The sequence below is a fragment of the Streptomyces sp. Rer75 genome, assembly GCF_013414305.1.
Lineage (GTDB): Bacteria > Actinomycetota > Actinomycetes > Streptomycetales > Streptomycetaceae > Streptomyces > Streptomyces himastatinicus.
On record NZ_CP058693.1, the window covers coordinates 10372864 to 10430534 of the forward strand.

The window sequence follows — 57671 nt, forward strand, 5'->3', positions numbered from 1 at the left end:
GGTCTGCATCAGGCCCGCGTACCGCCTGTGACACGCGTGGCGGACTCGGCGATCAGGCCGAGCAGTTCGGCGGTGCGGACCGTGGTGGCTGCGCACTCGGCGTGGTCCGGGTCGGCCCCCGTGGCCCTGATCCGGCACACCGTCTCGACGAAGGAGGCCGCCGAGCCCGCGAACTGGTCCTCGGCGGGAAGCACGATTTCCCCGGCGTGGTCCTGTTCGTCGATGCGCACCATCGGCGCCATCGTCGGGGGCGGGGTGAAGGCCCGGTCCACGGTCAGCCGTCCGTTGCTGCCCCACAGGGTGTACCTCGCCCCATAGCTGTGTTCGAAGCCGAAGGCTGCGCGCGTCGTACCGGGTAGATTCCCACGTCGAGCAGGGCACCGCCGCCGAAGGCTTCAGTCACTCAGCTCCGTTCCGGCCGCCAGAATGTGCGGGTAGGCCGACCGTGAAAACTCGTTCCGATTGGAGGGCGTCGATAGGCGCCCAATGAGGCGAAGAATTCGGGAAATATTCCGGACGGGGGATCGGCTTACCGCTGTGCATCCCGATGACAGTTTCTGTCGGACCGCCCGACTGTAGAGGCTTGTATACATCTACAAACATTCCGGGCTCAAGCGGTTTCAAGTGACCTGGTAATCCGCCCCGTTGGCATGGCTGCGATGTCCGTGATGTCGCTTTCCGGTGGGGGGGTGAATGGGTGGGGTTGTCCGTTGAATGGCGCCTAATTGGACATATCCGATCTTCTCTGGATTGCCTGTCGATCGGCTCGCGCGAGGGAGTGTGATGAGCCGGTCAGGGGTCCCTGGAGGTGTTGCGGGCACGTCGTTGCCCGATATGCCCACGATGGGGGGCGGTGTGAAGAGTCGCAGGCCACCGATCCACTCCTTGAGTTGCCGCCGCGCCGTACAGAATATTTCGTCGGTGCACCGGGCGGAGCCGTGTGATCGGTGCGAGCGTCAGCAAAACGCGACCTGGGCGCACTGTCAAGACCCGATGGACGTGAATGCCGGGAGTGCTGGAAAGGCCTCGCGGAAGGAGTGATTCCATTTATTGTCGGACTGTGACCAGCATCACATTCAGCTTGTGGTCGGAGGTGGCGGCTATAGAGTGGCCGCGCCGAGATCACGGTCGCGGTGTAAAGCGCACCGGTGTTGTCCGACTCTTTGCCCCGGCAGTTGTCGGAAGCCTGACTATCGGACTTGCCGTGAAGACCTGAAAAAACCTTCGGCAACGGGGACTGAAATTACGACGGGGGATGCAATCAGCATGATTGTGGGCTTTTTGCGGCATGCGTCGGCTGACGCGCAGGTCGCTGTGATCGGTATTTCCGTGCGCTTACCCGGAGCGAGCGCGCCGGCGGACTTCTGGCGCCTGCTGCGCGACGACGGGCAACTCCCGCCCCGCCCGGCGATCCGTTCGACGACTCGTCCGTAGGCCTGGCCCCTCTCACTGGCAACCGGCCGACGGCCCCCACCGGTACATGGCGCTCCCCGTTCCCGGTGGAGCGACTCATGTGGGCGGAACGTGCGCCGAGAGACAGCCGGAAGCAGCGTCCGGCCTGCGCCGAGCCGCGCCGGAGCGTCACCGCGGCGAGCGAGCCACAGCAGCCCCGAAGCGAAGCCACGGCGAACCAAGCTTGATCATGGGAGAAAACGTGCCGGATCACCGAGCGGTCGAGCCGACCCCGCTGCCCTTCGTGGCGAGCGGGGTACCCCTGCCCTGGCCGCTGTCGGCCCGGAGCCGCCGAGGCGTGAGGCAACAGGCCAGGCTGCTGCGCGGGCATATCACGGAGCATCCGGAGTGGACGCCGGAGGCCGTGGGGGACGCTCTCGCCCGCGGCCTGGTCGCCCGTTCCCCTCGCGCGGTGGCCCTGGCGGGTGATCCGGCCGGTTTCGCAAGGGCGCTGGACGCGATGGCTCAAGGCCGGCCCGCCGCCGGGCTCGTGGAGGGGGACGGCTCGGGGCGCGGCATTGTCTTCGTCTTTCCCGGGCAGGGGGCGCAGTGGGCCGGGATGGCGCGCGAACTGCTCGACGCCTCTCCGGTGTTCGCCGCCCACATGCTGCGGTGCGAGGAAGCCCTCGCACCGTATGCCGATTGGTCGCTGGAGGCCGTCATCCGTGGCGGGGCAGGCGCGCCCGCACTGACGTCGGCGGACATCGTCCAGCCCGCCCTGTTCGCCGTCATGGTCTCCCTGGCTGAACTGTGGCGCGCCTGTGGCATCGAACCCGACGCGGTCGTCGGTCACAGCCTCGGCGAGGTCGCGGCCGCGTGTGTGGCAGGGGCCCTGACACTGGAGGACGCCGTCCGTGTCGCCGCCCTGTGGAGCAAGGCACAGGCGACTCTGGCCGGACGGGGCGAGATGGTCTCGGTGCTGCTCCCGGAGGACGAGGTCCGCACGAGGCTGGAGGCATGGGGCGGGCGCCTGCGCGTGGCGGCGATCAACGGGCCGGCTGCGGTGACCGTCTCCGGTGACGTCGACGCCGCCGTGGAACTGCTCCGGCGACTCGGCGACGAGGGAGTGCACGCACGCCGGGTTGATGTGGGGATCGCCGCGCACTCGCCACACATCGACCAGATCATCCCGCGCCTGCGCACGGACCTCGCCCCCATCCGCCCGATCACGCCCGATGTGCCGGTGTACTCCTCGCTCCTGGGGGGCCGCGCGGACGGCGTCCGGCTGGACGCCGACTACTGGTGCCGGAATCTGCGCGGCACAGTGCGCTTCGCCCAGGCCGTCGAGGCCGTGATTGAAGACGGCCACCAGCTCCTCGTCGAGGTCAGCCCCCATCCGGTGCTGACTGCCGCGGTCCAGGCCACAACGGAGGCGGCGGCCAGGACGGCCTTCGTCCAGGAAACGCTGCGCCGCGACGCCGGGGGCCCCGAGCGGTTCCTGCGGTCGCTGAGCGAGCTGTACGTCCACGGAGCGAACCCGGACTGGTCCGGGCTGTACGCAGCGCGGCGGGCAGGAGCCGGCGACGGAGTCCAATTGCCCCAGGACGTACGGCAGGCCGCCGATGCCGAGGCTCCCGGAGACCACGCCCCGGTCCGGGGCCATGACCCGCAGGCTGCTTTCTTGGCCATGTCGGGCGCCGAACGCCGTTCCGCAGTCGAGGAATTGGTGGCCGCGCAGGTCGCTGTGGCACGGGGTGCCACAGGTCCGTACACACTGGATCCGCGAAGCTCCTTCCAGGACCTCGGCTTCGACTCCGTGACCGCGGTCGGCCTGCGCGATCGGTTGCAGCGGGCAACCGGGCTGGTGCTGCCGCCGAGCTTGGCCTTCGACCACCCGACTCCGGCCGCGGTGGTGGATCATCTGGACGCCCTGCTCACGGGGAGATCGACCACCGTCGTTCCCGGCCCCGGCCCCGGCCCCGCCACCGCCGAGTGGGACGAGCCGATCGTGATCGTGGGGATGGGCTGCCGCTACCCCGGAGGAGCGGACAGCCCTGAGGAACTCTGGCGGCTGCTGGCCGATGAGACGGACGCCGTGTCGCGGTTCCCGGACGACCGTGGCTGGGACGCCGTCGGCTGCTACGCCCCGCAAGGCGGCGGGGCCGGTACCTACTACCAGCGCGAGGCGGGATTCCTCCACAGCGCCGCGGAGTTCGACGCCCCGTTCTTCGGGATCAGTCCGCGGGAGGCGCTGGCGATGGATCCGCAGCAGCGGTTGTTACTGGAGACGTCGTGGGAGGCGCTGGAGCGGGCGGGCATCGATCCAACGGCACTGCGCGGCAGCCGCACCGGCGTCTACGTCGGGGTGATGACGATGGACTACGGGCCACGCGGCCATGAGGCAGGCGAACCGCAGAGCGGCTACGTGTTCACCGGGAACACCGGGAGTGTCGCGGCGGGGCGGCTGTCGTACATCCTGGGCCTGGAGGGGCCGTCGATGACGGTGGACACCGCGTGTTCGTCGTCGCTGGTGGCGCTACACCAGGCGTGCCAGTCGCTGCGACAGGGCGAGTGCGGGATGGCGCTGGCCGGCGGGGCCACGGTGATGCCCAGCCTGAGCATGTTCGTGGAGTTCTCGCGGCAGCGGGGGCTGGCACCGGACGGTCGCTGCAAGGCCTTCGCGGACGCGGCGGACGGCTTCGGCCTGGCCGAGGGCGTCGGCATGGTGGTGCTGGAGCGGTTGTCGGACGCGCGGCGCCTGGGGCATGAGGTGCTGGCGGTGGTGCGGGGGAGTGCGGTCAATCACGACGGTGCGAGCAATGGTCTGACGGCGCCGAATGGCCCCTCGCAGGAGCGGGTGATTCGCCAGGCGCTGGCGAACGCGGGGGTGGTGCCCGGGGATGTGGACGCGGTGGAGGCGCATGGCACCGGGACGCGGCTGGGGGACCCGATCGAGGCACAGGCTCTGCTGGCGGTCTATGGTCAGCGGCGGGAGCGTGAACGGCCGCTCTGGCTCGGGTCGTTGAAGTCCAACATCGGGCACGCGCAGGCGGCCGCGGGTGTCGGTGGCGTGATCAAGATGGTGCTGGCGATGCGGCATGGTGTGCTGCCGCGTACCTTGCACGCGGACGCGCCGACCACGCGGGTGGACTGGTCGCAAGGCGCCGTCGAGCTGCTGACCGAACCGGTCCCGTGGCCGGAGGCGGACCGCCCCCGTCGGGCCGCGGTCTCCTCCTTCGGCGTCAGCGGTACCAACGCCCACCTCGTCCTGGAACACGACCCTGACCCGGATACCTCGCTCGACACCGCGCCGCCCCCCGCGCACGGGAATCGCCGGCCCGCGGTGGTGCCCTGGCCGCTGTCCGCCCGGACCCCCGCCGCACTGCGCGCGCAGGCCGAGCGGCTGCACGCATGCCTTTCGTCCCCGTCGTCCTACCGGCCCGTGGACGTGGGCAACTCGCTGGCCACGACCAGGACGGTGTTCCCCCGGCGGGCGGTGATGCTCGTGCGTGACGCCGATGACGCGATGCGCAAGCTGTCGGCGCTGACCTCGGGTGAGGCCGCCGCCGACGTGCTCACCGGTTCGGTGGAGGCGTCGGGCAAGGTCGTCTTCGTCTTCCCCGGGCAGGGATCGCAGTGGCAGGGTATGGCGCTGCGGCTGATGGCGGAAGAGCCGGTCTTCGCGGCCCGGATGCACGAGTGTGCCAGGGCCCTGTCCGAGTTCACCGACTGGTCACTGCTGGATGTACTGGGCGAATCCGAAGGCAGCCCGTCCCTGGACCGCGTGGACGTGGTTCAGCCTGCCTTGTTCGCCGTCATGGTTTCGCTCGCCGAGCTGTGGCGGTCCTACGGGGTCGAGCCGGACGCCGTCGTGGGGCACTCGCAAGGAGAGATCGCCGCCGCCTGCGTCGCCGGCGGGCTCACGTTGCACGACGCCGCACGCGTCGTGGCTCTGAGGAGCCGGGCCATACGCGAGGAACTCGCCGGGCAGGGGGGCATGATGTCGCTCTCCCTCACCCGGGAGGAGCTGACGCGCGAACTGGAGCGCTGGAAGGGGAGCATCTCGCTCGCCGTGGTAAACGGGCCCTCCTCCGCCGTTGTTTCCGGCGAACCAAAGGCACTGGAGGAACTGCTGACCGACTGCGAGGCTCGCGGCATCCGGGCGAGACTCATTCCGGTCGACTACGCCTCGCACTCCCCGCAGGTCGAGTCGATCCGACACCGGGTGCTGCGGGACCTGGAAGGGATCTCCCCACGGTCTTCGAAGATTCCGTTCTATTCCTCGGTCACCGGGGAGCGCCTTGACTCCGCCGGACTGAACGCCGCCTACTGGTACCGGAATCTGCGGCAGACGGTGGAGTTCGCGAGCACGGTGTGCCATCTGGCCGAGCGGGGCCACACGGTCTTCATCGAGGCGAGCCCGCACCCGGTGCTGGTCCCGGGCGTACAGGACACCGTCGACGGCCTCGACGTTCCGGTGGCCGCGATCGGCACGCTGAAGCGCGACGAGGGCGGAGCCGACCAGTTCCTGCGCGCGATTGCGCACGCGCATGTGAGCGGTGCGGCTGTCGACTGGACGGCGGTCTACCGGGGCAGCGGTGCCCGCCGTGTCGGCCTTCCCACCTATGCCTTCCAGCGGGAGCGTTACTGGCTCGCCCCGGCACGTTCCGGCGGTGAGGTACGCGTCGAGCTCCCGTCCTCGCCGCGTCCCGAGGAGTTCGAGGGCTTCCCCCGCCGGGTGGCCGAGGCCACCACGGCCGCACAGCGCACCAGGGTGGTGCTGGATGAGGTGTGCGCTCACGTGGCGGCCGTGCTGGGCTGGTCCGCACCCGGCGAGGTCGAGATCCGGCGGGCGTTCCGCGAGTCGGGCTTCGACTCGCTGACGGCCGTGGAGCTGCGCAACCGCCTCGCGGCCGCGACGGGGGTGAACCTATCGTCCACCGTCGTGTTCGACCACCCGACGCCACTGGCCCTGGCCGAGCACCTGAGGGACCGCATCGTCGGTGAGGACGGCATGGCGACGGTGGGCGAGGCCCCTGTGGCCGCCGACGATCCGGTCGCGATCGTCTCGACCAGTTGCCGCTTTCCCGGCGATGTACGCTCCCCTGAGGAGCTGTGGCAGTTGCTGCTGTCCGGCCGTGACCCGATCTCCGGCTTCCCGGCCGACCGCGGCTGGCCGCTGGAAGACCTGTCCCACCCGGATCCGAACCGGCCCGGTACCAGCTCTGCCCAGCAGGGCGGATTCCTCTACGACGCCGCCGAATTCGACGCGGAGTTCTTCGGGATCTCGCCGCGTGAGGCGGTGGCGATGGACCCGCAGCAGCGGCTGCTGCTGGAGACGTCCTGGGAGGCCCTGGAGCGGGCCGGGCTCGACCCGGCTTCGCTGCGGGGCGGCCGGACCGGCGTGTTCGTCGGTGCCGTTCCCCACGGGTACGGCACTGGCTCCGCCGCCCCGCAGGATGCCGAGGGCTATCTGTTCACCGGTGCCGCGGGCAGCGTGGCCTCGGGGCGCGTCGCCTACAGCTTCGGCCTGACCGGGCCCGCCATCACCGTGGACACCGCGTGCTCGTCGTCATTGGTGGCGCTGCACCTGGCGGTGCAGTCCCTGCGCCAGGGCGAGTGCTCCCTCGCGCTGGTGGGCGGTGTGACGGTGATGGCGGGCCCGGCGGTGTTCACCGAGTTCAGTCACCAGCGCGTACTCGCCCCCGACGGCCGGTGCAAGCCCTTCGCCGCCGCGGCGGACGGCACCGCGTGGAGCGAGGGTGTCGGTGTGATTGTCCTGGAGCGGCTGTCGGACGCGCGACGGAACGGCCATCAGGTGCTGGCGGTGGTGCGGGGCAGCGCGGTGAACCAGGACGGCGCGTCGAATGGACTGACGGCGCCGAACGGGCCTTCGCAACAGCGGGTGATCCGGCAGGCGCTGGCCAATGCCCGGCTGCCGGCGTCCGAGGTGGACGTGGTGGAGGCGCACGGTACGGGCACCGCGCTGGGCGATCGGATCGAGGCGGAGGCGCTGCTGGCAACGTACGGTCAGGGCCGGCCGCAGGACCGGCCGGTGCTGCTGGGCTCGGTGAAGTCCAACATCGGCCACACTTCCGCGGCCGCCGGCGTGGCAGGTGTGATCAAGATGGTGCTGGCGATGAGGCACGGGACCGTGCCCGCGACGCTGCACGTGGCTGAGCCGACGCCGCACGTGGACTGGGAGTCGGGCGCGGCGGAGTTGGTGACCGAGCACGTGCCCTGGCCGGAGACCGGGCGGGTACGGCGGGCGGCGGTGTCTTCGTTCGGCATCAGCGGTACCAACGCGCATGTGATCCTCGAGCAGGCCGCCGCCACTGAAAACACTTCTCGTGAGGACCGACCGGCGCTTGCCGGCGCGCTGCCCTGGGTGGTGTCGGGTCGGTCGGCTGATGCCTTGCGGGGGCAGGCCGCACGGCTGCGCGCCTTCGCTGCCGAGAGCCAGGACGCGGAAGTGGTCGACGTGGGCTGGTCGCTGGCGTCGACGCGGGCGAGCCTGAAGCACCGGGCGATGGTCGTCGCGGACGGCTGGGACGGTTTCCTCAGTGGCCTTGATTCGCTCGCGGCGGGGGAGCCTGCGGCGCATGTGGTGAGCGGTGAGGTCTCGGACGCGGCTGAGGGGGTGGTGTTCGTGTTCCCGGGCCAGGGCTCGCAGTGGGTGGGGATGGCGACGGAGCTGCTGGGCGCTTCACCGGTCTTCGCCGCGTCGGTGGAGAAGTGCGCGGGGGCGCTGGCGCCGCATGTCGACTGGGATGTGCTGGAGGTGTTGCGGGGCGGGGGTCCAGTGGAGCGCGATGATGTGGTCCAGCCGGTGTTGTGGGCGGTGATGGTGTCCTTGGCGGAGGTGTGGCGTTCGGTGGGTGTCCGGCCGTCCGCGGTGATCGGGCACTCGCAGGGGGAGATCGCGGCCGCGTGTGTGGCTGGTGCGCTGTCGTTGGAGGACGGGGCGTTGCTGGTGGCCTTGCGCAGCCGGGTGCTGGCGGAGGAGCTGTCCGGCAAGGGCGGGATGGTGTCCGTTGCGGCGTCGGCGGACCGGGCCGGTGAGCTGATCGTGGGTCGGGGCGGGGTGTGGATCGCGGCCGTCAACGGGCCGGAGTCCACGGTTGTGGCGGGCGACCTCGATGCTCTGGCCGAGGTGAGCGCGGCGGCTGCGGCCGCCGGACTGCAGCCGCGGAAGGTGGGGATCACTTACGCGTCGCACACGCCACACGCCGAGCGGGTGCGTGAGCGGTTGCTGGAGCTGGCCGCGCCGGTTACGCCCCGTGCGGGTGATGTCCCGATGTATTCGACGGTGACCGCCGCGCCCGTCGAGGGGGAGGCGTTGGACGGCGAGTACTGGTACCGCAATCTGCGGGAGCGGGTGTTGTTCCACGACACCGTAGGGGCCCTGCTCGACCGGGGTGACCGGGTCTTCCTGGAGGTCAGCCCGCACCCGGTGCTGACGGGCGCGATCCAGGAAGCCGGGCGCATCCGGTCGGTGGACACCGTGGTGACGGGCACCCTCAGGCGAGGCGAAGGCGGTCCCCGCCGATTCCTGGCCTCACTGGCCCAGCTGTGGGTCCACGGGACGGATCCCGATTGGGCCCGTGTGTTCGCCGGCACCGGCGCCCGCCGCGTCGATCTGCCCACCTACGCCTTTCAGACCAAGCGCTACTGGCTCGACGCCTCCGCGCCCCGCACCTCGGCCGCCGTGGACGAGAGCGCAGCGTTCTGGGAGGTCGTGGAACGCCAGGACCTGGACGGGCTCGCGCGAACCCTGCGGCTCCAGGACGCACGCCAGGAGCTGACGGCCGTCCTGCCCGCGCTGTCGGCCTGGCACCGACGCCACCAAGCGGCCTCCGAGATGGAGTCGTGGCGGTACCGGGTCGACTGGAAGCCGCTGACCGGCCATGCGCCGGCCACGCTGTCCGGCACCTGGCTCGTGGCCGTCACCCGCGAGCAGATCGGCGGTGAGCTGTACGAGGCGGTCGCCGGGGCGCTGCGCGACCACGGAGCGGCCGTCGAACCGCTCGTGGCCCCCGAGGACGGGCATCCCTGGGCGGACGTCATCGCCGCCCACACCGAGGCGGCCGGGGTACTGTCGCTGCTTGCCGGGGACGATGCAGCCCTCGACAGCACATGCGCGGTCCCGGCCGGTTTCGGCCGCACGCTGCTGCTGATCCAGGCACTCGAGGCCGCGGGCACCACCGCCGCGTTGTGGTGCCTCACCCAGGGGGCGGTGTCCGTCGGCGGGCAGGACCCGCTCACCGGGCCGACCCAGGCGCTGGTCTGGGGCCTTGGCCGAGTCGCGGGGCGGGAACTGCCCGCCCGCTGGGGCGGTCTGGTGGATCTGCCACCGGCCCCGGGCGACAAGACCCTCGCCCGGCTGTGCGCGGTGCTGAACGGCAGCACCGGTGAGGACCAGGTCGCGGTTCGCCCGTTCGGGGCATTCGGGCGCCGCATCGTCCGGGCGCCGCTGGGCGGCGGCGCGGGCGACGGCTGGACCCCGGACAACGGCACGGTACTGATCACAGGTGGCACCGGTGTCCTCGGCGGGCAGATCGCCCGCAGGCTGGCCGCCCAGGGCGCCGAACACTTGCTGCTCGTGAGCCGCCGGGGCCAGGCCGCCCCCGGCGCGGCCGACCTGGTGGCCGAGCTGACCGCCGCCGGTGCCGAGGTGACGGTGGCGGCCTGCGACATCGCCGACGCGGAGGCGCTGCGCGACCTCCTGGAGTCGGTTCCCGACACCTACCCGCTGACCGCGGTGGTCCACACCGCTGCCGTCCTGGACGACGGGCCGGTCACCGCCCTGACGCTCGACCAGATCGACCGCGCCCTGCGGGTCAAGGCCGAGGCCGCGTGGCGCCTGCACGAGCTGACCCAGGGCCTGAACCTTTCCGCATTCGTCCTGTTCTCCTCGCTGGCCGGCGTGGTCGGCATGGCGGGACAGGGCAACTACGCCCCGGGGAACACCTATGTGGACGCGCTGGCCCACCTTCGCCGCTCGCGCGGACTCGTGGCCACGTCCGTGGCCTGGGGACCCTGGGCACACGGCGGAATGGCCGAGGGGGACGCGGTGACCGACGTCCGGAACCGGCACGGCGTTGCGCTGCTGCCGCCGGAATCCGCGGTCCTGGCGCTGGAAACCGCAATCGGACAGGGTGACACGGCCGTCGTCATCGCCGACATCGACTGGGGCCGGTTCGCCCACGCCTACACCGCGACGCGGACCAGCCGACTGCTCGACGAACTCCCGGAGGCCCGGCAGGCCCTGGGTCCGGGGAAGGCCGACGACGCGGACGTCACCACTTCCGCGCTGCGCGACCGGCTCGCCGGGCTGAGCGCCGGGGAGCGTGAGCAGCAGCTGTTCGATGTCGTACGGGCCCAGGCGGCCGCCGTGCTCGGACATGACTCCGCCGGCGCGGTGGACCCGCGACGGCAGTTCCTCGAACTCGGGCTCGACTCGGTCACCTCCGTGGAACTGCGCAACCGGCTGGGCCTCGCAACCGGTCTGCGGCTGCCTGCCACCGTGGTCTTCGACCACCCGAGCGTGGCCGACCTCGCCAGGCACCTCCAAGCGGAGATGTTCAGCGGCTCCCTGCGGCCGACGAACCCCGGTGACGCCGAACTCGGCCGCTTGGAAGACCTGTTGACGGAGCTGCCGGACGGGGACCCCGCCCGCGCCGAGATCGCCGGACGGCTGCGGCATCTGCTGTGGTCGGCCACCGGAGCTGATCGGTCTGCCGAGGACGCCGTCGACTCCAAGGAACTCGAGGCCGCGACCAACGAAGAGATCTTCGACTTCATCGAGAAGGAATTCGGGATCTCCTGACCGCGCGCGACCGGCACGGCTCACCACACCCACACTGAACTGACCCACCACCAGGGGCAAGAACATGGATGATGTCAAAAAGCTGCGTCACTTCCTGACCCGGGTCACAGCGGAACTGCAGGAGACGCGGTCACGGCTGCGGGCTGTCGAGTCGGCCGGCAGTGAGCCGGTGGCGATCGTCGGGATGAGCTGCCGCTACCCTGGCGGCGTCACCTCGCCGGAGGAGCTGTGGCAGCTGGTGTCGGGTGGCGGCGAAGGCATATCCGGCCTCCCGGCCGACCGCGGCTGGGACCTGGCCGGGCTGGTCGACACGGCAGGCGAACGGCCGGGCACCTCGTATGTGGACAAGGGCGGGTTCCTGCACGAAGCAGGGGAGTTCGACGCGCCCTTCTTCGGCATCTCACCGCGCGAGGCGCTGGCGATGGATCCGCAGCAACGGCTGCTGCTGGAGACGTCATGGGAGCTGTTCGAGCGGGCCGGCGTCGATCCGTCGTCGCTGCGTGGAAGCCGGACGGGTGTCTTCATCGGGGCCAGTTTCCGTGACTACGGCAGCAGGCTGCCCCAGATCCCCGAGGAGGTCGAGGGCCACGCCGTCACCGGTGTCGCGGGGAGCGTGGCCTCGGGCCGTATCGCGTACACCTTCGGCCTGGAGGGGCCGGCCCTCACGGTGGATACCGCGTGCTCGTCCTCGCTGGTGGCGCTGCACCTGGCGGTGCGTTCCCTGCGGCAGGGCGAGTGCTCCCTGGCGCTCGCCGGCGGTATCGCCGTCATGTCCACCCCGGACCTGCTGACCGAGTTCAGCAGGCAGCAGGGCCTGTCGCGGGACGGTCGGTGCAAGGCCTTCGCGGCCTCGGCGGACGGGATGGGCGCGGCAGAGGGGGTCGGGCTGCTGCTGGTCGAGCGGCTGTCGGACGCGCGGCGCAACGGCCACCGGGTGCTGGCGGTGGTACGGGGCAGCGCGGTGAACCAGGACGGCGCGTCGAGCGGCCTCACGGCGCCGAACGGGCCCGCCCAGCAGCGGGTCATCCGGCAGGCGCTGGCCGACGCCGGACTGTCCGCCGACGCGGTGGATGTGGTTGAGGCGCATGGCACGGGCACGTCGCTGGGCGATCCGATCGAGGCGCAGGCGCTGCTGGCGACATACGGTCAGGGCCGGCCGCAGGACCGGCCGGTACTGCTGGGCTCGGTGAAGTCCAACCTCGGCCACACACAGGCTGCGGCGGGGGCCGCCGGGGTCATCAAGATGGTGCTGGCGATGCGGCACGGGACCGTGCCCGCGACGCTGCACGTGGCTGAGCCGACGCCGCATGTGGACTGGGCGTCGGGCGCGGTGGAGCTGGTGACCGCGAACGTGGCCTGGCCCGAAGCCGACCGGGCGCGGCGGGCGGCGGTGTCCTCGTTCGGTGTGAGCGGGACCAACGCGCACATGATCCTCGAACAGGCCCCGGCGGACGCACACGAGCCCGCAGGCGGCGACGACCCCGCCCCGGTGGCGCTTGCCGGCGTGCTTCCCTGGCCGGTCTCGGGGCGGTCCGCCGAGGCCTTGCGCGGACAGGCGGCACGCCTGCGGGCCTTCGCCGCCGAACACGAGGATGCCGAAGCGGCCGATGTCGGGTGGTCGCTGGCCTCGACCCGGGCCGGACTGGAACATCGTGCGGTGGTGCTCGCGGACGGCCGCGACGGCTTCCTGAGCGGTCTTGACGCGCTCGCCGCCGGGGGCCCGGCGGCGCATGTCATCAGTGGTGAGGTGTCCGCCGGACGTGGGGATGTGGTTTTCGTGTTCCCGGGCCAGGGCTCGCAGTGGGTGGGCATGGCGACGGAGCTGTTGGGTGCTTCACCGGCCTTCGCCGCGTCGGTGGAGAAGTGCGCGGGGGCGTTGGCGCCGCATGTCGACTGGGATGTGCTGGAGGTGTTGCGGGGCGAGGGGCCACTGGATCGGGTTGATGTGGTCCAGCCGGTGTTGTGGGCGGTGATGGTGTCCTTGGCGGAGGTGTGGCGTTCGGTGGGTGTCCGGCCGTCCGCGGTGATCGGGCACTCGCAGGGGGAGATCGCGGCCGCGTGCGTGGCTGGTGCGCTGTCGTTGGAGGACGGCGCGCGGCTGGTTGCGCTGCGCAGCCGCGCCATCGCCCGAGAGCTGGCCGGGCTGGGCGGCATGGTCTCCATCGCCGTCTCCGCCGAACGAGTCGGGGAACTCCTCGCCGACCGCCACGAGGTGTGGATCGCCGCGGTCAACGGCCCGGATGCCACCGTCGTGGCCGGGAGCCCCCACGCCCTGGACCAGGTGATGGCGGCCGCGGAGGCTGCTGGGATGCGGGTGCGCCGGGTCGCGGTGGACTACGCGTCACATACGCCCCATGTGGAGCGGGTGCGTGAGCGGTTGTTGGAGCTGGCCGCGCCGGTTACCCCCCGTGTGGGTGATGTCCCGATGTATTCGACGGTGACCGCCGCGCCCGTCGAGGGGGAGGCGCTGGACGGCGAGTACTGGTACCGCAATCTGCGGGAGCGGGTGCTGTTCCACGACACCGTACGGGCCCTGCTCGACCGGGGCGACCGGGTCTTCCTGGAGGTCAGCCCGCACCCGGTGCTGACGGGCGCGATCCAGGAAGCCGGGCACGCCGCCGACGTCCTCGCCGTGGGCACCTTGCGGCACGACGAGGGCGGTCCGCGGCGGGTGCTGACTTCACTGGCCGAATTGTGGGTGCGGGGTGTCGAGCCCGACTGGAAGGCGGTCTTCGGTGGCGCGTCCGCGCCCGTCGACCTGCCCACCTACCCTTTCCAGCGCGACCACTACTGGCTGCGCGACACCGGCGTTGTCGGGGATGTCGCCGGGGCCGGGCTGTCCGTCGTGGGTCATCCGCTGCTGGCGGCCGGAATCAGGCTGGCCGAGAGCGACGGCCGTGTCTTCACCGGGCGCCTCTCCACGGACTCCCACCCATGGCTCGCCGACCACGCCGTGCTGGGCCAGGCCCTGCTGCCGGGCTCGGCGGTCCTGGAACTGGCGCTGCGGGCGGGCGAGTTGGCCGGGGCGGACCAGGTGGATGAACTTGTCCTGCACGCACCGCTGGTCGTACCGGCCGACGGCACGGCCCTGGACCTCCAAGTCGGCGTCGACCCGGCCGACGAGCTGGGGCGGCGCGCGGTCCGCGTCCACTCCAGGCCGCACCGCCCGGGCCGAGCCGGGGACGAGGACGATGTGGAGTGGACCAGCCACGCCGCCGGGACGCTCACCGCGGCTCACGCCGGTGAACCCGCCGCCCAGGACACCGTGTGGCCGCCCGCCGATGCCGTCCCGGTGGAGATCGACGGCTTCTACGAGCGGCTGGCGGCGGCCGGTTACGCCTACGGGCCGGTGTTCCAAGGCGTGCGCGCGGCGTGGCGGCGCGGCGCGGAGCTGTTCGCCGACATCGGGCTGGACCAGCCCGCGGCGAGCGAGGCGACGCGGTTCGGGATACACCCCGCGCTGGTCGACGCCGCGCTGCAGACGCGGCTGGTGGGACTCCTCGAAGGCGAGGGCGAGCGGATGATGCCGTTCTCGTTCGCCGGAGTCCGCCTCCACGCCATGGGCGCCACTTCGGCGCGGGTCCGGGTGTCCCCGGCTGGGCCGGACGCGATCTCGGTGCTGCTGACGGACCACGCCGGGCTGCCCGTCCTCACCGTGGACCGGCTCACCTCCCGTCCGCTCACCGCGGCCGCGATGGCACAACCGGCGGCGGACTCGATGTACGAGGTGATCTGGGTGCCGCTGCCCCTGGTCTCCGAAGCGGCCGAGGAGCGGTTCGCGGTCCTCGGCGACGCCATTCCCGGCCTGGACGCTCCGTGCTACCCGGACGCCGCCGCGGTGGCCGAGTCCCTCCGTGCGGGCGAGCCGGTGCCGGCGACGGTGCTGCTGCCCTGCCCGCGTGGGGACGGCGACGCCATTCCCGCCGCGAGCCGGGACGTGCTGGCCGCGGTGCTCGGCCCGGTGCGCGAGTGGCTCGCTCACGATGAACTGGAGGCCCTCCGGCTGGTCCCGGTGACCCGGGGCGCACTCGCCGCCGCGCCGGGCGACCGGATCGACATGGCGCAGGCTGCTGTGCGGGGACTGCTGCGCTCGGCTGCCACGGAGCACCCGGGCCGGATCCTCACGATCGATCTGGACGCCGAGCTGGAGACCGGCCCCGCGTCGATGTCGGCGCTGTGCGCGGCGGTGGCTGCCGCGGTGGCCGCCGGAGAGTCCGAAGCCGTCATCCGCGGCGGCACGGTGTCGGTGCCGCGGCTGGTGCGTGTGCCGTCGTCGGACCCGGAAACGCTCGCCGTCCCCGATGGGGCGCGGGCCTGGGGCCTGGACCTGGGCACAGCGGGGACACTGGAAGGGCTGAACCTGACCGCTTGCCCAGCCACCGAGGCGCCCCTCGAGGCCGGGCAGGTGCGGGTCGCGGTGCGCGCGACCGGAGTGAACTTCCGGGACGTGCTGGTCGCGCTGGGTGTGGTCCCCGACACCGAATCGCTTTTCGCCTCCGAGGGCGCCGGTGTGGTGGTGGAGGTCGGCCCCGGAGTCACCGGCGTCGCGGTGGGCGACCGGGTGATGGGCCTGCTGTCGGGCGCGTACGCCGGCCCACTCGCGGTGGCCGACAGCCGCATGCTGGCCCGCATGCCGCACGGTTGGACATTCGCCGAGGCCGCGACGGTGCCCGTCGTGTTCCTGACCGCCTACTACGCGCTGGTCGACCTCGCCGATCTGCGCGCGGGCGAGACGCTGGCGGTGCACGCCGCCGCGGGCGGGGTCGGCATGGCCGCCGTACAGCTGGCCCGCCACTTGGGCGCCGAGGTGTACGCGACCGCCGGCGAGCCCAAGTGGCCCGTGGTGCGCGGGATGGGCGTTCCCGCCGAGCGGGTGGCCTCTTCGCGCACCGTGGAGTTCGCCGACCGGTTCCTGGAGGTGACCGGCGGCCGGGGCGTCGATGTCGTACTGAACTGCCTGGCACGGGAGTTCGTGGACGCCTCGCTCAGGCTGCTGCCCCGCGGCGGCCGGTTCGTCGAGATGGGCAAGACGGACATCCGCCAGGTCGGCGAGGTCGCCACGGCGTGCCCCGGGGTGAGGTACCGCGCGTTCGACCTCGCCGAGGCGGGTGCCGACCGTCTCGGCGAGATGCTCGCCCATATCGTGGAGCTCTTCGAGCGGGGCGTGCTGGCCCCGCTGCCGGTCACTGCCTGGGACAGCCGGCAGGCGCCGGCGGCCTTCCGCCACCTCAGCCGGGCCCGTCACACCGGCAAGGTCGTGCTCACCACCCCGCCGCCCGCCGTCTCCGGCACCGTGCTGATCACCGGCGGCACCGGCCTCATCGGATCCGTGGTGGCCCGCCACCTGGCCACCGAACACGGTGTCGTCGACTTCGTACTGACCAGCCGCCGGGGCCCGGACGCGCCCGGCGCCGACGAACTCGTCGCGGCACTCGCCCAGTCGGGAGCAACCGCGCGGGTGGTGGCCTGCGATGCTGCCGACCGTGACGCCCTCGCCCGGCTCCTGGACGAACTCCCCCACCTGAGGGGCGTGGTACACGCGGCCGGCGCGCTGGACGACGGTGTGCTCTCGGCGCTCACCCCCGAGCGGCTGGACGCCGTGCTGCGACCCAAGCTGGACGCGGCCTGGCATCTGCACGAGCTGACCGGCGACCGCGATCTGTCGCTGTTCGTGCTGTTCTCCTCCGCCGCCGGTGTTCTGGGCGCCGCCGGACAGGGCAGCTACGCCGCCGCCAACGCCTTCCTGGACGCCCTCGCCCAGCACCGCCGGGCCCAAGGGCTGCCCGCGCACTCCCTGGCCTGGGGACTGTGGGCCGATCGCAGTGCGATGACCGGCGCCCTCGGCGCCGCCGACCTGGACCGGATGCGCCGCACCGGCGTCCGGGCGATCGGTACGGACGAGGGCCTGGCCCTCTTCGACACCGCCCTACGGATGACTCGTCCGCACACGGTCCCGATCAGGCTCGACGTGTCCGCGCTGGGCAGGAAGTCCGATCCTGCCCCGCTCTTCCGCGCCCTGGTCCGCCCGGCCAAGCGGGTGGCCGCGAACACGCCCGTCGACGGCGGTGGTCTGCGTGAGCGTCTGGCGGTGTTGCCGGTGACCGAGCGGGATCGAGTGCTGACCGAGTTGGTGCGGGCCCAGGCGGCAGTGGTGCTGGGGCACGAAGGGGCCGGCGCGGTGGGTGCGGACCGGGCGTTCAAGGATGTCGGGTTCGATTCACTGACCGCGGTGGAACTGCGCAACCGGCTGGGTACTGCGACGGGTCTGCGGCTTCCGGCGACGGCGGTGTTCGACCATCCGACGCCGGTGGCACTGGCCGCCGAGCTCGCCGTGCGGCTGGGGGCGGAGGACGGCGACGTGTCTCGGGACATGGCCCCGATCGCTCCGGCGGTGGCCGCAGTGGATGAGGACCCGATCGCGATCATCGGAATGAGCTGCCGGTTCCCCGGCGGTGTGCGTTCGCCGGAGGACCTGTGGCAGTTGCTCACCGACGAGCGGGACGCCACCGGCGCCTACCCCGCCGACCGCGGCTGGCAGGTCGACGACTTGGGCGACCCGCACTTCCGGGATGACGCCTATGCGCGGGTCGGCGGATTTCTGCACGACATGGCCGACTTCGACCCCGGGTTCTTCGGTATCTCGCCCCGTGAGGCGCTGGCCACCGACCCGCAGCAGCGGCTGCTGCTGGAGACGACATGGGAGGCCTTCGAGCGCGCGGGCATCGATCCCACCACGCTGCGGTCCACGTCCACCGGCATCTTCACGGGGCTGATCTACAACGACTACGCCTCGCGGTTCCCGCGGCTGCTCAGCGGCCTCGAGGGCTACCTGGGCAACGGCAGCGCCGGCAGTGTCGCCTCCGGCCGGATCGCCTACACCCTCGGCCTGGAAGGCCCCGCCATCACGGTGGACACGGCCTGCTCGTCGTCGATGGTGGCCCTGCACCTGGCCGCCCAGTCCCTGCGCCAGGGCGAGTGCACCCTGGCCGTCGCGGGTGGAGTGACCATCATGTCCACCCCCCGGCCGCTGATCGAGTTCAGCCGGATCGGCGGGCTCGCCCTCGACGGCCGCTGCAAGGCATTCGGCGCAGCGGCCGACGGCATGGGCTTCGCCGAGGGCGTCGGCATGCTGGTGGTCGAGCGCCTCTCCGACGCCCGGCGCAATGGACACCGGGTGCTGGCGCTGCTTCGCGGCTCCGCGCTGAACCAGGACGGCGCCTCCAACGGCCTGACCGCGCCCAGCGGCCCCGCCCAGCAGCGGGTGATCCGCCAGGCCCTGGCCAACGCGGGTCTGCGGGCGTCCGATGTGGACGCGGTGGAGGCGCACGGCACCGGCACTTCACTGGGAGACCCCATCGAGGCGCAGGCTCTCCAGGCCACCTACGGTCAGGATCGCCCCGAGGACCGACCGCTGCTGCTCGGCTCGGTGAAGTCGAACCTCGGCCACACCCAGGCCGCCGCGGGGGCCGCCGGGGTCATCAAGACGGTGTTGGCCCTGCGCCACGGCGTTGTGCCGCGCACCCTGCATGCAGAGCGCCCCACCTCGCACGTCGACTGGGCGTCCGGGGGACTGCGGCTCGCCGACGGCAGCGTGCCGTGGCCCGAGACCGGGCGGCCACGCAGGGCCGCCGTGTCCTCGTTCGGCATCAGCGGCACCAACGCGCACGTCATCCTGGAACAGGGGCCCGAGCCGACGCTGCCCGCCACCGCCGACACCCCGAGCGTGCCAGTGCCGTGGGTGATCTCGGCGAAGAGCGCCCAGGGCCTGCGCGACCAGGCCCGCCGCCTGCACGCGTGGGTGGACGCGGACCCGGCAGCGGCCCCGGCCGACATCGCCCGGTCCTTGCTGACCACGCGGGCAACGTTCGACCACCGCGCGGTGGTGGTCGGGCGGACCCGAGAGGAGCTGCTGAACCGACTGGCGGCGTTGGGCGACGGTGAACCGGCCGCCGGCGTGGTCGAGGGTGTCGCGGCCGCACAAGCGAGGACCGTGTTCGTCTTCCCCGGACAGGGCTCGCAGTGGGCCGGCATGGCCACGGAACTGCTCGACACCTCCCCGGTCTTCGCCGAACGGCTGGAGAACTGCGTGGCGGCCCTGCGTCCGCACATCGACTGGTCTCCGCTCGACGTGCTGCGCGGACGCCCCGGAGCGCCGTCGCTGGACCGAGTCGATGTGGTGCAGCCGGTGCTGTGGGCGGTGATGGTGTCCCTGGCCCAGGTGTGGCGGTCTCACGGGGTCGAGCCGTCTGCCGTGGTGGGGCACTCCCAGGGGGAGCTGGCGGCGGCGGCCGTGTCGGGTGTGCTGTCGCTCGAGGACGCCGCCCGCATCGTGGCCCTGCGCAGCAGGCTCATCGCGCGCGAGCTGGCGGGGCAGGGGGGCATGGTCTCGATTGCCCGGCCCATGGGCGCGGCACTGGAACTGCTGAAGCCGTGGGGCGAACGGATCAGTGTCGCCACGGTGAACGGGCCGGGCTCCACCGTCGTCGCCGGCGAGCCCGCGGCGTTGGAGGAGCTGGTGGCCACCTGCGAACGCGAAGGGGTGCGGGCGCGCCGTATCCCGGTGGACTACGCCTCCCACACCCCGCAGGTGGCACGGCTGCGCGAGGCGCTGCTGGAGCTGGCCGCGCCGGTCGTCTCCCGGGAGCCGGGGCTGCCCATGTACTCCTCCGTGACAGGCGAACTCCTCCTCACCGGTGCGGCGGACGCCGAGTACTGGTACCGCAACCTGCGCCGGACCGTGCTCTTCGAGCAGGCCATGCGTGCCCTGGCCCGGGACGGCCATGAGGTGTTCGTCGAGGTGAGTCCGCATCCGGTGCTGGTCACGGGAATGGAAGAGACCCTCGAGGAGTACTCGGGTGAGATCGCGGTCACTGGCACCCTGCGGCGGGACGAGGGTGGCCCGGACCGGCTGCTGACCGCGCTGGCGGAGGTGTTCGTGACCGGGGTCGCCGTGGACTGGCCGACCACGTTCGAGGGTGGCCGGACGGTGGACCTGCCGACCTACGCCTTCCAGCGGCAGCGCTATTGGCTGGACGCGCCGTCGGAGCCCGAGGGGACACGACGCGACGCCGCGGTGGACGAGGAGTTCTGGGCGGCGGTCGACCGGCACGACACGGACGGGTTGGCGTCGGCCCTCGGCGTTGAGGACGCACAGGAGCGGTCCTCGCTGGCCGAGGTGGTGCCGGTGCTGTCCACGTGGTACCGGCAGCGGCGCGAGCGCTCCACCGTGGAGGCCTGGCGCTACGGCATCGCGTGGGCACCGGTCCGCGAGACCTCGGCGGCCACGCTGACCGGCACCTGGCTGGTGGCCGTCTCCGAAGGGTTCGAGGAGGACCCGAGGGCGGGCGCGCTGATGAGGGGCATCGAGCGCCGAGGCGCGGACGTGCTGCAGGTCGTGATGTCCTCCGATCAACCCTCCGATATCGCCGAACAGCTGCGGAGGGCCGCGGAGCACTCTCAACCGGCCGGTGTGCTGTCGGTGAGCGCGTGGGACGAGCGGCCGCATCCGTCTTTCCCGTCGGTGCCGATCGGTTTCACCCAGGTCCTGACGCTGTGCCAGGCGCTCGACGCAGCCGGTGTCACGGCCCCCTTGTGGTGCGTGACCAGCGGCGCGGTCGCCACCGGGCGTGATGACGCCCCCGCCGGCCCGGCTCAGGCGCTGGTGTGGGGGCTGGGACGGGTGGCCGCTCAGGAGCGTGTGGACCGCTGGGGCGGGCTGATCGACCTTCCGGCCCAGCCGGACGAGCAGGCGGTGAACCGGCTGTGCGGGCTGCTGACCGGGGAGTCCGGCGAAGACCAGCTCGCCGTACGGGCCGGTGGCGTGCTCGCCTGCCGACTGGCCCATGCCCCGGCGCCCGTCGGCCGTGGCCGCGAATGGACCCCCACCGGGACCGTGCTGATCACCGGGGGCACCGGGGCCATCGGTGGCCATGTCGCCCGGTGGCTGGCCGCCCGCGGGGCTGAACACCTGTTGCTGCTCAGCAGGAGCGGCCCCGAAGCCGAGGGAGCCGATCAGCTGCGCGCCGATCTGGTGGCGGCCGGCGCCCGGGTGACCCTCCTCTCCTGCGACGTCGGGGACCGGGAGGCGCTGGCGGCCGCGCTGGCCGGCATCCCGGACGAACTGCCCCTCACCGCCGTCTTCCACACCGCCGCGGTGCTGGACGACGGACCGCTGGACGAGCTGACCCTCGCCCGCGCCGACGCTGTGCTGCGGACGAAGGCCGGCGCCGCGTGGCACCTGCATCAGCTGACCGCACACCTGGACCTGTCGGCGTTCGTCCTCTTCTCCTCCTTGGCCGCCACCTGCGGTGCCGCCGGCCAAGGGAACTACGCGCCCGGCAACGCCTACCTCGACGCGCTGGCGTGGCACCGTCGTGCCCGTGGCCAGGTTGCCACCTCCATCGGGTGGGGGGCCTGGGCCGAGGGCGGCATGGCGGAGACGGAGACCATCGCGGACCTGAGGCGCAGGCACGGCGTCCCGCTGATGTCCCCCGAGCGGGCGGTCCGGGCGCTGCGGCAGGCGATCGAGGGGGATGAGACCTTCGTGGTCGTCGCGGACATCGACTGGGACCGGTTCTACCTCGCGCACACCGCCGCCCGGCCCAGCCCACTGCTGCACGACTTGGAGGAGACCCGCCGTATCCGGGAGTCGGCCATCGACGGCACCGGGCCGGGGACGGAGGGGCCGACGCTGGCCGAGCGGCTGGCCCGCCTCGGCCGTACCGAGCAGGAGCGGCTGCTGCGCGAGGTGGTCCGGACGCACGCCGCGGCCGTTCTCGGGCACGACGGGCCCGACTCGGTGCCGACCGGCCTTCCGTTCTGGGAGCTCGGCCTGGACTCGGTCACCGCGGTCGAAATGCGCAACCGGCTGGGCGGCGCGGTCCAGCGCAAGCTCCCGGCCGGGGTCATCTTCGATTACCCGACGGTCACCGGACTGGTCGGGTACCTCCGGGGCGAACTGTGCCAGGAGGAGACCGGGGACAGCCCGGTGATGTCCGATCTGGACCGGCTGGAGGTCGCACTGGCCACCATGCCCGACGACGACGCGGCCCGGAACGAGGTGGCCGAACGGCTGGAGAAGCTGCTGCGCCGGGTGAGTCCGGCCTCGGTCGTGACGCGGGCGCCCGCCACGGACTGGGGCCTTGACTCGGCCTCCCAGGACGAGGTGTTCGCGCTCATCGACGAAGAGCTGGGCGAGCCGTAACGGCTCCTGGCACACGCTTTCCCGACCGCTAGGGACCACAAGGATGGACCAGTCACCCATGGCGAATGAAGAGAAGCTCTTCGAGTACCTCAAGCGTGTCACCGCGGAACTGAAGGAGACGCGGGCGCGGTTGCGGGACGCGGAGGCGGCCGCTGATGAACCGGTGGCCATCGTCGGCATGAGCTGCCGCTACCCCGGCGGGGTGGCCTCGCCCGAGGACCTGTGGCGCCTGGTGGCGAACGGTGAAGACGCGGTCTCGGAGGTGCCTTCCGACCGCGGCTGGGACCTGGCGAGGCTGTTCGACGCGGACGGGAACCGGCCCGGGACCTCGTATGTGGACCGCGGCGGTTTCCTGCACGACGCCGCCGAGTTCGACGCGGAGTTCTTCGGGATCTCGCCGCGTGAGGCGGTGGCGATGGACCCGCAACAGCGGCTGCTGCTGGAGACGTCCTGGGAGTTGTTCGAGCGGGCCGGCATCGATCCGACGTCGCTGGGCGGCAGCCGGACCGGCGTGTTCGTGGGCTCCAGCTTCCACGGCTACGGCGGCGACCTGACCGACGCTCCCGAAGAGGTCCAGGGCCATCTGCTCACCGGCCGCTCGGGCAGTGTGCTCTCCGGCCGGATCGCCTACTCGTTGGGTCTGGAAGGTCCGGCGGTCACGGTGGACACCGCCTGTTCGTCCTCGCTGGTGGCATTGCACCTGGCGGTCAACGCACTGCAGCGTGGCGACTGTTCGCGCGCCATCGCCGGTGGCGTGGTGGTCATGCCCACCCCCGAGGTGTTCGTCGCGTTCAGCCGCCAGCAGGGCCTGTCGCGCGACGGCCGGTGCCGCGCATTCGCGGGCAGCGCCGATGGGACCGTCCTCGCCGAGGGCGTCGGCATGCTGCTGCTGGAGCGGCTGTCGGACGCGGTGCGAGGCGGCCATCAGGTGCTGGCCGTGGTGCGCGGCTCGGCGGTGAACCAGGACGGCGCGTCCAACGGTCTCACCGCGCCCAACGGCCCCTCGCAGCAAAGGGTGATCCGGCAGGCGCTGGCCGACGCCGACCTGTCCCCGGTGCAGGTCGACGCCCTGGAGGCGCATGGGACGGGCACCACACTGGGCGACCCGATCGAGGCGGACGCGCTGCTGGCCACGTACGGGCAGAACCGGCCGGCCGAGCGGCCGCTGCTGATCGGGTCGCTGAAGTCGAACCTCGGCCACACCCAGGCGGCGGCGGGCGTGGCCGGGATCATCAAGATGGTGATGGCGATGCGGCACGGCACCGTGCCCGCGACGTTGCACGTGGACGAGCCGACGCCGCACGTGGACTGGGGGTCCGGCGCGGTGCGGCTGGTGACCGGGAACACGGCGTGGCCGGAGACCGGGCAGCCCCGGCGGGCCGCGGTGTCCTCGTTCGGGGTGAGCGGCACCAACGCGCATGTGATCATTGAACAGCCGCCTGCCACCGGAGCTCCTGCCACCGCGACACCTGATGCCGAGGAGGACTCGGACACACCCGCCCCATTCACGAAAGGGCGGGTGCACGATGCGCTGCCGTGGGTGGTGTCGGGCCGTTCTGCACGGGGATTGCGGGCGCAGGCCGTGCGGCTTCGCCGGTTCGCGGCCGGCTCGGGCGAGACGGACCGGAACCTGGGATGGTCGCTCGCTTCGTCACGCGCCGGGCTGGAGCACCGGGCGGTGGTGATCGCCGAGGACCGGGACGGGTTCCTGGCCGGTCTCGACGCCCTTGCCGCGGAAGAGCCCGCCGCACGGGTGGTGAGCGGAGCCGTCGGGTCGCAGGCCCCCGACGGTGTGGTGTTCGTCTTTCCGGGCCAGGGCTCCCAGTGGGCGGGGATGGCGACCGAGTTGCTGGACTCCTCGCCCGCCTTCGCCGAGTCCGTCCTGCGGTGTGCCGAGGCCTTGGCCCCGCACATCGAGTGGGATCTGCTCGAGGTCCTGCGGGACGGCCGCTTGCTGGAGCGGGTTGACGTGGTGCAGCCCGTGCTGTGGGCGGTGATGGTGTCGCTGGCTGCGCTGTGGCGGTCGATGGGCGTGGTGCCGTCGGCGGTGGTGGGCCATTCCCAGGGGGAGATCGCGGCGGCGTGCGTGGCAGGTGTCCTGTCGTTGGAGGACGGTGCGCGGCTGGTGGCGCTGCGCAGCCGGGTGATCGCGGAGGGCTTGGCCGGTGAGGGCGGAATGGTGTCCGTCGCCACTTCGGCCGAGCGGGCGCAGGAGCTCATGGCCGGCCGCGACGGGGTGTGGATCGCGGCGGTGAACGGCCCGGCCTCCACGGTGCTCGGCGGCAGCCCGGACGTGCTGGCCGAGGTGAGGGCGGCGGCCGAGGCCGAGGGTCTGCGGGCGCAGGCGATCGCGGTGGACTACGCGTCGCACACGCCACACGTCGAGCAGGTCCGTGACGCCCTGCTGGAAGTGGCCGCTCCGATCACCCCGAGGGCCGGCGACGTCCCCATGTACTCGACGGTCACGGCCGCGCTCGCCGAGGGCGAGACGCTCGACGCGGAGTACTGGTACCGGAACCTGCGCGGGCAGGTCCGCTTCCACGACGCGGTACAGAGCCTCATCGACGACGACAGGACGGTGTTCCTCGAGGTCAGCCCGCACCCGGTGCTGTCCGCGGCGATCGAGGAGGCCGGACACGCCGCGGACAGCCGTCTGACGGCCGTGGAGACGCTCAGGCGCGGCGAGGGCGGGCCGCGGCGCGTGCTGACGTCCCTGGCCGAGCTGTGGGTGTGGGGCGTCGGACCCGACTGGCGGGCGGTGTTCGGCGGGGACGCCGCACGGGCGGACCTGCCGACGTACGCCTTCCAGCGCCGGCGCTACTGGCTGTCGGCGGCCGGGAGTGGGGCGAAGGGCCTCACGGGGGCCGGACTGTCGCCGCTGGGCCATCCCCTGCTGGTGGCCGGCATCGGTGTGGCCGAGGGCGGCGGGGCGCTGTTCACCGGCCGGTTGTCCACGGGCTCGCACCCCTGGCTCGCCGGCCACGTGGTGGCGGGCCGGTCGCTGGTGCCGGGTGCGGCCGTGCTGGAGCTGGTGCTGCGAGCAGGTGAGTACGCCGACTGCGACCGGCTGGAGGAACTGGTTCTGCGGGCCCCGCTGACGGTGCCGGACGACGGCACGGCGGTTGAGGTGCAGGTCGGCGTCGACCCGGCCGATGAGCTGGGGCGGCGCGCGGTGCGACTGCACTCCCGGCCCCACCGCCCGGGGCCCGGCGAGGGCGGGGCGGAGTGGGTCTGCCACGCGACGGGCACGGTGACCGCCGCGCCCGCCGGTGAACCCGTAACCGGAGACACCGTGTGGCCGCCCGCCGATGCCGTCCCGGTGGAGATCGACGGTTTCTACGAACGGCTCGCGGCAGCCGGTTGGGCCTACGAGCCGGTGTTCCGGGGCGTGCGCGCCGTGTGGCGGCGCGGCACGGAACTGTTCGCCGACGTCGAGCTGGACGAGTCCGGCGCGGGGGAGGCGGCGCGGTTCGGCGTGCACCCCGCACTGGTCGACGCCGCGCTGCAGACGCGGCTGGTGTCGCTGCTCGACAGCGAGCGAGAGCTCACGATGCCGTTCTTGTTCGCCGGAGCGCGCGTTCACGCCACGGGCGCCACTTCCGCGCGGGTCCGGATGGCCCCGGTCGGTCCTGACACGGTCTCGGTGCTGATGACCGACCAGGCCGGGCTGCCCATCCTCAGCCTTGAAGAGCTCACCTCGCGTCCGCTGTCCGAGGGGCCGGCGGCCGGCCCGGGGGTGGATTCGATGTACGAGGTGACCTGGACGCCGCTGCACGTGGCTGTCGAGGCCGGGCGGGAGCGGGTGGCGGTCCTGGGCCAGGCCCTGCCGGGGCTGGACGCGCCGTCGTTTCGCGATGTCGCCTCGGTGGTCGCGGCAGTGCGGGCCGGGGAGCCGATGGCCGGCACGGTGCTGCTGCCCTGCCCCGACGGCGGGGCGGACCCGGGTGTGGACGCTCCGGCGGCGAGCCGGAGGCTGCTGGCCGAAGTGCTGGGCGTCGTACAGGAGTGGCTCGACCGCCCCGAACTGGACGACGTCCGGTTGGCCGTGCTGACCCGCGGCGGGACCGCGGTGGAGCCGGGAGAGCGGGTCGACGTCGCCCAGGCCGCCGTACGGGGCCTGGTGCGGTCCGCGTGCGCGGAACACCCCGGCCGGATGCTGCAGGTCGACACCGACGGTGGCGCGGAGTCGACGGCGGCGCTGCCCGCCGTGGTGGCCTCCGCGGCCTCGGGCGGCGAGCCGGAGGCCGCGGTGCGCTCGGGCGGGGCGAGGGTGCCGCGGCTCGGCCGGGTCTCGTCGTCGGGCGCGGGGACGCAGGCCGCTCCTGATACGGCCGAGGCGTGGAATCCGGACCTGGGCGGTACCGTGCTGATCACGGGCGGGACGGGGATGACCGGGGCGGCGGTGGCGCGTCATCTGGCCGGTGTCCATGGGGTGCGGGATCTGGTGTTGACGAGCCGTCGTGGTGCGGATGCTCCTGGGGCGGCCGGTTTGGTGGGGGAGTTGGCGGCGCTGGGTGCCGTGGCGCGGGTGGTGTCCTGTGATGTGGCGGACCGTGCTTCGTTGGCCGGGCTGTTGGAGGGGCTGCCCGGTCTGTGTGGGGTGGTGCATGCGGCGGGTGTGATCGATGACGGTGTGGTTTCGGCGTTGACGCCGGAGCGGCTGGATGTGGTGCTGCGGCCGAAGGCGGACGCGGCCTGGTATCTGCATGAGCTGACCCGGGATCGTGAGCTGTCGTTGTTCGTGTTGTTCTCCTCGGCGGCTGGTGTGTTCGGTGCGCCTGGTCAGGGGAGCTACGCGGCTGCCAATGCGTTCTTGGACGGGCTGGCACAACACCGTCGCCGGACGGGGTTGCCGGGGCAGTCGCTGGCCTGGGGGCTGTGGGCCGACCGCAGTGCGATGACCGGGGGCCTGGGCCAGGTCGACCTGGACCGGATGGCACGCACCGGCGTCCAGCCGCTTTCCACCGAAAGCGGCCTCGCCCTGTTCGACGTGGCCGTCCGGATGCCGCGTCCGCACGTGGTTCCGATCCGGTTCGACCTGGCCGCCTTGCGCGAGCAGGAGGTCTTGGCGCCGCTCTTCCGCGGCCTGGTGCGTGCTTCGGTGAAGCGTGTGGCCACGAACTCAGGCGCTGACACGAGCGGTTTGCGTGCGCGTCTGGCCATGGTGCCGGTGGCCGAGCGGGATCGGGTGCTGACGGAGTTGGTGCGGGCCCAGGCAGCGGTGGTGTTGGGCCATGACGGTGCCGGCGCGGTGGGGGCGGACCGGGCGTTCAAGGACCTCGGGTTCGATTCGCTGACCGCGGTGGAGTTGCGCAACCGGCTGGGTACGGCGACGGGTCTGCGGCTTCCGGTGACGGTGGTGTTCGACCATCCGACGTCGGTGGCGCTGGCCGCCGAGCTGGCGGTGCGGCTGGGGGCGGGTGGCGAGGAAGCGGCTTCGGCCGTGGCCCCGGTGGCCGCCGCGCCCGCGGCGGCTGACGATCCGATCGCGATCGTGGGCATGAGCTGCCGGTTCCCGGGCGGTGTGTGCTCGCCGGAGGACCTGTGGCAACTGCTCGCCGACGAGCGGGACGCCATATCGCCGTTCCCCACCGACCGTGGCTGGGACCTCGACGCGCTGTTCGACCCCGACCCGGACCGGCCGGGCACCTCACATACCCGCATGGGCGGCTTCCTGCACGACGTGGCCGAGTTCGACCCCGAGTTCTTCGGCATCTCGCCCCGTGAGGCGCTGGCCATGGACCCCCAGCAGCGGCTGCTGTTGGAGACCGCCTGGGAGACGTTCGAGCGTGCGGGCATCGATCCGGACAGCCTGCGTGGTTCCCCGACGGGCGTCTTCCTCGGCAGCGCCGCGTCCGGCTACGGGATGAATCTGTTCACCTCCTCGGACGGCCTGGACGGCCATCTGCTGACCGGCAGCGCGACCAGCGTGGCGTCCGGCCGGGTGGCTTACACCTTCGGCCTGGAAGGCCCCGCGATGACGGTGGACACCGCCTGCTCGTCGTCGCTCGTGGCCCTGCACTTGGCTGTCCAGGCCCTCCGGCAGGGTGAGTGCACCCTGGCCCTCGCCGGTGGTGTCGCGATCATGCCGAGCCCGGCGCTGCTGGTGTCGTTCAGCAGGCAGCGTGCGTTGGCGCCGGACGGCCGCTGCAAGGCGTTCGCGGCGGGCGCGGACGGCACCGGCTTCGCCGAGGGGGTGGGCGTCCTGCTGGTCGAGCGGCTGTCGGACGCCCGCCGCAACGGTCACCACGTCCTGGCGGTCGTCCGGGGTACGGCGGTGAATCAGGACGGTGCGTCGAACGGGCTGACGGCGCCGAACGGTCCGTCGCAGCAGCGGGTGATCCGGCAGGCGCTGGCGAATGCCGGGGTGGCGGCGTCCGAGGTGGACGTGGTGGAGGCGCACGGCACCGGCACCGCTCTGGGGGATCCGATCGAGGCGCAGGCGCTGCTGGCGACGTATGGGCGGGAGCGGATCGGAGGTCAGCCGTTGTTGCTGGGTTCGGTCAAGTCGAACATCGGGCATGTGCAGGCGGCGGCGGGGGTGGCCGGTGTCATCAAGATGGTGCTGGCCATACGCCATGGGTTGGTGCCACGAACGCTGCACGTGGATCAGCCGACACCGCACGTGGACTGGTCGGCCGGCACGGTGGACTTGGTGACCGAGGGACGACGGTGGCCCGAGACGGATCGGCCGCGCCGGGCGGCGGTGTCGTCGTTCGGCATCGGCGGCACCAACGCGCATGTCGTGCTGGAGCAGGCGCCTGCCGCAGGTGAGTCGTCCGACGAGGAACAGTACGCGGCCCCGGTAGCAGGGACCGTACTGCCGTGGGTGGTGTCGGGCCGGTCGGCGGCTGGGCTGCGGGATCAGGCAGCGCGGCTGCGCGAGTTCGCGGCGGACCGTGGCCCTGGGCCGCAGGACGTGGCCTGGTCGTTGGCGACCTCGCGGGCGGCCCTGGAGCATCGCGCGGTGGTGATCGCGGGGGACCGTGAGGGGTTCCTGTCCGGTCTCGACGCGGTGGCCGCGGGGGAGTCCCCGAGCGGCGTGGTGAGTGGTGCGGTCGAGGACGGCCGACGGGTGGCATTCCTGTTCTCGGGGCAGGGTTCGCAGCGAGTGGGGATGGGGCGCGGGTTGGTGGGGCTGCCGGCGTTCGGTGAGGTGCTGGAAGAGGTGTGCGGCGCGTTCGAGGGGTTGCTGGATGTGCCGTTGCGGAATGTGCTGCTTGCCGAACCGGGTTCGGCCGAATCGGGGTTGATGGAGCGGACGGAGTACGCGCAGGCGGGGTTGTTCGCCTTCGAGGTGGCGTTGTTCCGGTTGTTGGACAGCTGTGGGGTCTCCGCGGACTTCCTGATGGGGCACTCGCTGGGGGAACTGGTGGCGGCTCATGTGGCGGGTGTGTGGTCGCTCGGGGATGCGGCGCGGGTGGTGGCGGCGCGTGGGCGGTTGATGGAGGGTTTGCCACCGGGGGGTGCGATGGCGGCGGTGGAGGCCGGGGAGGCGGAGGTCGCCGGGTGGATCGCTGGTGACGGGGACCGGTTGTCGGTGGCGGCGGTGAACGGCCCGCGGTCGGTGGTGGTCTCGGGCGCGGATGACGCGGTGGCGCGGGTGGTGGCCCTGGCGCGGAAGGAGGGGCGGCGTAGTCGGAGGCTGCGGGTGGCGCGGGCGTTCCATTCGCCGTTGGTGGAGCCGATGCTGGGCGAGCTCGCGGAGGTGCTGGGTGGTGTCTCCTGGGGCGAGCCGCGTATTCCGATCGTGTCCAACCTGACCGGTGGGACCGTCGAGCCCGAGGAGATCGGGAGCGTCGACTACTGGCTGCGCCACGCCCGGCAGGCCGTACGGTTCGCCGACGGTGTCACGTGGCTGACCGAGCGGGGAGTGACCGACTTCGTCGAGATCGGCCCCGACACCACGCTGACCGCGCTCGTCGCCGACCAGTTGGACCCGGCGGGCACGGCCCTCACCGTGCCGACCACACGGCCGGACCACGATGAGATCACCACGTTCACCCAGGGCCTGGCCGGACTGTACACGCGGGGCACGGATGTGGACTGGCCGACGTTGAAGCCGGCCCGCCGGCTCGACCTGCCCACCTACGCCTTCCAGCGCGAACGCTACTGGCCGCGCCGGTCCGCACCGGTCGGCGTGGACGCCGCGGTCGGCTCGGTCGGGCTGGAGGCCACCGGCCACCCGCTGCTCGGCGCGCGCGTCGGCCTGGCCGACGGCGACGGCGTCCTGCTCACCGGCCGGCTCTCGCTGTCCGAACAGCCGTGGCTGGCCGACCACGCGGTACTGGACACGGTCCTGCTCCCCGGCACCGCCTTCGTCGACATGGTGCTGCGTGCCGGCGACGAGGTGGGCTGTGACGCCGTGGAGGAACTGACCCTGCACGCGCCCCTGGTCCTGTCCGACGACACCACCGTGCGCGTGCAGCTGACCGTGGGCGGTGCCGACGAGGGCGGCCGCCGGACCGTGGCGGTGTACGCACGGCGGGCGGACACCGGGGAGTGGACCACCCACGCCACGGGCGTGATCTGCGAGGGGATACCGGCGGGCACGGCCGAGAAGCCGGGCCCATGGCCGCCCGAGGGCGCCGAGCCCGTGGAACTGGACGGCCTCTACCACCGGCTGGACGACGGAGGTTTCGGCTATGGACCGGCGTTCCAGGGACTCACCGCGGCCTGGCGTCGCGGGGCCCACGTCTTCGCCGAGGTCCGCCTGCCCGAAGAGGCCGCCGCGGACGCGGGCCGCTACTGCCTGCACCCGGCGGCGCTCGACGCGGCGCTGCACGGCATCTCCCTGCTGAACCCGGCGGACGGCGCCGAGGCCCCGAGCGGGCTGCCCTTCTCCTGGCGTGGCGTGCGCCTGTACGCGGCCGGGGCCGCCACGCTGCGCGTGCGCCTGTCCCCGACCGGCGCCGCCGGGATCGCGGTGACGGTCACCGATGGCGGGGGACTGCCGGTGGCGTCGATCGACGAATTCGCCCTGCGGCCGGTCACCGGCGATCAGCTCCGGGTGGCGGGCGGCCACCGCGCCTCGTTGTTCCGCCCTGGCTGGACCGAGGTGGCCGGGCCCGGCCGGGCCCTCCCGACCCTTGCCACGGAGCCGGACGGGACGGCCCCACTCCGGTGGGCCGCGATCGGTGCCGACGCGGCCGCCGTGGCCGGCGCGGCGGGTGTGGACGCCGCGTTCTACGAGGATCTGGCCGCGCTGGGCGCGGCCCTGACCGCTGATGTCCCCGCGCCGGACCTGGTGGCCGCCGTATGCCCGGGGTTTCCGGGGGACGTGCCGGACCAGACCAGGGCGGCCACCGCCTGGGCACTGGAGACGGTGCGTACCTGGCTCGGCGACGACCGGCTCGACGGGGCCCGGCTGGTGCTGATCACCCGCAACGCGGTGTCAGTCGACGGGCGGGCCCCCGACCTGCCGCAGGCCGCGGTGCAGGGTCTGGTGCGCTCCGCACAGTCGGAGCACCCGGACCGCATCGTGCAACTCGACCTCGACCTCGACCTCGACTTCGGCCTCGACTCCGATCTCGGTTCCAGCGCGGTGGCGGCCGGACTGATCGGCGCCGTACGGGCCGCGAACGGTGAGGAACCCGAAGTCGCGCTCCGTGACGGTGTCCTGTACGCGCCCCGGCTGACCCGGGCGGCCGCGCCGGACGACGCCGCGCCGGCGTGGGATCCGCGCGGCACCGTACTGATCACCGGCGGCACCGGGACGCTGGGCAGCGCCGTGGCCCGGCACCTGGCCGCCACCCATGGCGTGGCACACCTGCTGCTGGTGGGCCGGCAGGGCGCCCGGGCAGGCGGCGCGGAGGAACTCGTGGCCGAACTGGCCACCATGGGCGCCGAGGCCACCGTGGTGTCCTGCGACGTCGTGGACCGCGACAGCCTCGCCGCCGCACTGGCGGCCATCCCCGCCGACCGGCCGCTGCGCGGCGTGGTCCACGCCGCCGGTGTCGTCGACGACGCGACCGTATCCTCGCTGACGCCCGAACGGCTCCACGCCGTGCTGCGCCCCAAGGTGGACGCGGCGTGGAACCTGCACCAGCTCACCGCCGGAATGGATCTCACCGCGTTCGTGCTGTTCTCCTCGGTAGCGGGCGTGATGGGGGCGGCGGGACAGGCGAACTACGCCGCGGCCAACACGTTCCTGGACGCGCTGGCCCGCCACCGCAACGCCCATGGCCTGACCGTCCGATCGCTGGCCTGGGGCCTGTGGGAGCAGCGCTCCACCATGACCGGAGTCATGCGCGAGCGCGACCTGGCCCGGGTGTTCCGCGGCGGGATGTCGGCCCTGTCGGCCGAAGACGGGGTCGCGCTGCTGGACGCCGCCCTCGCCGCCGACGAGCCGGTCCTCGCGCCGATGGCCCTCGACCTCGCCGGCCTGCGCGGCGATGGCGCGGGCGTCCCCCCGGTCCTGCGGGGACTGGTGCGCACCCCCGCCAGGCACGCCGTACGGGGCACCGCGACCACAGGTCTGCGAGAGCGCCTGCGCTCGATGCCCGAGGCCGAGCGGGACAAGGCGCTGCTCGACCTGGTGCTGCGCCACGTCGGCGCCGTACTGGGCCACGCCCCGGGCAGCGCTGTCGCGGACGACCGTACCTTCTCCGATCTCGGCTTCGACTCGCTGACCGCCGTGGACCTGCGCAACCAACTCGCCACTGCGACGGGTGTGCGGCTCCCGGCCACCCTGGTGTTCGACTACCCGACCCCCGCGGCACTGGCCGCCCGCCTGCGGTCCCAGCTGGTGGGCGCCGAGGGCACGGCCGCGCCGGCCCGGGTGGCGGCCGTGGCCGACGAGCCGATAGCGATCATCGGGATGAGCTGCCGCTACCCCGGTGGGGTCCGGTCGCCCGAGGACCTGTGGCAGCTGGTTCTGGACGGCCGGGACGCGATCTCCGCGTTCCCCGACGACCGCGGTTGGGATCTTACGGAACTGCGCGCTCCGGACGGCCGGGGCACCGCGGGGAGCCGTGGGGGCGCGGGCGGGTTTCTGTACGACGCCGCCGAGTTCGACCCCGCGTTCTTCGGCATCTCACCGCGCGAGGCGGTGGCCATGGACCCGCAGCAGCGGCTGCTGCTGGAAACCTCCTGGGAGGCGTTCGAAGACGCGGGCGTCGATCCCCACGCCGTACGCGGCAGCAGGGTGGGGGTGTTCGCCGGGCTCATGCACCACGACTACGCGACCCGGCTGCGGACCGTCCCGGAGGACGTCGCGGGCTTCCTCGGCAACGGCAACACCGGCAGCATCGCCACCGGCCGCCTGGCGTACACCTTCGGTTTCGAAGGCCCCGCGGTCACGGTGGACACCGCTTGCTCGTCCTCGCTGGTCGCCCTGCACCTGGCGGCGCAGGCACTGCGCCAGGGCGAGTGTTCGCTCGCCCTCGCGGGCGGTGTCGCGGTGATGTCCACCCCGGCCGCCTTCGTGGAGTTCAGCAGGCAGCAGGGCCTGGCCCCGGACGGCCGGTGCAAGTCCTTCGCGGCCGCCGCGGACGGCACCACCTGGTCCGAGGGCGTGGGTCTGCTGCTGGTCGAGCGGCTGTCGGACGCGCGCCGCAACGGACACCGGGTCCTCGGCGTGGTCCGGGGTACGGCGGTGAACCAGGACGGTGCGTCGAACGGGCTGACGGCGCCGAACGGTCCGTCGCAGCAGCGGGTGATCCGACAGGCGCTGGCGAATGCCCGGGTGGCGGCGTCCGAGGTGGACGTGGTGGAGGCGCACGGCACCGGCACCCCGCTCGGCGACCCCATCGAGGCTCAGGCGGTCATCACGGCCTACGGCCAGGAGCGGGCGGCCGACCGTCCGGTGCTGCTCGGCTCGCTGAAGTCCAACCTCGGTCATACCCAGGCCGCGGCGGGAGTGGCCGGGGTCATCAAGATGGTGCTGGCGATGCGCCATGGGACGGTGCCCCGTACGTTGCACGTGGACGAGCCGACGCCGCACGTGGACTGGTCCGCCGGAGCGGTGGAGCTGGTGACCGAGGGCCGGCCCTGGCCGGAGACGGACCGGTCGCGGCGGGCGGCGGTGTCGTCGTTCGGCATCAGTGGCACCAACGCCCATGTGGTCATCGAACAGGCACCCGACGACCGCGACGAAAGCCGGGAACCGGCCGCCGTCGCCCCGGCTCCCGGCCCGCTGCCGTGGGTGGTGTCCGGTCACTCGGCGGCCGGGCTGCGCGGCCAGGCCGCCCGGCTGCGTGAGTTCGTCATCGCGACCGGGACGGACGGCGCACGGGTCGCTTGGGCGCTGGCGTCCTCGCGGGCGGCTCTGGACCACCGCGCGGTGGTGATCGGCGAGGACCGCGAGGACCAGCTGCGCGGTCTGGCTGCGGTGATGTCGCGAGAGCCCGCGGAGAACGTGGTGTCGGGAGTGGCGACCCCCGGTCGCTCGATCGCCTTCCTGTTCTCGGGGCAGGGTGCGCAGCGGTCGGGGATGGGGCGTGGGTTGGTGGGGTTGCCGGCGTTCGGCGAGGTGTTGGAGGAGGTGTGTGGGGCGTTCGACGGGTTGTTGGCGGGCGTGCCGTTGCGGGAGGTGTTGTTCGCGGGGGCGGATTCGGCGGATGGGGAATTGCTGGAGCGGACGGAGTACGCGCAGGCGGGGCTGTTTGCGTTCGAGGTGGCGCTGTTCCGGGCGTTGGAACGTTGCGGGGTGGGTGCTGATTACTTGCTGGGGCACTCGGTGGGGGAGTTGGTGGCGGCTCATGTGTCGGGTGTGTGGTCGCTCGAGGATGCGGTGCGGGTGGTGGCGGCGCGTGGGCGGTTGATGGCGGGGTTGTCGTCGGGTGGTGCGATGGCGGCGGTGGAGGCAGGGGAGACGGAGGTTGCCGGGTGGATCGGGGAGGACGGGGGCCGGTTGTCGGTGGCGGCGGTGAATGGTCCGCGGTCGGTGGTGGTGTCGGGCGTGCGGGACGCGGTGGAGCGGGTGGTGGGTGTGGCGCGGGGTGAGGGTCGGCGTGTCCGGCGATTGCGGGTGGAGCGGGCGTTTCATTCGCCGCTGGTCGAGCCGATGCTGGCGCAGTTCGCGGAGGTGCTGGGTGGTGTTTCGTGGGGTGAGCCGGGTATTCCGATCGTGTCCAACGTGACGGGCCGGGTGGTCACGGCCGAGGAGATCGGCAGTGCTGATTACTGGTTGCGTCATGCGCGGCAGGCCGTCCGCTTCGCCGACGGTCTGGCCTGGCTGGGCGAGCAGGGGGTCACCGACTACGTGGAGGTCGGCCCCGACACGACGCTGAGCAGTCTGGTCGCCGATCGGCTGGACCCGGCGAGCACGGCCGTCGTGGTGGCGACCACGAGGCCGGACCGCGACGAGGTCACCACGTTCACCCACGCTCTGGCCCGGCTGTACACACGGGGTACCGCGGTCGACTGGCCCACACTGACCCCGGCCTCCCGGATCGATCTGCCCACCTACGCCTTCCAGCGCGAGCGCTACTGGCTGGACGCGCCGGTTCCCACCGACGACGGCAGCACCTCCGAGGCCGACCGGGCGTTCTGGTCCGCCGTGGAAAGCGAGGACGTGGACGCGCTGGCGAACACACTGGGCGTCGAGCAGGAAGAGCGGCGTTCCCCGCTGCGGGAGATGCTGCCGGTGTTGTCCGACTGGCGCCGCCGCTCCCGGGAGCGTTCGGGGTTGCAGGACATGCGCTACTCGGTCGCGTGGCGGCCGATCGCCGAACCAGCCGCCACGCTCACCGGCACCTGGCTGGTCGTCACCGCGGGCGGAGCGGCCGCCGACGAATGCCTCGAAGCGCTGGACCGCCAGGGAGCCGATGTCCTCCGCGTCGACATCACCGGCCAGGCCCCCGACGTCATCGCCGCGCGGCTGCGCACGGCCCGGCCCGACGCGCCCGTAGCGGGCGTGCTGTCGCTGCTCGCGCTCTCCGGCACGCAGGACCCGTCGTGGGTCCTGGGCTCGGCCTTCGCCCTCGTACAGGCGTTGGGCAACCTCCAGGTGGCGGCGCCCCTGTGGTGGGTGACGCGTGGCGCGGTCATGGTCACGGGCGACCGGGACATCGACCCCGACCAGGCGCAGCTGTGGGGCCTCGGCCGGGTGGTCGCTCTCGAACACCCCGACCGCTGGGGCGGGCTGGTCGATCTGCCCTCCGAGGCGGACCCCCGCGCCGCCGCCCGGATGTGCGCCGTCCTTGCGGGCACCACGGGCGAGGACCAGGTGGCCGTACGGGCGGGCGGGCCGCTGGCCCGGCGACTGACGCGGGCACCGCTGAACCCCCCGGACACCGGACCACGCTGGACACCACACGGCGCAGTGCTGGTCACCGGTGGCACCGGGGCGCTGGGCGCGCACGTCGCCCGTCGGCTGGCCGGAGCGGGAGCCGAACACCTGGTGCTGACCAGCCGCCGGGGCCCGGCCGCGCCGGAGGCCGCCGCGCTGGAGGCCGAACTCACCGAACTGGGAGCCCGGGTGACGGTGGCGGCTTGCGACGTCGCCGACCGGGAGGCGCTGGCCGGCCTACTCCGCGAACTCACCGTGGACGGCGTCAAGATCAGTGCGGTGATGCACACCGCCGGCATCGCGGCGCCCACCGAGATCGCGCACACCGGACCACGGGAGGTGGCGGCCGTCTGCGGCGGCAAGGCCGACGGAGCCCGCAACCTCGACGAACTGTTCGCCCAGACCGATCTGGACGCCTTCGTGCTGTTCGCCTCGACCGCCGGGATCTGGGGCGGCGCCAGGCAGGGCGCGTACGGCGCGGCCAACGCGTACCTCGATGCCCTGGCGCAGCGGCGCCGGGCCCGGGGCCGCACCGCCACCTCGATCGCCTGGGGGCCCTGGGGCGGGGGCGGCATGGCCGCTCGCGGCGACGCCGAGGCGCATCTGCGCCGGCGCGGTGTCCGCCCGCTCGCGCCACAGGCGGCGCTCGATGTACTCCAGCAGACCATCGCCCATGACGAACCGCTGCTCACCGTGGCCGACATCGATTGGGAGCGGTTCGCGATGTCGTTCACCGCGGAGCGGCCGAGCACCCTGTTCGACGAGATTCCCGGGGCCCGGGCGGCCCAGGCACCCGCCGCACCCGCACCGGACACCACGGCGCGGGTGGGCCGGCGGCTCGCCGGGCTCTCCGGCGCCGAGCGGGAGCAGGCGCTCGTCGAGCTGATCCGTACCCACGCGGCCCAGGTGCTCGGACACGCCACCATCGATGGGATCGAGCCGGGCAAACCCTTCCGGGACCTCGGCTTCGACTCGCTGGCGGCGGTCGAGTTCCGCAACCGGCTGAGCGACGTCATCGGACTGCCCCTGCCCACCACATCGATCTTCGACTATCCGACACCCCGCGAGCTCGCCCGACATCTGCGGGCTGCCCTGGGCGAGGACGAGGTCACCGAGGCGTCGGTGCTCGCGGAGATCGACAAGCTGGAGGGCAGGCTCGCGGCGGTGGCGGCCGGTCCGGGCGCCCATCCGGACATCGTGGCCCGGCTGGAGACGCTACTGGCGCGCTGGGGAGGTGGCCCGGACGAGACCGCCGCGCGGACGGCGGCAGAACACATCCACTCCGCTACGCGCGACGAGGTCTTCGACTTCATCGACAAAGAGTTCGGTATCTGAGCGTGAGCGGCGTGCAGCGAAAGAAGCGGAGTACACGGATGGAGTCCGCGATGGGTGACGACGACAAGACTCTCGACTACCTCAAGCGGGTGACTGCGCGAGGTCGACCGGTCGCCATCCTGCCGGTTCGGCGGAGCCGACTCTCCGGAGAGCCTGTGGCGGCTGGTGGCCGCCGGCACCGACGCCGTCTCGGAGTTCCCCACCGACCGTGGCTGGGACCTGGCCACGCTGTTCGGCGCCGAGCAGGACCGGGGAGGCACCTCGGCCACTCGGACGGGCGGGTTCCTGTATGACGCCGCCGACTTCGATGCTGGGCTCTTCGGCATCTCACCCCGCGAGGCGGTGACGATGGATCCACAGCAGCGGCTGCTGCTGGAGGCGTCATGGGAAGCCATCGAGCGGGCCCGGATCGACCCGCGGTCGTTGCACGGCAGCCGCACCGGTGTCTTCGTGGGCACCAACGGGCACGACTACGCGACGCTGTTGCTCGGCAGGGACCAGCAGGACGTGGCGGGCCACGTGGGCATCGGAAACGCGGCCAGTGTCGCCTCCGGCCGCATCTCCTACACCTTCGGCCTTGAGGGGCCGGCGCTCACCGTCGACACGGCGTGCTCGTCGTCGCTGGTGGCGCTGCACCTGGCCGCGCACGCGCTGCGCACCCGGGAGTGCGCGATGGCGCTGGTCGGCGGGGTGACGGTCATGTCGACACCCGGCATGTTCACCGAGTTCAGCAAACAGCGGGGGCTGGCCCCCGACGGTCGGTGCAAGGCGTTCGCCGCCGGGGCGGACGGCACCGCGTGGGGCGAGGGCGTCGGCGTACTCCTGGTGGAGCGGTTGTCGGACGCACGGCGCAACAACCATCACATACTGGCCGTGCTACGGGGCAGTGCGGTGAACCAGGACGGTGCGTCCAACGGGCTGACCGCGCCGAACGGTCCTTCTCAGCAGCGCGTCATCCGACAGGCGCTGGCCAACGCCCGGCTGTCGGCGGCCGAAGTGGACGTGGTGGAAGCACACGGCACGGGGACAGCCCTCGGCGATCCGATCGAGGCGCAGGCGCTGCTGGCCACCTACGGGCAGGACCGGCCGGAAGGCCGCCCGCTGCTGCTGGGCTCGGTGAAGTCCAACGTCGGCCACACCGCGGCCGCGGCGGGCATGGCGAGCGTGATCAAGACGGTGATGGCCATGCGCCACGGGGTCGTGCCGCCCACCCTGCACGTGGACGAGCCCACCCCGCACGTCGACTGGAGCGGTGGAGGTGTGTGGCTGGCGACCGCCGCCACCGCGTGGCCCGACACCGGGCAGCCCCGCCGGGCCGGAGTCTCCTCGTTCGGCGTCAGCGGTACGAACGCGCACATCATCCTGGAGCAGGCGCCGAAGGCCGACGAGCCAACTGTGGCGGCCGGCCGGACCGCACCGCTCGTCCAGGCGGGAGCGGCCCTGCCGTGGGTGGTCTCCGGACACTCCCCGACCGCGCTGCTCGCCCAGGCGACACGGCTGCGCGAGTTTGCCGCCGCGGGCAGCGCGGACCCGGTCGCCGTCGGCCGGTCCCTGGCGCTGACCCGGGCGGGCCTGCGTCACCGCGCCGTCGTGGTGGCCGCGGACCGGGGCGGCTTGCTCGGCGGACTGGACGCGCTGGCCGCCGCCGAGCCGTCCGCGCATGTGGTGACCGGCCCTGCCGCCGCGGACGCCTCCGGGGTGGTGTTCGTCTTCCCGGGCCAGGGCTCCCAGTGGGCCGGTATGGCCACGGAACTGCTGGATTCGTGCCCGGTGTTCGCGAAGTCGATGGACACGTGTGTCCAGGCGCTGGACCCATATCTGGACTGGGATCCGCTCGACGTGCTGCGGAGCGCGAAGCCTCTGGAGCGCGACGATGTGGTGCAGCCGGTGCTGTGGGCGGTGATGGTGTCGCTGGCTGCCGTGTGGCGCTCCTGTGGCGTGGAGCCGTCGACGGTGGTGGGACACTCGCAGGGGGAGATCGCAGCCGCGTGTGTGGCCGGTGCGCTGTCCTTGGAGGATGGTGCGCGGGTGGTGGCGCTGCGGTCGCAGGCCATCGCCAGGCGTCTGGCCGGACATGGCGGGATGCTTGCGATCGTGGCGTCGGAGGATTGGGTCCGCGAGCGGACCGAGCCGTTCGGCGACCGGCTCTCCATCGCCGCGGTGAACGGCCCGAATGCGGTGGTGGTCACGGGTGATCCGGACGCGTTGCGCGACCTGGGAGCCGTGCTGGCGAACGCCGGAGTGATGCGGTGGAACGTTCCGGGTGTGCACTTCTCCGCGCACTCGGCCCATGTCGAGCAGCTTGAAGCCGAGTTGACCGAGGCCCTCTCCGGCGTTGGGCCACGGACCTCCCAGGTGCCGTTCTTCTCCACGCTGACGGGAGAGTGGCTGGACACGGCGGGCCTGGACGCCGGGTACTGGTACCGCAATCTGCGTGAGCCCGTCCGCTTCCAGGACGCCGTCCGTGCCCTGCTCGACGAGGGAAACACGGTCTTCGTCGAGGTAAGCCCGCACCCCGTGCTGCTGCCCTCGGTGCAGGACACGGTACAGGCGGGCGGCCGGGACGCGGCCGTCATCGGGACCCTGCGGCGTGACGACGGCGGGGCGCGGCGGATGGTGACCTCGCTGGCGCAGCTGTGGGTCCACGGCGCCGACGTCGACTGGCGCGCGGTGTTCGGCGACGGCACACCGGTCGACCTGCCGGCCTACGCCTTCGAGCGCCGACGATACTGGCTGCCGGGGGCCGCCCCCGGCGTGGCCGACGTGTCCGGGGCCGGGCTGTGGCTCGTGGGACACCCGCTGCTGGCCGCGGGGGTGGACGTCGCCGAGGACGGCAGATTCGTCTTCACCGGCCGGCTGTCGCGGGACACCCACCCCTGGCTGGCCGACCACACCGTGCTCGGCCGGGTCCTGGTGCCGGGCACCGCGCTGGTGGAGCTCGCTCTTCGGGCCGGCAGCCACGTCGGCTGCGAGCAGGTGGCGGAACTGGTACTGCAAAGCCCCCTGGTCCTGCCCGCGGAGGGGGCCGTGGACATCCAGGTGACCGTCGGGGAGCCCGATGCGTACGCGCAGCGCCCCGTGAAGATCTTCTCACGCGCCACCGCGGGGGACGGCCACATACCGGGCGCATGGACCGGCCACGCCACCGGCACGCTGAGCGACGAGCCGGCCGTCCCCCTGGCGGCCGGCTCGCAGGCGTGGCCGCCGCCGGACGCCCGGCCGGTGGACACCGACGGGCTCTACGAGCGACTGCGGGACTGGGGCTACGCCTACGGCCCGGCCTTCCAGGGCCTCCGTGCCCTGTGGCGGCGCGGCGAAGAACTGTTCGCGGAGGTCGCGCTGGGCGAACCGGGCCCGGACGAGGCCGGACGATTCCTGGTGCATCCCGCTCTGGCCGACGCGGCCCTGCACTGCCAGGCGGCCTCGGCCCTTGACCACGGCACCGAGATGGAGACCCGGCTGCCGTTCTCCTTCGGCGGTGTCCGCGTCCACGCCACCGGTGCCACCACCGCACGGGTACGGCTGGCACACAACGACGCGGACTCCGTCTCGGTGACCATGACCGACATGGCCGGCCTGCCCATTCTGACCATCGACGACCTGTCCTCGCGGCCCGTGGCGGCCGACCGTCTCACGACCGGGCCCCGCCTGGACGGGCTGTTCCGAGTCGACTGGGCGGCCCTGCCCGTGGCCGCGGCCGGGGAGCGGCGCCTGGCCCGGCTCGGCGACGGCCCGGTGATCGAGGGCGCGGAATCCTTCCCGGACCTGGCCGCTCTGCGGACCGCCGTGCGGTCCGGCGGCCCGGTCCCGGATGTGGTCGTCCTGCCCGTGCCGGCCGGCGGGGCACAGGTTCCCGAAGAGACCCGGGCCGTGGTGCACACCGTGCTGGCCGCCGTTCAGGACTGGCTCACCGCCGAGGAGGCGATGTCCGCGTGTCTGGCGGTGGTGACCCGCGGGGCGGTGGCGGCCGTGCCGGGCGACACGGTCGACGTCACCCAGGCCGCCGTACGGGGCCTGATGCGCTCGGCGTGTTCGGAGAACCCTGGCCGGCTCGCGCAGTTCGACCTGGACAGCGATCCCCGGTCGGCGAAGGCGCTGGCCGATGTGGTGAGCACGGCCGTGGCGGCGGGCGAGACCGAGGCCGTGGTGCGAGCGGGCGAGGCGCTGGTGCCGCGGCTCGGCCGGGTGGCGCGGGACACGGCCCTGACCGTGCCCGAGGGCGGGGCGTGGAGCCTGAACGTGGACGGCAGCGGAACCGTGGAAGGCCTCGGCCTGGTGCCCTGCCCGCAGGCCGAGGCGCCGCTCGATGAAGGCCACGTGCGCATCGAGGTGCGCGCCACCGGTATGAACTTCCGGGATGTGCTGCTCGCGCTGGGCATCGTCGACATGGCCGATTCGCTCATGGACCTCGGCTGCGAGGGCGCGGGCATCGTGCTCGAGGTCGGACCGGGCGTCACCGGCATCGCCGTGGGGGACCGGGTCATGGGGCTGCTCAGGGGCGCGTACGCCGGGCCGCTCGCGGTGACCGACAGCCGGGCCGTCGCGCCCATCCCGCGGGGCTGGTCGTTCGCGCAGGCGGCGGGGGTGCCCTCGGCATTCCTGACCGCCTACTACGGGCTCAAGGACCTGGCCCGGATCCGTAAGGGCGAGTCGCTGCTGGTGCACGCCGCGGCCGGCGGTGTGGGCATGGCGGCCGTGCAACTGGCCCGCCACTGGGGCGCCGAGGTGTACGCGACCGCGAGCGAGCCGAAGTGGCCGGTGGTATGGGGGACCGGTGTGCCCCCGAACAGGGTGGCCTCCTCGCGCACGCTGGAGTTCGGCGAGCGGTTCCGCACCGAGACGCGGGACCGTGGTGTCGATGTCGTACTGAACTGCTTGACCGGGGAGTTCACGGATGCCTCGCTCGACCTTCTGGCGCCCGGCGGCCGGTTCATCGAGATGGGGAGGACGGACATACGCGACGCCGACGACGTCACCGCGGCCTGGCCCAACGCCGTGCTCTACCGTGCCTTCGCCCTGTGGGAGGCCGGCCCGGACCGGATCGGCGAGATGCTGGCACACCTGGTGGAGCTGTTCGAGCAAGGTGTGCTGTCCCCGTTGCCGGTCACCGCGTGGGAGACCCGGCAGGCTCAGGAGGCCTTCCGGTACGTCAGCCAGGCACGCCACGTGGGCAAGGTTGTCCTCACCACGCCGACCGGCCCGCTCGACGGCACCGTGCTGATCACGGGCGGCACGGGAGTCATAGGGTCCGCAGTGGCGCGTCATCTGGTCACCGCCCACGGTGTGCGGGATGTGGTGCTCACGAGCCGTCGGGGTCCGGACGCGCCCGGGGCCGCGGCTCTGGTGGCTGAGCTGGCCGGACTGGGGGCGGTGGCGCGGGTGGTGGCCTGCGATGTGGCCGACCGTGAGTCATTGGCCCGGTTGCTGGCCGAGTTGCCCGGTCTGCGGGGCCTGGTCCATGCCGCGGGGACGATCGACGACGGTGTGGTGTCGGCGCTGACGCCGGAGCGGCTGGACACCGTGCTGCGGCCGAAGGCGGACGCGGCCTGGCATCTGCACGAACTCACCCGGGACCGGGATCTGTCGTTTTTCGTGCTGTTCTCCTCCGCCTCGGGTGTGTTCGGCGCCCCCGGACAGGCCAACTACGCGGCAGCCAACGCCTTTCTGGACGCGCTGGCCCAGCACCGCCGCCGGGCGGGGCTACCGGCACAGTCCCTGGCCTGGGGCCTGTGGGCCGAACGCAGCGAGCTGACCGGCAACCTGGACCAGGCGGATCTCGACCGGATGGGACGAACCGGCATCCAGCCGCTTCCCACAGGCGACGGGCTCGCCCTGTTCGACTCCGTCGTCGCGCTCAACGAGGCCCACACCGTGCCGGTGCGCCTGGACGTCTCCCGGTTCACAGGGACGGTCCCGCCGCTGCTGCGGGGGCTGGTGCGTACCACCACCAAACGCACCGCCACCAACGCCCCGGACGCCTCCGCCGCCGGGCTGACCGAGCGCCTGGCGGGCCTGACACCCCAGGAGTGCGAACAGGCGCTGACCGACCTCGTCCGTACCCAGGCCGCGGTCGTACTGGGCCATGACGACCCGGCCGCCGTGGACGCCGAACGGCCGTTCAAGACGATCGGCTTCGACTCGCTGACCACGGTCGAGCTGCGCAACCGCCTCAACTCCGTTACCGGCCTGCGGCTGCCGGTCACAGTGGTGTTCGACCACCCGACCCCCGCCGCGCTGGCCGCCCATCTGCGGCACCGGATGCTTCCCGAGATCGATCCCGTGGAGCTTGCCGCGACCGGGATCGACCGGTTGGAGGCGGCCCTCGCCGAAGTGACCGCCGACGCCCCAGGGCGTGCCGAACTCACCACGCGGCTGCGTGCCCTGCTGACCGGGTGGACCGACGCCGAGGCCCGGGACGACGAGGCGGACCTGGACTCGGCGACGGACGCGGAGTTGTTCGACCTGGTGGACACCAAACCGTGGGCCGGCTGAACCGGCCGGTGCACCACCGCCCGACCACACACGACGTCACCCCCGGTGACTCACAGATCGTCGAAGAAGGCCTGGATGTCGAACGAGCAGAAGCTTCGCGCATACCTCAAGCAGGCGATCGCCGACGCCCGCGACGCTCATACGCGGCTGCGCGCGGCGGAGGACGCCGCCCGCGAACCCATCGCCATCGTGGGGATGAGCTGCCGGTTTCCGGGAGGTGTGAGCTCGCCGGAGGATCTTTGGGAGATGGTCGCCGACGGGCGGGTGAGCATCACGGAGTTCCCCGCGGACCGCGGCTGGGACCTGGGCACCCTCTACGACCCGAAAGGGCTGCGCGTGCGCAGCTCGTACACCCGCAAGGGTGGGTTCATCGACGGTGCCGCGGACTTCGACGCCGAGTTCTTCGAGATCTCGCCCCGTGAGGCGCTGGCGATGGACCCGCAGCAACGAGTGCTGCTCGAAGCGTCCTGGGAGGCGTTCGAGCGGGCCGGCATCGACCCCGGTGATCTGAGCGGCGGGACGGCGGGCGTCTTCATCGGCGGTGTCCTGTCCGGATACGGGGCCGGCGGCCCGGACGGCCCGCAGGACAGCGAGGGACATCTGCTGACCGGCAGCGCCACGAGCGTCCTCTCCGGGCGCATCGCGTACACCTTCGGCTTCGAAGGGCCCGCGATCACCGTCGACACCGCGTGCTCGTCGTCGCTGACCGCCCTCCACCTGGCGGTGCGTTCACTGCGCTCCGGCGAGAGCTCACTCGCCCTGGCCGGCGGGGTGACGGTGATATCGACACCGGACATTTTCACCGAGTTCAGCAAGCAGCGCGGGCTCGCCGAGGACGGGTACTGCAAAGCGTTCGCGGCGGCGGCGAACGGCACCGCCTTGGGCGAGGGAGTCGGACTGCTCGTGCTCGAGCGGCTGTCGGACGCGGTGCGCAACCGCCGTCGGGTGCTGGCCTTGGTGCGAGGCTCGGCGCTCAACCAGGACGGTGCATCCAACGGCTTGACCGCCCCCAGCGGCCCGGCCCAGCAGCGGGTGATCCGCCAAGCGCTGGCCACCGCCGACGTGCCCGCTTCCGAGATCGACGTCGTGGAGGCACACGGCACCGGCACCACCCTGGGCGACCCCATCGAGGCCCAGGCACTGATCGCGACGTACGGACAGGACCGCGCCGGCGGACCCCCGTTGCTGCTCGGCTCGGTGAAGTCGAACCTCGGCCACACCCAGTCCGCGGCGGGCGTCGCCGGAGTCATCAAGATGGTCATGGCCATGCGCCACGGGGTCGTGCCGCCCACCGTGAACGTGGATGAGCCCACCCCGCACGTCGACTGGAGCGCCGGAGCCGTCGAACTGGCCACCGAGCGGCTTCCTTGGCCGGACACCGGCAGGCCCCGGCGCTCGGCGGTGTCCTCGTTCGGGATCAGCGGCACCAACGCCCACGTCGTCCTGGAACAGGCACCGGAGGACATTGCGGCCGATCCCCCCGCCGGACCGCTGATCAGTGGTGGACCGCTGCCCTGGCCACTGTCCGCGAAGAGCGGGCCCGCGCTGCGCGACCAGGCCGCCGCCCTGCGCACGTACCTGGCGGGAGGCACGGACACCCACACCGATCCGGCCGTCGCAGCCGCTCTGGCCGGCACCCGGGCCGCCCTCGGCCACCGCGCCGTCGTCCTCGCCGCCGACCGCGTCCTGTGCCTCCCACAGCTGGACGCTCTGGCCCGTGGCGCCGAGGACGCGGCGGACACGGTGCGGGGCGTGGCCCGGACCGGTGCGAAGGTGGTGTTCGTCTTCCCGGGCCAGGGCTCGCAGTGGGCCGGTATGGCCACGCAACTGCTGGACTCGTGCCCGGTGTTCGCGGAGTCGATGGACCGGTGTGCCAAGGCGCTGGCGCCCTATCTGGACTGGAACCCGGTGGTAGTGCTGCGGGAGGCGCGGGCGCTGGAGCGGGATGACGTCGTGCAGCCCGTGCTGTGGGCGGTGATGGTCTCGCTGGCCGCTGTGTGGCGCTCGCTGGGGGTCGTACCGTCCGCGGTGGTGGGCCATTCGCAGGGGGAGATCGCCGCCGCGTGCGCGGCCGGTGCACTGTCGCTGGAGGACGGCGCGCGTCTGGTGGCGCTGCGCAGCCGGGTGTTCGCGGAGCAGCTGTCCGGCACAGGTGGCATGGTGTCCGTCGTGGCGTCGGCCGACCGGGCAGGTGAGCTGGTCAGGGGCCGGGGCGGGATATGGATCGCGGCGGTGAACGGGCCGGAATCCACTGTCGTCGCGGGTGATCTCGACGCCTTGGCCGAGGTGAGCGCCGACGCCCAAGCAGCCGGGTTGGGGCCGCGGAGGGTGGGCATCGCGTACGCGTCGCACACGCCGCACACCGAGCGGGTGCGTGACCAGATGCTGGAGCTGGCCGCGCCGGTGGCCCCCCGGGCGGGGGAGGCGGTGATGTACTCGACCGTGACCGCCACGCCGGTGCGGGGTGAAGAACTCGACGCCGAGTACTGGTACCGCAATCTGCGTGAGCCGATCCGCTTCCAGGACACCGTCCGCGCCCTGCTCGACGAGGGAAACACCATCTTCGTGGAGGTCAGCCCACACCCCGTGCTGACCGCCCCGATCGAGGACCTGGCCGCGGCCGCCGGCCGGCGCGACATCGTGGTCACCGGATCGCTGCGCCGCGACCAGGACGAGCGCGCCTCGCTGATCCGGTCGGCCGCCACGCTGTGGACCCGGGGAGTCGACGTCGACTGGTCGGCACTCGTCCCGCCCGGCACGGCACCGGTCGACCTGCCCACGTACGCGTTCCAACGGCAGCGGTTCTGGCTGCGGACACCCGTGATCACCGGTGACGCCTCCGGCTTGGGGCTCGACCCGTCCGACCACCCCCTGCTGGCCGCCGCGACACACCCCGCCGGAGCCGACTCGGCCGTACTCACCGGACGCCTCGCCCTGGACACCCAACCGTGGCTGGCCGACCACGCGGTGCTGGGCTCGGTGCTGCTGCCCGGTACCGCGTTCGTGGAGCTGGCCCTGGCAGCGGGCCGGGAGTTCGGCTGCGCGCGGCTCGCGGAGCTGACGCTGGAGACCCCCCTGACGCTGGCGGAGACCGGTGGCGTCACGCTCCAGGTGCAGATCGCCGCGGCCGACGAGTCCGGCGGGCGGGCCGTGACCGTTCACTCCCGCACCGACGCCACCAGCGGAGAGAGCCCGGGCGAGTGGACCCGGCACGCCACCGCGACACTCACCCCCGGCGAGGCACCGGCCCCCGGCGACGGCGCCCCTCTGGACGGGGCCTGGCCTCCGCCGGGAGCCTCGCCCATCGAGGTGGGTGACCTCTACGACAAGCTCTTCGAGCGCGGCTACGAGTACGGCCCGGCCTTCCAGGGACTGCGGACGCTGTGGCGGCGTGATGACGAGGTGTTCGCCGAGGTGGCCCTGGCGGACGACACGTCGGTGGAGGGGTTCATCGTCCACCCCGCGCTGCTGGACGCGGCGCTGCAGGCGATGGCGCCCGGCGGCCTCTTTCCCGACGAGGGCGCGCTGCGCCTGCCGTTCGCCTTCTCCGGTGTGCAGGCCTGGGCGACCAAGGCCCGAACGGCGCGGGTGTGGCTGGCCCCCGCGGGCGAGGACGCCGTGCGGGTCCGGGTCGCCGATACGGCAGGCGCCCCCGTAGCGGCCGTGGACGAACTGGTGGTCCGCCCCCTGCCGGCCGCGCGGAGGGATCCGGCCCCGGCCCGGTCGCTGTACGTGCCCCGCTGGGACCGGTGGCAGCCGGAAACCCCCACGGCGACGGCACGCCCGGCGGCCTGGGGCGACGGCATCCCGGTCGGAGAGGTACTGGCCGAGGATCCGGACGTGGTCCTTTTCGACTGCGCGGCCGTGGCGGTGCCCGGCGACGACATCCCCGGGGCCGTACGGATCCTGACTCATACGGTGCTGGCGCGGATACATGAGTGGCTGGCGTACGAGGGCACCACCGCCCGCCGGCTGGCCGTGGTGACTCGCGGCGCGGCCCCGGCCGGCTCCGGCGACCGCGTGGACCCGGTCCACGCGTCGGTACAGGGGCTGGTGCGGTCCGCGCAGTCCGAGCACCCGGACCGGTTCCTGCTGATCGACGGTGACATCGCCGACGTCACGGCCGAGGTACTGGGCGCGGTGCTGGCGGCGGGCGAGACGGAAGTCGCCGTCCGTGGCGAGCGGCTCTTCGTCCCCCTGCTCGGCCGCCCCGATCCGGCCGGCCCCGGCATCGGGCCACTGTGGACCGGCGAAGGCGCCGTGCTGATCACCGGCGGCACCGGAGTCCTCGGCTCGGCGGTGGCCCGGCACCTGGTGGCCGCCCACGGTGTCACCGAACTCGTCCTCGTCGGACGCCGGGGAGCGGACGCCCCCGGCGCCGCGGAACTGGCCGTCGACCTGGCCGAAGCGGGCGCCAGTGTGCGGCTCGCCGCCTGCGACGTGGCCGACCGCGACGCCCTGATGGCCCTACTGGACGGCATTCCGAAGCTGCGGGGCGTCGTCCACGCGGCCGGCGCCCTGGACGACGGCATGGTCACCGACCTGACGCCACAGCGTCTGGACACCGTCCTGCGGCCGAAGGCCCACGCCGCCTGGCACCTCCACGAACTCACCCACGGCGTCGCGACGTTCGTGCTCTTCTCCTCCGTCGCCGGGGTGTTCGGCAGCCCTGGACAGGCGAACTACGCCGCTGCCAACACCTTCCTCGACGCCCTGGCCGCACACCGTCGCGCCGAGGGCCTGCCCGCACACTCCCTGGCCTGGGGCCTGTGGGAGGAGACCAGCGAGCTGACTGCCCGCCTCGGCGAGGTGGACCGGAGCCGACTGAGCCGGGCCGGGCTGCGCCCCCTCACCACGCAGGAAGGGCTCGCTCTCCTGGACCACGCCTTGGCCCTCGACCACCCCCACACGCTGCCCGCCCGGCTGGACCTGGCGCGTGATCCGGGCGACGGCCGCAAGCCGCCACGGCTGCTGCGGGCCCTGGTGCGCACTCCGGCCCGCCGGGCCGGAGCCGCCGCCGGGGCGGGCAACTGGCTGGAGCGGTTCGGCGTGGCCCCCGCCGACGAGCGCGAGGACATGCTGGCCGATCTGGTACGAACACAGACCGCCACCGTGCTCGGGCACACCGGCGCCGACGCGATCGCGGCCGGCCAGGGCTTCAAGGACCTCGGCTTCGACTCGCTGACCGCCGTGGAACTGCGCAACCGTCTGGACGAGATCACCGGCGTCCGGCTGCCCGCGACCCTGGTGTTCGACTATCCCACCCCCGAACTGCTCACCGGCCACCTGCTCGGATTGCTGCTGCCCGAGAGCGTCACCGGTGAATGGGGGACGGAACCCTTCGACCGCCTGGAGGCGATGCTCACCGAGGAGCGGGACGCAGCCGAGCTGAGGAAGGTGACGGCCCGCCTGGAGACGCTGCTCGTGCGCTGGCGGGAGCGGTCCGGCTCCCAGGACGCGGCGAAGGGCAGCGACACCGACGGGCTCGGATCGGCGAGCGAAGACGAACTGCTGCGCTACATCGACGACGAACTCGGGCTGAGCTGACGGCGCGACCGCGACGGCGCCCAGCTGACAGCGAGCGGCGCCCAGGCACGAGTACTGACCACTGAGGGGTGTGCAACATGGCGGAGAAGGAGCAGGTCGTCGAGTACCTGAAGCGGGTGACGGCGGACCTGAAGCGGACCCGGCAGCGTGTTCGGGATCTGGAGGACGCGGACCGGGAGCCGATCGCGATCGTCGGGATGAGCTGCCGGTACCCCGGGCACGCCAACACACCCGACGCCTTCTGGGACTTCGTGCGGGACGGCGGCGACGCGATCGGCGGCTACCCGGACGACCGGGGCTGGCGGGCGGACGGCCGCCCGGACGCCGGCCCCGACGGGCCTCCCGGCCGCGGCGGTTTCATTGACGCGGCCACCGACTTCGACGCGGCCTTCTTCGGCATCTCCCCGCGTGAGGCCCTGGAGACGGACCCCCAGCAGCGGGTGCTGCTGGAGGCTTCCTGGGAGGTGTTCGAGCGCGCGGGCATCGATCCGGCCACCCTGCGCTCCAGCCGGACCGGCGTGTTCATGGGCGTCATGGGGACGGACTACCCGAACCTGATGGCCGACGCCGGGCACGAGTCGCACGGCCATCTGCTGACCGGTATCGCCTCCAGCGTCGTCTCCGGCCGGATCGCCTTCACCTTCGGTTTCGAGGGGCCGGCCGTCACGGTGGACACGGCGTGCTCGTCGTCGCTGGTGGCACTCCACCTCGCGGCGCGGTCCCTGCGCTCCGGCGACTGCTCGCTCGCCCTCGTGGGCGGGGTGACCGTGATGTCGACGCCCGGTGTGTTCACCGAGTTCGCCAGGCAGCGGGGGTTGGCGGCGGATGGTCGGTGTAAGTCGTTCGCGGCGTCGGCGGATGGTACGGCGTGGGGTGAGGGTGTGGGGGTGTTGTTGGTGGAGCGGTTGGGTGATGCGGTGCGGTTGGGGCATCGGGTGTTGGCGGTGGTGCGGGGTTCGGCGGTGAATCAGGATGGTGCGTCGAATGGGTTGTCGGCGCCGAATGGTCCGTCGCAGCAGCGGGTGATTCGGGATGCGTTGGCGGGTGCGGGGGTGGTGGGGTCTGAGGTGGATGTGGTGGAGGGGCATGGTACGGGGACGCCGTTGGGTGATCCGATTGAGGCTCAGGCGTTGTTGGCGACGTATGGGCAGGGGCGGCCTGTGGGTCGGCCGTTGTTGTTGGGGTCGGTGAAGTCGAATTTTGGGCATACGCAGGCGGCTGCGGGTGTGGCTGGTGTGATCAAGATGGTGATGGCGATGCGGCATGGGGTGGTGCCGTCGACGTTGCATGTGGATGAGCCGACGCCGCAGGTGGATTGGTCGTCGGGTGGGGTGGAGCTGGTGCGGGAGGCGGTGCCGTGGCCGGTGGTGGGCCGGCCGCGGCGTGCGGCGGTGTCCTCGTTCGGTATCAGTGGCACCAATGCCCATGTGATCCTGGAACAAGCACCCGGGGAAACCGCCACCGAACCCGCCCGGGAAACACCACCGCACAACGGCGTGCTGCCCTGGCTGCTCTCGGCCAAGTCCGAGGCGGCGCTGCGCGGACAGGCCGCGCGGCTGCGCGACTTCGCGGGTACCGCCCCGGACGTTGCCGGGGCGGCCCTCGGGCTCGCCACCGCCCGCGCGGCCTTCGAACACCGCGCCGTGGTCCTCGCCGAGGACTCCGACGGATTCACGGACGCGCTGAACACCTTCGCCGGGAACACCACCGTCGGTGGCCACCCCGTGCGAGGCACGGCACGCCCCGACGCCAAGGCCGCCTTCGTCTTCGCGGGACAGGGTGGGCAGTGGGCCGGCATGGGACGGGAGTGGTACGACGGCATCCCGGCTTTCGCCGCGGCGTTCGACGCCGTCTGCGAGGTGGCGGACACACAGCTCGACATTTCCCTCGCGGACCTCGTCTTCGCACCGCAGGCCTCCCCCCTGGCGGCCCTGATCGACCGGATCGAGTACACGCATATCGCCGTGTTCGCGATCCAGGTAGCGGTGTTCCGCACCCTTGAGGCGTGGGGGGTGACCCCCGACGTCGTTCTCGGACACTCGACCGGTGAGATCGCGGCGGCCCATGTGGCCGGGGTGCTCTCGCTGGCCGAAGCGGTGACGCTGGCCGTGGCCCGCGGCAGGCTCATGCAGCGGCTCCCCGAGGGCGGCACCATGCTCGCGGTCGACGCCGGGGAAGCCGAGGTCGCGCAGTGGCTGCGCGGTGAGCCGGCGGACCAGGTGGCGATAGCAGCCGTGAACAGTCCGTCCTCGGTCGTCGTCTCCGGTGCCGACACCGTCGTACGGCGCGTCGCCGACGCCGCCGAGCGAGCGGGGCGGCGCACCCGGAGGCTGCGGGTCAGCCACGCCTCCCATTCGCCACTGGTGGAGCCGATGATCGAGGAATACCGCGGCCTCCTCACCGGCCTGACATGGCAGGAACCGACGATCCCCCTGGTGTCCACCGTCACCGGGGCGGCGGTCCCCGCGGAGGAGGTCAGGTCGCCCGAGTACTGGGTCCGCCACGTCCGTGAGGCGGTCCGCTTCCAGGACGCCATCCGCTCCCTGGAAGGACACGTCGACGTCTTCCTCGAAATCGGCCCGCACGCGGTACTGACCATGCCCATCGAGGACAGTCTGCGGGACGCGACGGTCACCGTGACCGCGGTCGCCCACCGCGAACGGCCCCAGATCCCAAGTCTGCTCCGGGCCGTCGGAACACTGTGGACCCGCGGCGTCGAAGTGGACTGGCGCGCGGTTCTGCCCGCCTCACCGACCAACGTGGAGCTGCCCACATACGCCTTCGAACGGCGCCGCTTCTGGCCCCGGATGTCGTCGCGCGGTGCGGCCGCCGACCTGGCGTCGGCCGGGCTGACCGGCGTCGACCACCCGTTGCTCGGGGCCGTCATCAGTGTGGCGGACGGCGACACGGCCGTGCTCACCGGCCGCCTGTCCCTGGCCACCCACCCCTGGCTGACCGACCACACCGTGCTCGGCTCGGTGCTGCTGCCCGGGGCGGCGTTCGTGGAACTGGCCCTGCGCGCCGGGCAGGACCTGGGATGCGGACATCTGCGGGACCTGACCCTGGAGACCCCCTTCGTGCTCGACGCCGCGGTCGCGGCACAGGTGCAGGTCGTTGTGGGGCCGGCCGACGGCGATGAACAGCGGTCGGTGTCCCTTCACTCGCGCCCCGAACCGGCGGCCGACGGCATGGAGAGCGGACAGACGGAGTGGACCTGTCACGCCCGGGCCGTGCTGGCGCCGCTGTCCGAGAGCCCCGACACCACCGGCTTCGGGGCGCTGACCGGTCACCACTGGCCGCCTCGCGGCGCCACCCCCGTCGACACGGACAGCTTCTACCCGGAGCTGGCGCGGCACGGCTATGAGTACGGCCCCACGTTCCAGGGCCTCCGCGCGGCCTGGCGCCACGGCGACGACCTGTTCGCGGAGGTGGTTCTGCCCGACGACGCGACGGAGGAGGCCGGAGCGTTCGGCGTCCATCCCGCGCTGCTGGACGCCGCGTTGCACGGCACCGGTCTCGGCGGGCTCGTGGACGACTCAGCCGGGGACGACGCCGAGGCCACCGCACGCCTGCCGTTCGCCTGGTCCGGCGTGCGGCTGTGGGCGAGTGGTGCCCGGTCGGTCCGGGTGTGGCTGCGCACCGCGGGCACGACGGCGGTCCGGATCCGGATGGCCGACGCGATCGGCGCCCCCGTCCTGGAGATCGACGAACTGGTACTGCGCCCGGTGACGCGAAGCCGACTGCGCTCGGCGCGTTCGGCGATCACTGGTTCCCTGTTCACCCACCACTGGGTGCCGTGGAAACCGCAGGAGGCGGCCGCCGGCGGGCGCCCGCCGGTGTGGTGGGCCGCGGGAACACCGGCCGGGGATCTGGCGGCCACGGTGGCCGACGGCACCGACACCGTGCTCCTGGACTGCACAGGCCCGGCAGGCTCCGGCTCGGATGTGCCGGAGCGGGTGCGGACTTCGGTGGCAAACGTCCTGGAGCGGGTGCAGGAGTGGCTGGCACACGACCAACTCGACGGCGCCCGGCTGGTGGTGACCGTAAGCGGCGGGGCCGAGGTGAGCACCGGGGACGGCACCGACCTCGTCGCTGGGGCGATCCACGGCCTGGTGCGCTCGGCACGCTCGGAGCACCCCGACCGCCTCGCGCTCCTCGACATCGAAGGCGGCGGCACCGGCGTGACACGTGGCGGCTTCGACGTCCCCATGGACCTGGTCCGCGCGGCGATCGCCGCGGGCGAGACCGAGATCGCCGTCCGCCGTTCCGAACTGTTCGTGCCCCGCCTGGCACGTACCGTCCTCCCCGCCGCCGACGCGCCGGCGCCATGGCCCGGCCGGGGCACCGTGCTGATCACAGGAGGCATGGGAGTCATCGGGGCGTCCGTCGCCCGGCATCTGGTCACCACCCACGGGGTCGACGACCTGGTGCTGGTCGGCAGAAGCGCCCCGGCCGCCCCGGGCGCCGCCGAGCAGGCCGAACAACTGCGTGCTCTCGGTGCCACGGTGCGCCTGGCGGCCTGTGATGTCGCGGACCGGGACGCCGTCGCCGAACTGCTGGCCTCCATTCCCGACCTGCGCGGGGTGGTGCACGCGGCCGGTGTCCTCGACGACGGCATGGTCGCGGCACAGACCCCGGCACGTCTGGCAGCGGTCCTCCGGCCGAAGGTGGACGCCGCGTGGCACCTGCACGAGCTGACTCGGGACCGGCATCTGGAGCTGTTCGTGCTGTTCTCCTCAGCGGCCGGGGTCTTCGGCGGCCCGGGGCAGGCCAACTACGCGGCGGCCAACACCTTCCTCGATGCCCTGGCGAGGCACCGGTACGGCGAGAACCTGCCCGCGCAGTCGCTGGCCTGGGGGCTGTGGGCCGAACGGTCCACGATGACCGGAGCCCTGAACGATGTCCACCGCGACCGGATGAGCCGTGGCGGCCTGCGGGCCCTCTCCACGGACGAAGGCGTGGCGTTGTTCGACGCCGCGACCCGGCTCCCCGAGCCGGTGCTCGTCCCCGTACACCTGGCCCTGCCCGTCCGAGACGACCAGCACCCGCTGCTGCGCGGACTGGTCCCGGTCTCCCGGCGACCGGCGGCCGCCGTCTCCAAGCCCGCGCCCGCTGGCCTGCGCGACCAGCTGAGGGGACTGCCGGAGGGGGAGCGGGCGGCGCTGCTGATCGAGCTGGTGCGGGAACACGTCGCCACCGTGCTGGGGCACACAGGGTCCATCGACATCGCGCCCGAGCAGTCTTTTGCCACCATGGGCTTCGACTCGCTGACCGCCGTCGAACTGCGCAACCGGCTGGCTGAGGCCACCGGTGCCCGGCTGCCCGCGACCCTGGTGTTCGACTACCCGAACCCCGAGGCGCTGGCCGCATTCCTGGACTCGGCGCTGCTCGGCACGGCCGAGGCGGGCGACCGGCCGCGCCCGGCGCTCCACCCAACCGACGAGCCGATCGCGATCGTCGGGATGAGCTGCCGGTATCCCGGCGATGTGCGTTCCCCGGAGGACCTGTGGGACCTGGTCCTGGGACGCCGCGAGGGCATCGGCACGTTTCCCGCCGACCGCGGCTGGGACCTGGACGCGCTGTACGACCCGGACGGTTCCCGCGCGAACACGACGTATGTGCGGGAGAGCGGTTTCCTCTACGACGCCGCCGACTTCGATGCCGGGTTCTTCGGTATATCCCCGCGCGAGGCGGTGGCGATGGACCCGCAGCACCGCCTGCTGCTGGAGGTGTCGTGGGAGGCCGTGGAACGGTCCGGTATCGACCCGGCCCGCCTGCGGGGCAGTCGGACCGGTGTGTTCACCGGCCTGATGTACCACGACTACGCGGCCAGGCTGAAGGAGGTGCCCGAGGAAGTCGAGGGTTATTTGGGCAACGGGACCGCGGGCAGCGTGGCATCGGGCCGGATCGCGTACACCTTCGGTTTCGAGGGGCCGGCCGTCACGGTGGACACGGCCTGCTCGTCGTCGCTGGTGGCGCTGGACATGGCAGTGGCCGCGCTGCGGCGCGGCGCGTGTGACCTCGCCTTGGCCGGCGGTGTCGCGGTCCTCTCGACCCCTGGCGCGTTCACCGAGTTCGCCAGGCAGCGGGGGTTGGCGGCGGATGGTCGGTGTAAGTCGTTCGCGGCGTCGGCGGACGGTGCGGCGTGGGGTGAGGGTGTGGGGGTGTTGTTGGTGGAGCGGTTGGGTGATGCGGTGCGGTTGGGGCATCGGGTGTTGGCGGTGGTGCGGGGTTCGGCGGTGAATCAGGATGGTGCGTCGAATGGGTTGTCGGCGCCGAATGGTCCGTCGCAGCAGCGGGTGATTCGGGATGCGTTGGCGGGTGCGGGGGTGGTGGGTTCGGATGTGGATGTGGTGGAGGGGCATGGTACGGGGACGCCGTTGGGTGATCCGATTGAGGCTCAGGCGTTGTTGGCGATGTATGGGCAGGGGCGGCCTGTGGGTCGGCCGTTGTTGTTGGGGTCGGTGAAGTCGAATATTGGTCATACGCAGGCGGCTGCGGGTGTGGCTGGTGTGATCAAGATGGTGATGGCGATGCGGCATGGGGTGGTGCCGTCGACGTTGCATGTGGATGAGCCGACGCCGCAGGTGGATTGGTCGTCGGGTGGGGTGGAGCTGGTGCGGGAGGCGGTGCCGTGGCCGGTGGTGGGCCGGCCGCGGCGTGCGGCGGTGTCCTCGTTCGGTATCAGTGGCACCAATGCCCATGTGATCCTGGAACAAGCACCCGCGGACACCGCCACCCAACCCGCCCCGGACACGACGGAGCGGCCCGCTCTCGTCATCGAACCCTCTCCGGCCACACCGCCGCCGTGGGTGTTGTCGGCCAAGTCGGCCGCTGCCCTGCGCGGCCAGGCCGAGCGGCTGCGGGACTTCGTCACCGGCCCGGCGGGCGCCGGAGTGCCGGTGGACGACATCGCCGCCGCTCTGGTGGAGACCCGGGCCGTCTTCGACCACCGCGCGGTCGTACCAGCCGACGACGGAGCCGGGTTCACCGCAGGCCTGGAAGCCCTGGTGGGCCAGGACACCGAGGGCGCGGACGTCATACGCGGCGTGACCCGTAACCACACGAAAGCCGCGTTCGTGTTCCCGGAAGAGGCGTCGACGTGGGCGGGCATGGCGACCGGGCTGCTGGACTCCTCACCGGTGTTCGCCAAGGTGATGGGGGAGTGCGCCGAGGTGCTGGCGCCGCATACCGGCTGGGATCTGCTCGAGGTGCTCCGCGGCGGGCTCAGGACGTCGGCGGCCCATGACGTCGCCGTCCCCGTGCTGTGGGCCGTGATGGTCTCGCTGGCCGAGCTGTGGCGCTCGGTCGGTATCCCACCGGCCGCCGTAGTCGGTCAGGGCCACGGAGATATCGCTGCCGCCTGTGTGGCCGGTGTCCTGTCCCGGGCCGACGGGGCGGCGCTGGCGGCGTGGCACGGCCGGTGCTCCGCCGCCGGGTCTACGGCGGAGGGCGGCCGTTCGCCGGAGGTGGCTCCCCCGGTCGCTCCCCGGAGTGGGCGGATCCCGCTGTACTCGACCCGCGCGGGACGGTCACTCGACCCGACGGGCGCGGACGCGGACCACTGGAACCGAAGCATTGGCGGACCCGACCTGTTCACCAGCACGGTCGGTCTGCTGATGCGTGACGAGGTGGATACG

The 57671-nt window shown here is 72.6% G+C and carries 7 protein-coding genes and 5 pseudogenes (1 of these 12 running past the window's edge); 11 read left to right on the forward strand and 1 reads right to left on the reverse strand.

Going from position 1 to position 57671, the window contains the following annotated elements:
* Positions 1 to 8: 8 nt before the first annotated feature.
* A complete protein-coding gene (locus tag HYQ63_RS43610; protein WP_179939554.1) occupies positions 9 to 272 on the reverse strand; it encodes a hypothetical protein in 264 nt (87 codons plus the stop codon).
* 994 nt (positions 273 to 1266) lie between these two features.
* Here HYQ63_RS43610 and HYQ63_RS46260 point away from each other — a divergent pair.
* The 11 genes and pseudogenes from HYQ63_RS46260 to HYQ63_RS45510 form a co-directional block, all read left to right on the forward strand.
* Positions 1267 to 1434: a beta-ketoacyl synthase N-terminal-like domain-containing protein gene (locus HYQ63_RS46260; RefSeq protein ID WP_373689189.1), complete on the forward strand. Its 168-nt coding sequence runs from the start codon at positions 1267 to 1269 to the stop codon at positions 1432 to 1434.
* Between the two features lie 220 nt (positions 1435 to 1654).
* Positions 1655 to 11221 (forward strand): type I polyketide synthase, encoded by a 9567-nt coding sequence (locus HYQ63_RS44110; RefSeq protein ID WP_218929633.1) that lies wholly within the window; start codon positions 1655 to 1657, stop codon positions 11219 to 11221.
* A 169-nt stretch (positions 11222 to 11390) separates the two neighbouring features.
* Positions 11391 to 14018, forward strand: a pseudogene (locus tag HYQ63_RS46265) (type I polyketide synthase); the annotation flags it as partial.
* Between the two features lie 114 nt (positions 14019 to 14132).
* Positions 14133 to 14906, forward strand: a pseudogene (locus HYQ63_RS46270) (polyketide synthase dehydratase domain-containing protein); the annotation flags it as partial.
* Positions 14907 to 14939: 33 nt separating this feature from the next.
* Positions 14940 to 22424 (forward strand): type I polyketide synthase, encoded by a 7485-nt coding sequence (locus HYQ63_RS45500; protein ID WP_373689243.1) that lies wholly within the window; start codon positions 14940 to 14942, stop codon positions 22422 to 22424.
* A 58-nt stretch (positions 22425 to 22482) separates the two neighbouring features.
* Entirely contained in the window at positions 22483 to 37992 is a 15510-nt protein-coding gene (locus HYQ63_RS43670) for a type I polyketide synthase (protein WP_179939555.1), read from the forward strand.
* 89 nt (positions 37993 to 38081) lie between these two features.
* Positions 38082 to 41151: pseudogene (locus HYQ63_RS46275) on the forward strand (type I polyketide synthase); the annotation flags it as partial.
* A 36-nt stretch (positions 41152 to 41187) separates the two neighbouring features.
* Positions 41188 to 42156 (forward strand): annotated as a pseudogene (locus HYQ63_RS46280) (polyketide synthase dehydratase domain-containing protein); the annotation flags it as partial.
* A 153-nt stretch (positions 42157 to 42309) separates the two neighbouring features.
* The gene (locus tag HYQ63_RS46285; RefSeq protein WP_373689244.1) at positions 42310 to 44484 is read left to right on the forward strand and encodes an SDR family NAD(P)-dependent oxidoreductase; all 2175 of its coding nucleotides are present in this window, start codon (positions 42310 to 42312) and stop codon (positions 44482 to 44484) included.
* A 132-nt stretch (positions 44485 to 44616) separates the two neighbouring features.
* Positions 44617 to 50031 (forward strand): annotated as a pseudogene (locus HYQ63_RS43690) (SDR family NAD(P)-dependent oxidoreductase); the annotation flags it as partial.
* Between the two features lie 77 nt (positions 50032 to 50108).
* Positions 50109 to 57671 carry the 5' portion of a type I polyketide synthase gene (locus tag HYQ63_RS45510; protein WP_257232548.1) on the forward strand. It continues 2418 nt past the right edge of the window, so 7563 of the gene's 9981 nt are visible here — the first part of the coding sequence; it begins with the start codon at positions 50109 to 50111; the stop codon falls past the right edge of the window.

What these genes read in the sequence shown, in the direction of transcription:
- HYQ63_RS43670 (WP_179939555.1), top strand. Translation starts at nt 22,483, where the DNA reads ATGGCGAATGAAGAGAAGCTCTTCGAGTACCTCAAGCGTGTCACCGCG.
- HYQ63_RS46260 (WP_373689189.1), top strand. Translation starts at nt 1,267, where the DNA reads ATGATTGTGGGCTTTTTGCGGCATGCGTCGGCTGACGCGCAGGTCGCT.
- HYQ63_RS45500 (WP_373689243.1), top strand. Translation starts at nt 14,940, where the DNA reads ATGTACGAGGTGATCTGGGTGCCGCTGCCCCTGGTCTCCGAAGCGGCC.